Below are 56,481 nucleotides of genomic sequence, written 5' to 3'. Positions count from 1 at the left end.
CGGGGGTGAACTTCATGGTGTCATTTCCTTTCCGGGCGCGCGCTCAACGCGTCGCCAGTCCTTCGTATTCAGCGATCTGGGCAAGGGTTAGGGTGGTCGCATCCTGCCCTTGGTGTTGCCGGATGTACCAATCGGCAGACCATTCGACGGCTTGGCGCCCGGTCAGGCGCGGATGCCAGCCGAGCACGCGGGTTGCCAACGAGGCGTCCAGGGTCAACATCTTCATTTCGGCCGGATTGTCACTTTCGTCCAGGCGCCATGTCTCGTGCATGCCAAGTGCCTTTCCGAGCGTCTCAGTGACCGCCTGAACATTCATGGGCGAATCTGTCGCGGGCGCAAGGTTCAGCGCATTGGGGAGTGCCGCGGCAGAGTCCGATGCCAGTGCCTCGGCATAATCCAGGTAGCCGGACACCGGGTCCAGGACATGCTGCCATGGCCGGGTGCTGCCGGGGTTGCGCAAGGTAACTGGCTGGCCGGCGAGCATGGCCCGCCAAATGTCGGGGATCAGGCGATCCTCTGACCAGTCACCGCCACCTACCACGTTGCCGGCACGCGCAGTGGCCAAACGGATCCCGGCTTCTTCGAAATAGCTCTGCCGATAGCAGGAGACCAGTTCCTCGCACGCCGCCTTGGAGCTGGAGTACGGGTCGTGACCGCCCAGTGGATCGGTTTCAATGAACGGACGGCCCGAGTCGTCGTTCATATAGACCTTGTCCGTGGTGACGACGAGGATCGCGCGCAGATGAGGTGCGCGGCGAAGCGCATTCAGCACGTGCAGCGTACCCATGACATTAACGTCATAAGTTTCTGCTGGCTCCCGATAGGAGCGACGGACCAGGGGCTGAGCCGCCATATGGATCGCCACGGTCGGGTCGCAGGTATCCACCGCTTGCTGGAGTGCGAGAGGGTCGCGGATGTCGCCGATGGTGGAGGTCATGCCCGTGGCGTTGCCGATCAGGTCATGAAGATTAGGGGTGGTTTCGGGCGCCAACGAGTAGCCGTGTACCTGCGCGCCCATGCGGGCCAGCCAGAGCGCAGTCCAACTGCCCTTGAAGCCCGTGTGCCCGGTGAGGAATACGCGTTGCTTGCTCCAAAAATCACGGTTCGGCATATGCTTAGTCCCAGATCTTCCATGGGGCCTTGCCGGCGTCCCAAAGCGCTTCCAGGGACTGCTTGTCCCGGAGCGTGTCCATGGGCTGCCAGAAACCCTTGTGTTCGAAGGCGGCCAGCTGGCTGTCGCGTGCTAACCCTTCCAGCGGCTCGCGTTCCCATATCGTGCTGTCACCCGCGATCCGGTCGATGACGCGGGGGTGCAGTACGAAGAACCCGCCGTTGATCTGCGCACCGTCACCGGCCGGTTTCTCGGTGAACTCTGTGACCTTTCCGTCCCGGATGACAGTGGCACCAAAGCGGCCCGCCGGGCGTACCGACGTCAGCGTGGCGTCCCTGCCGTGGGCGTTGTGGAACTTCAGTAGAGAGGTGATGTCGATGTCGGCAACGCCATCGCCATACGTCATGCAGAACGGCTCATCCTTGTCGAGGTAGTCGCGAACGCGGCGCAGTCGGCCGCCGGTCATCGATTCTGTACCGGTGTCCACGAGGTGAACTTTCCAGGGTGGAAGTTGCGAATCGCCCTTGAATTCCAGTGAGCGGTTGGCAATGTCGACCGTGATCGAGGAGTTGTGGAGGGCATAGTTCGCGAAGAATTCCTTCACGTAGTAGCCCTTGTACCCTAAGCAAACGATGAATTCGTTGATGCCATGTGCCGAGTAGATCTTCATGATGTGCCAGAGGATCGGATGGCCGCCGATCTCGACCATCGGCTTTGGTCGCACGGCCGTCTCTTCGGCCAGACGCGTTCCCAATCCTCCCGCGAGGATGACTGCTTTCATGCTTTCTCCTGGAAAATTCTCGACAAATCGTGTGCAGCTGTGTTGCTTCCGTGCGGCAGCCCGCGTCTACGCAGCTCCCAAGCGTGGAATTCTCGCACCGTCGCCATCTTTCCGTCTGGCACGCGTCCGGCTTTCAACGTGACTTGGCCGGATTCCACACTGCGAACGTCTGACCTCGTACTGCGCGTGCCACCCCCTGCAGCGTGGCCAGCATGGCGAGCACGACCTCCACAAGTGAGGAGAGAGGGCCCCTGGTCGTCTTCGTGCCTGCGATAGCCACGGCGATGAGCGCGAGCACGCTCACCATTCCAAGCACGGGCGAGATCAGGCTGAGGGTAGCCACGCCTGCCGCTGTTCCCGCCAGCAGGAAGGCCCCGCCGAACCAGCGCAGCGTCTTGTGCGAGAAGTAGCGGAATCGGTTGCCGAATTTCAGATTGCGACGCCTTGAGGTCAGCACGGTGTGGGTATGAAACGCGCGCGCGGAAATGCGGACCTTGCGCGCAAACTCGTCGGCGCGCACCGAAACCAGTTGCTCATAGGCAACGACATCGTTGCACTTGATCAACCGCAAGCCCTTGAAGACAACTTCCATTGAGACCGTGAAATCGTCCAGCACGGTATCGGGAAAGCTCGGATACAGTGCTGTGCGGATTGAGAAGATGGAGCCATCTGCGCCCATCACGCTGCCGCTCCGGGACTCAAGGTCCTTGATCTTCTCTTCCAGCCGCCAATAAAGGCCGCCCACGGCCGCAGTTGCCGATCCATCTGCGCCAAGATAATGCAGGGCGCCGCAGATGCCGCCAACCTCCTCGTCGGCATAGCATGCGAAGAGCGCGTGCGGTGCCTGAAGATCCAGTAGCACATTGGCGTCAGTAAAGATGAGGTAGCGGGACGTTGCCCGGCCGGCCATCAGCTTCATCCCGTGCGCCTTCCCGTTCCTGCCGCCGCCGCGCACCAACTTGACGAACGGCGCACCCTGCTCGATCAGGTCGGCGGTTCCATCGGCGGAGCCATCGTCGAAAGCCATGAACTGCATCGCGGGGTACTGCTTGCGCAGTTCCCTTAGATTGGCCAGCTTCTGTGGCATGGCGGATGCTTCGTTGTAGGCGCAGAACAGCAGGGTGAAGTCAGCGCCATCTCCGCAATCCGGTGGTCCCTGGCGAACGGGCCGAACCTTCCAGGCAGCCAGCATGGCGGGGTAGATGAGGTAGGGGTAGATCACTGCCAGAACGCAGGCGGCCGTGAACAGGATTAGCAGGGTAATGAGCATGTCGGGCAATAAAGGGACGTTGGCAGGCAGGCCGGTACATCGAAAGAACTCGCGCTGTAACACGCCGTCATGTGTGCCATCTCAGTCGGTAGATCCGGCGCGACAAGTTTCTCAGTATGCGTTCTTGTGCACGAATCCCTTGAACAGAGTCATGAGAACGATCTTCAGATCAAACGCAAGCGACCAGTTCTCAATGTAGAAAAGGTCACATTCGATGCGCTTGTGAAGATCGGTAGAGCCTCGCCAGCCGTTGACCTGTGCCCAGCCGGTGATGCCCGCCTTCACCATGTGTTTTTTCATGTAGGACGGAATTTCGTGCTTGAACTTGTGCACGAACACCGGCCGCTCCGGCCGCGGTCCAACGATCGACATGTCGCCCAGCAGGACGTTGATGAACTGTGGTAGTTCGTCCAGGCTGGTCTTGCGAAGGAAACTGCCCACACGGGTAGCGCGATTCTCGCCGGCCTTCGCCCACACTGCGCCAGAGGCGCCCTCGGCGTCGACCGGCATCGAGCGGAACTTCAGCATCCAGAACGTCTTGTTGTTCCAGCTCATCCGCTCCTGCCGATAGAAGATCGGGCCTGGGGAGCTCAGCTTCACCGCCACCGCAATCGCGAGCATGATCGGTGAGATCATGAGCAGGATGAGGCCGGCAAGAATACGGTCCTCCAGGGCCTTGATCAGGCGGGCGCCGCCCTGAAGGGGGGTCTGCTGAAGATTGATGACGGGAAGGCCCGCGACCTGCTCGACGGAGTGGTTCAGCAGGTGCAGCCCGAACATGTCAGGCACGAACTTGATATCGGCAGTGGAATGCTGCAACTGATTCAGGGCAGTTGCGATGTTGTCTTCGTCGCGCATCGGAAGGGCAATCCACACCTGATCGATATGATTGGCCTCCACGTACGTGCCGAGCCCATCCAGTTCCCCCAGCTTGCTTGCATGCTGCACGCTGCCGCGGTCAGAGGGGGTTCCGAACCAGCCGCGCACCTCAATTCCTGCCCAGGATGCCGACCTCAGGGAGTTGACGATGTGCTGCGAATCGGTCGTGGCGCCCACGATGACAGCGCTCCGCAAGTCTGCGCCCCGGGCCCGGATCCAGCCGGCGATGCCGCGAACGCCAATGCGGAGTGCAATTACGCCCGCCAGGCTCATGCCAAACCACGAGGCGAGCCATATGCGTGAAAGCTCATCGGTTACCTGGATCGCGGTCGAGTAGGCGAGAAGGCCTCCGAAGATCACGGCGAACTTCATCAGGACCTTGCCGAACTCGGCGAGCAGCCCGCGCCCACGCCAGCTCTCGTACAATGACGAGGATCCAAGGACGAGAAGTGCGAAGAGAACGGTGATGGAGACCAGGCGGGCATAGTTCATCGGCATGTGCAGATCGCCGAACCTCATCGCATAGGCCGCCAGTGCAGCGGCCACCAGGATGAGAGGATCCCCGATTCTCAGCGCCAGGCTGAGCGCAGGAGCAAATCTGTTTCCTGAAGCGTTCCAGAGCCCAGCGTGGTGCCGTGCAGGCATGTAAGACATGTCGATTTCTTCCTTGTAGAGGATCCGTGCATCCAGCAATCGCCTCGCTGCCCGGCGGGCTGGCGGCGCCAATCCGGCCGTCAGTCCAACCCGTTAGCTGTTACAATCGATCACAGGATGATAACAGAACCTTCACCAAGGCGTGACCTGCGTCCGGATTCCCGGGGTTAGGGCCGAGGGCGCCGCCTCATCGGCCTGGTAGGGCTGGGTTCAGTTACACCCTCATGTCAGGTATGCTGCTTGGCTAACTTTCGTATGCGAAGCGTTGGTGGCTGACGTTATGCACCTCACGTCGCCCCGCCAGAGGATTGGCCCATGTTCAACAAGGTGCTGTTGGTCTGCATCGGAAACATCTGTCGAAGCCCGACCGCAGAAGTGCTCATGCGGCACCAACTCAGGGATCGCACAGGGGTAGATGTCTCTTCCGCAGGGCTTCAGGCATTGGTCGGTCGGCCGATAGATGAGACCGCGGGAGATCTGCTTCGGGAGAAGGGGCATGATCCGAGCGCCCATCGAGGGCGTCTGGCGACGCCATCCGTGCTGGCGGCGGCTGACCTGGTGCTGGTGATGGAGCAGTCCCACGTGGCGCGAATCGCCCGCGAGGTTCCTCAGGTAAGCGGCAAGACATTCCTGCTGGGGCATTGGGATGGAAGGGCGGAGATCCCCGACCCCTACCGCCAGCAGAGGATCGCGTTCGAACACGTTTACGGTTTGATCGAGCAGGGCGTTGCCCGCTGGGCCAGCCACATCAAGTAATTGCCGCACTGGTGCGGTTTTTTCACGAAACGGAAGCTATGACCAAGGAAACCAGTGCGCGGCCCAACCGCGAAGACGACGAGATTGATCTGCGGGATCTGCTGGGCGTTCTGATTGACCGCAAGTGGTGGATCCTGGGAACAACCTTCCTGTTCGCGATGGTTGGCGCCGCCTACGCGATCCTGACGCCGCCGGTGTATCGGGCAGAGGCCACGGTGCAGGTTGAGTCGAAGATGCCGACCATTCCGGGTCTTGCAGACCTGACCTCTCTTGGCGGCGGCGGCAGTACCGCGTCCACCACTGAGGTTGCGCTGCTGACCTCGCGCACGATTGTCGGTACCGCGGTCGACAAGATGCAGCTTGAGACGGTCATCGAGCCCCGGCGTTTCCCATTGGTGGGAGGGCTGATTGCACGTCGTTTCTCGGGTGAGACCGAGGGGGAGGTGGCGGCTCCGGTTCTGGGGCTTTCCAGCTATGGCTGGGGCGGCGATGAGCTGAAGATCCATCGCCTGGATGTTCCGGCACGGCTGCTCGACGAGCCGATGATGCTTGTTGCAGGTGACAAGGCTGGGGAGTACTCGCTGCTTGATGACGAGGGCGAAACCATTCTTGCCGGCAAGGTCGGCATGCCCGCCGAGGCGCGCGGGATCAAGATTGAAGTCGCGAGCCTGAATGCCAATCCGGGCATGCGCTTCACGCTGACCAAGCAGCGTCGCCTCGATGTCATCGCCGGGCTGCAGGAAGACATCCGCGCGTCCGAACAGGGCAAGGACTCGGGCATCCTTCGCGTCAGCTATGAAGACACCGATGCGGATCGTGCGCAGGCGCTGGTGCAGAACATTGCTGAAGCCTACGTCCGGCAGAACGTCGACCGCGGCTCTGCCGAGGCCGCGACGCAGCTTGCCTTCGTGAAGGATCAGCTCCCAACCGTGCGCAAGCAGGTGGAGGACGCGCAGGCGGCAATGGCGGCTTACCAGTCCCGTTCGAATTCCGTCGACATTACGATGCAGACCAAGGGTCTGCTCGAGCAGGAGGTCGCCGTTGAGGCCAGCATCCAGCAGCTGCGCCTGAAGCAGGCGGAGATGGATCGCAGCTTCACGCGCGAGCATCCGGCCTACCGTGCGATGCTGAACCAGATCGGCGAGCTTGAGGCACGCAAGAGTGGCTTCCGTCGTGAAGTGAGCGCGCTGCCTGATACGCAGCAGGAACTGCTGCGACATACCCGTGATCTGCAGGTCAGCAACGAGCTGTACACCGCGCTGTTGAACCAGGCGCAGCAGTTGGATGTTGCGCGGGCCGGTACGGTTGGCAATGTCCGGATCGTTGATGATGCGATCGTTGATATCAGCAAGCCGGTGAAGCCTCGCAAGCCGCTGATTGTTCTTGTGTCGTTCCTGTTGGGCGCATTCCTGTCCACGGCCGCAGTTTTCCTGCTCCGCATGCTCAATCCTGGCGTGGAGGATCCGGCGCAGATCGAGGAACTGGGGTTGCCCGTGTATGCCGCCATTCCGCTCAGCAACTCGCGGAATCTTCTGAAGGTTCAGAAGGGCAAGGGTGGCAAGAAGCGCGTGGTGGCAGATGGCCGGTCCCACCTTCTGGCCGCTGCCGAGCCCGCCGACCTGGCGGTGGAGGCATTGCGCAGCCTCCGCACAAGCCTGCACTTTGCAATGCTTGAGGCCAAGAACAACATTCTGGCCATCTCGGGCCCGCGGCCCGGTGTCGGCAAGACCTTCATTTCGGCGAACCTGGCGGCTGTCGTCGCTCAGGCGGGCCAGAAGGTCCTTGTCGTCGACGTTGATATGCGAAAGGGTACCCTGCACAAGGTGCTGGGCGTGTCGCATTCCGGGGGCTTGTCTGACGTGCTGGCCGGCAAGGTGACGCTGCAGGATGCGATTCATGCCGTCCCGGGCCTGGAGAACATGCATTACATCACCCGCGGTGATATTCCGCCGAACCCGTCCGAGCTGCTGATGCACCCGCGCTTCCTGCAGCTGCTGGAGGGCCTGGCCAAGGAATACGACCTGGTGATCGTCGATACGCCGCCGATTCTTGCGGTCACCGACGCCGCAATTGTGGCCAACCACGCCGGCTCTACCCTGATGGTGACGCGATTCGGCGTGAACCAGCCGAAGGAGATCGAGCTGTCGATGAAGCGCTTCGAGCAGAATGGCGTGAAGGTGAAGGGCGCGATCTTCAATGCGGTGGAGAAGCGTGCCACGGGCTATTACAGCTATGGCTACTACGAGTACGCTTCAAGCGAGAAGTGATTGCTCCAAGGGGTGAGCTGAAGGGCTTTCACCTCCGGGAGAGAGGAAGGGTCGGTTGCATGTGCAACCGGCCCTTTCTTTTGGCTGCAGGACACCAGGTCAGCGCAGGCAAACGAGAAGGGCCGGCTGCGCTGACAGCCGGCCCTTCCTTGGTCTCTGTCGAGTGGGGTGGATGCCCGTCGTCAGTCGTCGATTCTGTCGAGATTGTTGAAGAAGAAGTCCGGATCCCGCTCTGAAGTCAGCTGGTACAGCGCATAGCTTCGGCTCAGGCGCGCGCCACCATCCCGATACAGCGGATTCCAAGCGAACGTTGCACGCGCGCGGGTTGAGCGTGGCAGCAGGAAGTCGAAGGGGATCGAAATGAAGATGCCCTTATCGAAACTGCCTTCGCCAAAGTCCTTGGATGAAACATCGGTCTTGGTGGCGTATGCGCCCATGTTGACGCCATTGTCGAAGGCGCGCGCGACCGAGACCGTGGCGCCCCAGTCCTTTGCCAGGTAGCGACCGGCGCTGATCATGCTGGTGATCTTGTGCTCATCGCCCCACTGATAATAGAAGCTGGCGTGGCCGGTGGTGGTGCTGTAGTCGCGGAAGCTGAAGCGTTGATCGAAATCGCGCTGCTTCACCCAGTTCAGCTCGGCACCCACGGCCCAGCGCTCGTTGAGGGGGCGGTAGAGGATCTCACCACCCACACCGCCGTACATGGCCTCGAACAGCCCGGCGTAGGCCGAGCCATACAGGTCTTTGCCCAGCTGATGATTGCTGGTGAACTGCAGGTTGGTCAGGGTCAGGTCTTCCGTAGTCAAGTACTTACGGATGTTCGTGCGGACCCGGGGCAGGTTGCTTGGGGCGTCGTAGCGGAAGCGGTCGTAGTTGTTGTACGCGTTGTAGCTGAGCGTTCCGCTCAGCCAGGTATTCCGCGTGAAGTGGAAATTGGCCGAGTAGGTGCCTGCGACCTGGAACAGGAAGAAGCCATCGGGACCACCGAGCTGCTGCTGGTATCCAATATTGAACGCGCCGTCGTAGCGTCGAAGTGGCGCCGCATAAAGGCTCTCACGGCGCTGCTGAGCAGGTGCTGCCTGCTCGATGTGGCCGGCCAGTTCGCTCAGCGGGGTACGATTGTCGAGGTAACTGTTGAAGGTGCTGCGCTCGATGCTGCTTTCCACGACGGGTACGCCCAGGCGGGTATTCTCGATCGTGAACCAAGTGGTATCGGATGGCAGTTCGGAATCCAGGATGCGCGCCGCGCGGCCAACTCCCTGCGCCGGGTAGTAGAACCGGCGCTGTTCGCCGCTGACAATGACTTCCGATCCACGTCGGCTGATGCCCGTGACACGAAGGCCGGCGTTCTCTTCCAGGGTCCGGCTCAAGGCGGGCCAGTCGATGTCATCCATTGATTGCGCAGAGGGTGCCGCGGATGCTCGCGCAACTGGGGGTGGATCCAGCAGCTTGGGCGTGGATTTCGCTCGTGCCACATTGCCGCGCAGGGTAATGCCGAACATGGCTGTGTCGCCGCGCTCCCAGCCAAGATGCAGTTGCACGTTGGGATTCACGGCATAGCTTGCGCCCAGGTTGATCGGGCTCTTCTGCGTTTGATTGTTGTTCTGTGGTTCGCGCTTGTAGTCGTTGCCGTCGTACTCAAGCTTCAGCTGCAGGGGCTCCCAGGGGGTCTGGTACGCGATGCCGCCGAAGATGCCGACGGGACCGCGGAACATACCCTTGCTGTTGAAGTTGCCAGTGCCCTGCGCGCGCGGGCGCTCTTCAAAGCGATCGCTGATCACCCGAAGTGGGTTCGAGAAATCGCCTCGATTGCCGATGTAGCCGGTGGCGAGGCCGAGGCTTGCATCGATGGGCCCGAATCGCTTGCTTGCAACCAGATACTCACTGGAGAACAGGCCAGTACCGCCGATATCGCGGAAGCCTGCGGACAGCTCAGGCGCCCATCGGCTTTCCTGCCACAGCCGGACCTTCAGGTCGATCGACTTGTCCTTGTAGTTCTGCTTGCCGCTCAGCCATTCCGGGCCATAGCGTCGGTTCGCTACCGATACATAGCGGAACGCGCCTTCGACCCAGGGCAGGGGCTGCATCACCACGTTGTAGCGACTGTAGGGCGAGGTATGGCTTGCGGTGAAGCTCACCTCGCCGTCGTCGGCCATGCGTGCGGTGGGGGTCTGCAGAAGGCCAACGCCGCCCCAGTCGCTCGCGGTGGGAGCAGGCGCTGTTTGTGCGTGCAATACAGCACTGACGCTCAGGCTGAGAAGGGCAGCACTGGTGCGTGCCAGTGGGATGGAACGATGGCGCATCAGTATGAAACTCCGGGTGCATCCAGCACCTGGGTGGCAAGGAAGCGCACGGCATCCTCGTTGACATCGGGGGCAATCGTGCGGATCTTCGCGGCGTCCAGCGGCACATAGATCACCGCTCCAGGAGCAAGGTGCACGGGTGTGCTGCGGTTCCACAGGGCCACGCCGAGTTGCTGCACTTTGCCGTCGGGCTGGATGACGTAGAGATCATCCCGGCTCGCCGCTGGCAGGATGGGGCAGGCGCTGCGATAGTGTCGTGCGTCAAGCGAGAACTGATGTTCGAGCTTGCACGGTTGTGCTACGGCACCAGTCACCTGCACGGTATCGGGTCGGCCGGGATAGACAACGCGGTCGCCCTCAAGTGCGGGCCGATTTTCCGTGGCGCTTGCTTCAAGGCGGCGCGGATCAAGCAGCTGTGGCTCACGCCCCGTTACGGGTAGATCCCCGAGTTCGCGCGCCAGTAGAGCGGCTGCCTCGGCAAGCTCCGGGGCGTCCTGCTGAGAAGCGAGCGTTTCAAGGTCGAAGAGCAGGCCTGCCTTGAGGCGGGTCTGAGGCAGCAGTGAGCGTTGTCGCAGAAGCGCCGCTCCCGGCATGTAGGCTTCTGTATCCGGTGCTGCTGCGAGTGCTGCCGCGCTGAGGCGGGCCCGGGCAGGCAGGGTGTGTGCGCCAGGGTTACGGACATGGCCGACCGCTTCGACGCCAATCGGCGATGAGGCGTGCGCATGGGTGGCCAGCGCCAGTGCCAGCCCAAGGATGATCGGTCGCAGTGTCATCGGTTCTGCAGGTCCTGCGAGTAGGGCTTGAGCTGGACAACTTCAAGGCTGGTGTCGGGTGCGATGGCTTGGATGCTCTTCCAGATGAACCCGTTGGCAGGATCGACCCAGTAGTGGTTGTCGCGCTTCCAGCCTTCGCCCTGAAGCCGCTCCCGCACGTGCAGCAGCTCGCGTTCGCTCTCCAGGATATGGACCTTCTCTTTGCCCAGGGTGGTCAGGGTGCCGATGACCTTCATTCCATAACGATAATCAGGCATCACGTCGTATCGGCGTTGCACGGTCGTGCCGTCTGCTATCCGGTGCAGCGCGTGGAAGGGGGAGTCCCCTTCGAGCGTCATGTCCTGAAGCTCCGGGCTGCTGCCGTGGGTTCCGACGACGACACCATCACGGAGGAAGACGATGCTTCGCTCGGAGCTGTACCAGGCCTGGCGCCCGGAGTCGATGTTGCCAAGCACCAGGACGGCGCCGCCTGCCGGACCGGTGACCTTGATCTGCGGGAATCGATTGGCGGCTACCTCGGCGGCCGTGGGGTCCACGTCGGGCTTGCCCTGCAGCGCCATCTGGACCGACTTGACGCTGGTCTTGCCCACCACGCCGCAACTGGTTGCGGTGATGAGTACAAGCAAGGCCAGCGCCACGGGGCGCTGGCGGTTTGCGTGTCGGGTGGCGGCCTGAGCGATCCTGCTCATGGTGCGGGCCACCTTACTTGTCCAGGTCGCTGCGCGCGCTGGCGGCGTTGCTGATGATGGAGGTGAACGGCAGCAGCTGGTTCACGAACCGGCTCCAGCGGGTCACGCCAGCGGCGCCGACGAACACGACATCGCCGGGCTGCAGGTCGAACTGGCTGGCCACGGCAAATGCGGTCGGTGACTTGGCTTCCAGATGGAACACCTGCGACGGAGTGCTCTGCAGGTCGTTCGAGCCGCGGATCACGTAGACAGCGTTGCCATTCGACGTGGTCTGCAGCAGGCCGCGCGCACGTCCAAGGGCCTGGCTCAGGGAGATTTCGCCGGTCTTGAAGTTCATTGCACCCGGCTGATTGACCTCGCCAACCACGAATACTTCCTTGTGGTCGAGATAGGGCACGTAGATGTGATCGCCGGACTTGAGGAACACATTGGTGTCACCGCCGCCGCTGCGACCCAGCCGATCGAGATCGATGGTGTAGGTGGTGCCATCACGTGTCAGGCGAATGCCGGAGAGGTCGGCCTGTGCCGGGTCAAGGCCTGCCTGGCTGATGGCATCGCCCATCGTCAGCGGCGTTACCGTCAGCGGAACGGTGGCGGCCTGGCGCGAGGCGCCGGTGACCCAGACGCGCTGGCTGGCATAGGTCAACATGGAGACGTCCACCTGCGGCGCTTCGATGTAGCGTGCCAGCTTGGTGGAGATCTCTTCGCGCAGTTCGCCGGGCGTCTTGCCCGTTGCGGTGATCTTGCCGATGTAGGGATAGAACAGCGTTCCGTCGGACTGCACGAGGCGGCCTGCGGCGTTCAGCTGCTGCTGCGGGCCCGCTGGCACGGTCAGTTCGGGGTGATCCCAGACGGTGATGTAGAGAATGTCGCCAGCACCGATGCGGTAGGGGCCTGGCTGATACTGGGTCAGGGCAGCGGGCAGCGCCGCGACGTCGCGGGTGGCGCGCTCCATGGCGATCAACTTGGGCGTGATCGGAATCAGTTCGATCTGGTCGTTGCCAATGGGCTGATCATCGCGAGCGAAGGTGCTCGAGCGAAGATGCTGGCCTGGCGCCCACATGCAGCCGGTCAGGGTGAGTGCCACCGTCATTGTGGCTACGAAACGCTTGCAGTCCATCGAAATCTGTTCCTGGCCCGATCGGGCATGAAAAAGCCCTCGCCGAACGTCGCCCGGCGAGGGCGGGGTTACTGCTTCGGCGGACCGATCAGTTGGTGCCGGTGGTGCCGGTGGTGCCGGTCGTACCGGTGGTGCCGGTCGGCGGGTTGGTGGTGCCGGTACCGCCGTTGTTGCCCGCGTCGTCCTTGCTGCTGTCCGCAGCAACGCTGTACAGCACGCCAGCAGCGGCAATGCCCAGGCCCACGGTAGCGACGGTGGTCAGGGTGCCGGTGGCGGCAGCGCCAGCAGCTTCAGCACCAGCAACTTCGGCGCTGGTTTCGGCGGCGACAGGAGCTTCCTGGGCGAACACCGGCGAGGACAGGCCCAGCAGGGCCAGGGCGGCAATCATCTTCTTCATCTACGGGGTCTCCTACTCCGTGAGGGAAATTTTTCCACCGCTATGTTGGCTGCTATTCATTTGCTCTGTCAAGGAACGTGAAGAAATTGTGCAGTAGCGTTGGCGGTTCTCAAAAATGCTGGAAGATCTCGGCCCTGCCAGAGATGAGCTTTGCCAGCGCGATGACGAGTTGGTGCGTGTGGACATCGGGCAAGGCGAGGGGCAGGACCATTCCCGCGAGTACGGCAGCAGCGGCTGCCACTGCGTTAGGACGAGACGAGGGGCCCGCGGTGTGCATTGCCCACGTGCTGCAGCCCAGTCCAAGCATCAGCCCGGCAATGACCTCCGAAAGGCTATGCGCATGCAACGGGATTCGTGACCAGGCAATGGCGGTGGCCAGCAGCACGCCGATGACCAGGCCGATTCTCCGGGGGAGCTTGCTGGTCCCCGCCAGCAGCGCGCCAACGACCGGATAGATGACGCTGGACATCGCGGCGTGCCCGGAGAAGCCGGTGAAGTGCACGCTCTTGATGCCAATCCCCCAGCCCATGAAGGCCAGCTTCGAAGCAAGCGTGACGCCGGCGGTGACGGCGATGGCCAGCAGCCATCGCCATTTCAGGCGTGCGTCTGCGCGGGGCAGGGTGATCAGCAGCACCAGGGCCATCGGCAGCAGCCACCGGCTGTCGCCAAGGGCGGAGAGGGTTCGCCAGACGTCGGACATCCAGTTCACAACGGGTCGCGGCGGGCCAGCATATCCACTTCGTGGGCTGCGCAGAACGACGCCCGCTTGGTCCATTCAGCCAGACGCGGTATCCTTTCCCGCTGCCAATGGCCCCGTAGCTCAGCTGGATAGAGCGTCCCCCTCCTAAGGGGAAGGTCGCCCGTTCGAATCGGGCCGGGGTCACCACCCGCCACACCGCACGGCAACCGCTCGCCGGGCTTCTACAGCAACCCCAGCCCACCCAGCACCGCCGCTACTTCCTCCCGCTCGCCATCCCGCAGCCCCTGCAGAGGCAGTGGCAGGCAGTCTTCGCCGCACAGCCCCAGCAGGGCCGCTGCGCAGGCCATGACGCGAATCCCGCCAAACCGGTCATACAGCGACCACAGCGGCGCCAGTCGTGTGGACAGAGCAAGGGCGCCCTCCGCATCGCCATTGCCCACGGCCCGCACGATCTGCAGCGCAACCTCAGGGAACAACCCTGCTGTCACCGAATACCAGCCATCGCACCCCGCCAGCAGTCCACGCACCGCCGAGGCGTCACCACTGACGCCCAGCGTCACATGCGCAGGAACGCACGCACGGAGTGCCGCAACGCGCGCGGCCGCCTCGGCCGGATCGTCAGCAAGGCGCGGAATCTTGATCGAGGCGATGTTGGGCAGCGTGGCGATCCGGCCATGCAACGCATCGGAGAAGCGGAAGTGCGTGGTGCCCGGATTGTCGTAAACGCAGATGGGCGTGCGCACCGCTGCGCATACGGTTTCGAACAGCGCTTGCACCTCATGATCCTTCAGGGGCTGGTAGGACACGGGGGCCAGCAGCAGGCCAGCAGCACCCGCATCCTCCGCATCCAGCGCCAGTGCCAGCACATCGCGGGTACGCAGTGCACCGATGCCGGCGATCACCGGTACGCCCCCGGCATGCGCGAGTGCTTCGCGCAGTACCCGCTTGCGCTCGGGCTTCTCCAAGTAGGCGTAGCTGCCGGTGGAGCCCAGGACACCCATCGATTCAATACCGGAATCGGCCAGGCGCTCGACCAGTCCGCCGAATGCACGCAGATCGATCCGATGCTCGGTGAGGGGTGTGAGCGGAAACGCGCTGAGGCCTTTGAACATGGAATGTACCGATTGGGTCAACAGAAAGGGCGGCCGGGCTGGGCGAGCATGGCTGGACGCGTGGAATTGTTTATTGTCCTATGACAAAACTCAAGTGCGGCCATGCAGCGTGTCTATCCGGGGCAAATGGCGCACCATGAATGCCATGGAACCGAACCTTCGCCCCGTCCAGCCTTCGAACTACGCCATCGTCGCCAGCTGGCCCGAATCCGCCGGGGCCACCCAGCGCTGGGCAGGCCCGGGTGTGCCGTTTCCACTACCGCCGGAGCGGTTCGCGCAGGTGCTTGAGCTCGAGGTGCGCCCGGGCTGGGCGCTGCTGGACGAGCAGGGTGTTTGTGTAGGCTTCGGCCAGTACTGGATGACCGGCGCCGGCACCGCGCACCTGGGCCGCATCATTGTTTCCCCACTGGCACGCGGGCGCGGCCTTGGCCGGCTGCTCGTTCAGTCCTTGAGTGCACAGGCGCTGCGCGAAAGCGGTATCCAACGCCTCACTCTGCGCGTCTATCGTGACAACTCGGCCGCCGTGGCCCTGTACCGCGATCTCGGTTTCCAGCAGGTTGAAGCGTCCTCAACGCCGGAACTTCTGTTCATGCAGCGCACGTCAGGCTGAATCCGGCTCAAGCCAGTGTGGCGGCCTGCAGGGCACACCATTGCTCGCGGGTGATGCGGCTGATGTGCTCGGTACGGTAGTCGCCAAGGAAGCTGTTGAACTTGTTCACTTCGGTATGGTGATGCTGGAAACCGCATTTGCGCTGCGCGGTGAGCGATTGCAGGTTGTCAGCGAAGTAACCGCACCACAGCGCTTCCAGCTCCAGCTGCAGGAATGCATGCCGCATCACTTCGCGCACCGCTTCGGGTACCAAGCCGCGGCCCCAGTACGGTACGCCGATCCAGTAGGCGATCTCGCCTTCGCGGTCGCTGATCTCGAAGTTGCTGTCAGCGCCGATCAGGATGCCGACACAGCCGATGGCGCGGCCGTCTTCGCGGTTCTGCAGTGCGTAGACCTCCGGCTGGTTGAAGACGGTGCGGATGATTTCGGTACTTTCCTCGACACTGGTGTGCACCGGCCAACCGGCGATCGGACCCACGCGCGGGTCGCGGGCGTACTCGTACAGATCGGCGGCGTCGGTGTCTCGCCAGGGGCGAAGGATCAAGCGTTCGGTGTGCAGCTGCATGTCGATTCCAAGGAGACAAAGTGAGTGCACAGGCTAGGTCGCCAGGCGCGGCCGGCCCAGAGCGGGACCTTGATGGTTTCGGTACTTTTCACAACTGATGGTCGAGCCCGGGTATGCTGGGGCCCGGAATACCGCCGGATCGGCCCATGGACCGCGTACCCCAGCTTCTGGACCAGGACGAATCCATGCGGCTGGAGGTCAGTACGCTGGCCGAAGGACAGGGCGTCCCATTGTCGTTCGGTCACGCCTATCTGGTGGTACTGGTATGCGTCTCGGGGTGCGCGCACTTTGCACTGAATTTCCGCGAAGTAGCGGTGCAGCGTCATGATGTGCTGGTGCTGGCAGAGGACACACTGGCGCTGCTGCGGCATCGCTCGCGCGGCTTCCTGGCGATGGTCTGCCTGATGCCCAAAGCGCTGGCATCGGAGGTGGCCTATGTGTTGCCCAATGCGCTGTTCCAGTTCCTGCACGAACAGCCGCACTGCCGGCCGTCACCGTTGGATGTGCCGTTGCTGCAGGGATGGTTGCAGCTAATGATGGACGCGCAGCACAACGGTGGACGGCATCGCCACGTGATGCTGCGCAATCTGCTGCAGAGTTTCTTCCTGAAGATGGCCACGTTGCTGCCGAAGCAGAAGCGGGCGCCCGCGCAGGTCAGCCGGCGCGAGCGCTTGGCCTGGAGCTTCTGGGAGCTGGTCGGGCAGCGCAGCACGCGCCAGCGTGACGTGCAGTCCTACGCCGAGGCGCTGTGCATCACCCCGTTCTATCTTTCGCAGCTGACCCGCGAGTGCTTCGACGAGACGCCGAAGGCATTGATCGACCGTCAGGTGGTGCTGGAGATCAAGGCACTGCTCACCTACAGCGAATTGCCGATCGGTCGCATCGCCGAGCGCCTGTGTTTCGAGGATGCGTCCTACCTGTGTCGCTACTTCCGGCGGCATACCGGTCAATCGCTGACCGGCTACCGCCGGTCGGGGCAGGGCGGCACTAATGTGATACGAACAGCGGCGCCGGTACTTCGGCGAGCAGATCCTCGGTGACTCCGCCGAGCACGCGCTCGACCACCCGGCTGCGGCTGTAAGGGCCCAGCACCAGCAGGTCGGCGTCGGCATCGAGTACGTGCTGGCGGATGGTTGCGGCAACGCCGCCCTGGCTCGAACTGATCGCCTGGATCTCCACTTCAACGCCATGCCGCGATAGATGCTGGGCCATCTCTGCGCCGGGTGTGGCCTCGGCCTTGGGCGTGTCGACCATCAGCAGGTGCACCGCGTGTGCACGTGCGAGCAGGGGCAGCGCATCGGCCACCGCGCGACGTGCCTGCTTGCTGGCATTCCAGGCCACCACAATGCGATGGCCGACCTGATCGCCTTTCCAGTGCGGCGGCACCAGCAGCATCGGCACGCCGGTCTGGCGCAGGGTGCCCAGCGGGTGCCAGCCAGAAGGGGCGCCGGGAGTACGCGGATAGCCGGCGATGATCAGGTCGCAGTACAGCGACTGCAGGGCCAGGTCGGCGCCGCCCAGATAGTCCGAGACGATGCGCAGTTCGGTGCTGATCTGCAGCGGCTCGGACACGGCTCGCAGGTTCTGCATCAGCTGTGCGGTGCAGGCGGCATCCGCGCGCGCCTCATGGTCGAGCGCGGCGGCGATGCCGGCGCCGCGCGCGAAGCCGTTGGCGATGTCGGTGGGATGCTGGGCGGTGGAGACTGCGACCAGATGCGCCTGCTGCGCCTGCGCCAGATCGGCGGCGATGTTGAGAACGCGGTTCCCGGTGTCGCTGGCGTCGAACAGCACAGCGATATCGCGTAGTGGATGCAGCATGGCGTTGTCTCCTTCGATGCCTGTGACGCGTTCCCTGTCGCGCACCGACCCGGGTGCACCGGACGCATACCCGTTTTAGCGCAATGGTGATTCGGATGAATCACCCATGATTCAGTTTATTAATTGATGATTCATGCTAGCGTGAGGGCGAACCCATACCTCAGCGTTTTCATGCGACCTGCCGCAGCACGCACCCGCCGCGACCTGCACCACGCCCTGGCAGCCACCCTGGTCAGCCATCCCCGCTGCACGCTCAGCGAACTGGCGCAGGGGGCAGGCATCAGCCGGGCCACGCTGTATCGATTTGCACCGACACGTGAAGCGATACACGAAGCACTGTTCGCCGCAGGCTTCGAGCGTCTGGAAGCGGCGGCGGTCTGGTTCGACAAGGGCGGTGATGCACGCCACGTGCTGGAGCAGGTCACCGCCACGCTGCTGGCGGACTGGGAACTGGTGACGCTGCTGTTCGCGCGGATGATGGAAGAGCAGCAGCGCCAGGGCGACCTGCATCTGCTGCCGGAGCGCTGGGCGCCGATCGGCGAGCGCTTCGAGGCGTTTTTCCTGCGTGGTCAGGCGGCCGGAGAGTTCAACGTCGGTTTCACCGCAGTGTGGCTCGCGGACTTCTACTGGACCTGTTTCTACGGCATCACCTGGTCACTCGCACGTGGCCGGCTGGCGCCGGCCACGGCGGCCTCCACGCTGCTCGCGTCGTTCCAGCACGGCGCGATGAAATCCTGATCGCGACGCCTGCGGAGTAATTCGTGCCGATCTGGGCCTGCACTGCATCCTGCGCCGAATTCGCGTGACGCCTTGCCGGAAAGGGCGTTCGCACTGCCGGAATCGTGCACGGTGTCCCACTTCTCTGTTGCTACAACTGTCGCCGTGGAACAGCGCCGGATTGCGCGGAACTAAATGAGACGTTCATCACACTTTTGCTGCGGTGCGGTATCGTAGTCGCTTAACTTCTACCTGACCAACAGGGTCCAGGGACGGTTGTAGCGGCCATGGAGCCGGCAGAACGTGCGTTCGCGCGTGTCGCCAGGCTGATGTGCTCGTCCCAGGCGACCTACTGACATCGGCTCCACGCGGGCCGACCGGGGAAATCACCATGTGGCAGTCGACGACGTCGCGCATTCGCGCGGGCGATGGATCCGTTCATCCCGAGAAAAACATCCTGTGCCTGCGGCCAGGCCGCTGGATCGCGCTGGTCCTGATCCTGCTGTTGTCGATGCTGACGCCATCGCTGGCTTGGGCCGCAGCGTACGCCACTGGCGGCAGCAGCCCGTATCGCAACACGGTGTTGTGGTTGACCTGGGGCGGCGGTGCCAACGGCGTGAACAACGTCGTACTCAACGATGGCGCGACGTCATCGATCGACCTGCCCATCGCATCGGGCATCAACCTGCGCGTCGACTGCCGGTTGAACACGGCCGAGACCAACGTGCTGCGCAGCTATCGTCCCGGCAACTTTGGCGGCGACAGCCTCGACGATCTGTACAACATCGGCGGTACCGGCACCAGCAACCAGCTGATTGCCGGTATCGCGCGTGCCGGTGGTACATCCAGCTTCAGCATCACCTGCACCTCGACCGTGGGGGGGGCGCCTTATCGCCTGCGCGGCGTGGTAATGGCCGACGCCGAATCGATCAACAACAGCGGCGAATTCGTCGAAGCCAGTGCGCAGGGCACCTGGAACGTGGTCGAGGTCCGCAAGAACCTGGCCAATGCCACGCCCTATCTGGTGAACAAGTCGACCAGCGGTGCCAACCAGGTGATCCGCTTTGGTCCCGGCAATGATGACAACACGGCGGCGGTCACCTTCCTCAGCTTCGACAACGCTGCGCACGCGCCAGGCAACCTGGCGGTGAACATGGGCTTCTCGATGCGCGGCAGCGGGACCACCGCCATCGCCATCGGCCTGCTGGTGCCCTACGCGGACTTCGGTGATGCGCCGCAGAGCTACGGCGATGCGATGCACGTGGTGGATGACCTGCAGTTCCGATCGGACGGCATCCCGGCTGGCGCCAGCAACTTCAACATCAACACCGCCGGCTACACGCCCGGTGGCCTGGCGCCGCCGCTGACCGACTTCCTCGGCAGCGTGGGCCCGGACACCGAACAGCGCAGCAGCTACAGCGCCGATGCACTGGGCGACGACAACTCGCCGGTGGCGGGCAGCCGCGAGGAAGACGGGTGGCCCAGCAACTACCGGTTGACCGTGATGCAGGCCGGTACCCTGATCAACCAGCCAGTGGCCTGCGTCGGCAATGGCAGCGTGGCCGGCTGGATCGACTTCAACCGCAACGGCCAGTTCGATGCCAACGAGCGCAGCAACACCGCGCTGTGCAGTGGCGGCCAGGCCAACCTGAGCTGGACCGTGCCGGTCGCAGTCAGCGCCGGCACCAGTTACGTGCGACTGCGTTACGCCACCAACGCCACGCAGATCCAGAACCCCACCGGTGTGGCCGATGACGGTGAAGTGGAAGACCACCGGGTCATCATCACCGCGCCGTCGCTGAAGGTGGTGAAGGGCAACAATGCCACCGGCGGCGTGTGGAACTACGGCCAGGCAGGCACGACGTACACCCTGACCGTGAGCAACACCACCGACGTGCCGACCGGCAATCCGCCGAATGTGCCGGCGGGAGTGATCACGGTTCGTGACCAGTTGCCGGCCGGGATCGTGCCGAACTGGACGGGTGTCCATGTGAGCGGCAGCTGGAGCTGTACGGCCAGTGGCCAGGACGTCACCTGCACCAGCAGCCAGGTGCTGGCCGCGGCCGGCAGCCCCGGCTCCAGCTCGGCATTCACGCTGCCGGTGACGGTCACCGCGGCTGCGATCGGGGTGTTGACCAACCATGCCAGCGTGGGCGGCGGCTACGATCCCTTCAACAATGGCAATCCGCCGGCACCGGGCAGCAGCTGCACCGACGCCGACCACTGCACGCGCAGCGACGTGACCGTGCCGGTGACGCGGGTGGGCTACGCCAAGCGTTCGAACACCGCCGGCCCGGTCGCGGTAGGTGCGACCGTCAGCTACGCGGTGGATGTCACCGTGGCCGACGGCAACACCCGCGACGTGCTGACCTTCACCGACACCCTGGGCACCGGCCTGGATTTCGCCAGCGTCAACAGCCCGGGTGCTTTCACCTGCAATGCGGCCAACCCGCTGGTGTGCACGCTGCCGGCAGGCACTGTGCCCGGCACCTACAGCCTGAGCTACACGGTCACGGTGAATGCCCAGGCCAGTGGCCAGGTGGTCAACACCGTGGTCGGCACGGGTACTGACACGCCGACCTGCAGCAGCAACTGCACCACCACCACGCCGGTGGCGGCGCCGCGCATCTCGGTGTCGAAGGCCAGCGGTACCGCCGGCCCGGTTGCCATCGGTGACAGTGTTGCCTACACCGTGACGGTGCTGGTGGCCGACGCGCGCACCACGGCGGTGACCACGCTGACCGACACGCTGGGCATCGGCCTGGACTTTGGCAGCATTACCAGCGCGGGTAGCTTCAGTTGCACGCCAGGCAATCCACTGGTCTGCACGCTGCCGGCCGGCACCGTTCCGGGCAGCTATGCATTCTCCTACACCGGCGTGGTCAACGCGCAGGCCAGCGGCCAGGTGCGCAATGCGGTGGTGCCCAGCGGCACCGACAACCCCTCCTGCGTGGGCAGCTGCGATACCACCACGCCGATGGCCGCCGCGCAGGTGGTCTATGCCAAGCAGGCCTCGACCGGCGGCCCGGTGCGGGTGGGTGACCGCATCGACTACACCCTGACTGCAACCGTGACGCGCGCGCGGACCAGCGCCGTCGTCACCCTGACCGATACGCTGGGCAGCGGTCTCGACTTCGCTGGCGTCAGCAGTGCAGGCGTTTTCACCTGCAACGCCGCCAGTCCTTTGGTCTGCACACTGCCGGCCGGCACCGTGCCGGGTACCTACAGCCTCACCTATGGCGCCACCGTCAATGCGCAGGCGAGCGGCAGCGTGCGCAATGCCGTGCTTGGTAGCGGCACCGACAACCCGTCGTGCAGCGTGAACTGCGATACCACCACCCCGGTGGCGACACCGGGCGTGAGCTATGCCAAGTCGGTGAACAGCACCGGTCCGGTTGCGGTGGGTGATCGCCTGACCTACACCCTGACCACGGTGGTGACCAACTCGCGCACTACCGATGTGGTGACCCTGACCGATACGCTGGGCACCGGACTCGACTTCGGCGCGGTGACCAGTGCGGGTGCCTACACCTGCAATGCTGCCAATCCGCTGGTGTGCAACCTGCCGGCGGGAACTGTGCCGGGCAGCTACAGCCTGACCTACACCGCCGTGGTGAACGCACAGGCCACCGGCCAGGTCACCAACGCCGTGCTCGGCAGCGGTGGTGACAACCCGTCGTGTACCGCCAACTGTGGTACCAGCACGCCGGTGACCGGCAGCGCGATCGACTACCGCAAGACCTCGGCCGCAGCCGGTTCGGTGAAGGTGGGGGACAGCATCGCTTACACACTGACTGCAGTGGTCAGCAACTCGCGCACCACGGCGGTGTTCACCCTGACCGACACGATGGGCCCCGGCCTGGACTTCGGTGCGGTGACCGCCAGCCAGGGCTTCAGCTGCAATGCCGCCAATCCGTTGGTGTGCACGCTGCCGGCCGGTACGGTGCCGGGCACCTACACGGTGGACTACACCGCACGTGTGAACGCGCAGGCCAAAGGCAGCGTCAGCAACGCGGTGCTCGGCAGTGGCACCGGCATCAACACGTGCACCAGCAACTGTGGCACCACCACGCCGGTGCTGTCGGCGGTGGTGACCTACCGCAAGCAGTCGCCCACCGTCGCTCCGGTGGGCGTGGGCGATGCAGTGGACTACAGCGTGGAAGTGACGGTCGCCAACTCGCAGACCCTCGATACGCTGACCCTGACCGATACCCTGGGCACGGGCCTGGACCTGCAGTCGGTCACCCAGCCGGGACCGTTCACCTGCAATGCCAGCAACCCGCTGGTCTGCACGTTGCCGGCCGGCACGGCGCCGGGCACCTATACGCTGGGCTACCGCGCGCTGGTCAATGCCCAGGCCAGCGGCAGCGTGCGCAATGCCGTACTCGGCACCGGCGGTGACACGCCCACCTGCAGTGGTGGCTGCAGCACCGAGCACGCGCTGGCCGAACCGCGCGTGGTGCTGGAGAAGCAGTCCGGACCTGCCAGCGGCACCGAAGTGCGACCGGGTGACCGCCTGCGTTATACGCTGGTGGCCACGGTTGAGCGGGCGGCGCTGCGCCAGCCGCTGCAGCTGGTCGATACGCCGGACGCCGGCTTGAGGATCGAAAGCCTGCCGGCCGGATGCGTCCAGCAGGGGCCCGACATCGTCTGCACGGTGCCGACGGGTACCTCGATCGGTCGCCACGAGTTCGTCTACCAGGCCGTGGTCAACCAGGAGGCCCGCACCGAGGTACTGAACCGCTTGCGCGGGCAGTATCCGGATGGCTCGCCGCCGCCGGACTGCACGATCTGCGAGACGCGCCACAAGGTGGTGTCCGATTTCGCCCTGCGCATCACCAAGACCGCCAGTCCGCGCCGGGTGAAGGTGGGCGACCTGGTGCGCTACCAGCTGGTGGTCGAGAACGTGGGCGGCAGCCATTGGCGTGATGGCGTGGTGGTCGACACCCCGCCGCCGGGCTTCAGCCATGTCGATGGCTCGATGCGCGTGGCCGACGATGACGGTGCGTTCTCGCTGGCCAGCAGCCAGGTACCGTTGCGCATCGGTGCGGTGGACATTGCCGTGGGTCGCAGCGCGACCATCACCTACCTGTTGCGGGTGGGCGCCGGCGTGCGCGCGGGCAACCATGTGAACCAGGCCGTTGCCACCGCCGACGATGGCACGCCGCTGTCGAACATCGCCACCGCCGAGGTGGCGATGGATGCCGATCCGCTGCTGGTAGACAGCCTGGTGTTCGGCACCGTGTTCGACGATCGCGACGGTGACGGTTGGCAGGACAGTGCCGAGCTGAGCGGCGTGCGCGTGCAGGGCGGATTCGCTGCTGCGGCCTACGTGCCGGGCTCGACCACGCTGGACCGTGGCGACGGCCCGCAGCCGCTGGCCGATGCAAGCGCGCCGCTGCTGCACGGGGTGCAGATCGGCGTGGTGCATGGTCGCGCGTCGACGTCCGACATGGCCGAGGCCCACCGGGTGGTGCTGCGCCAGCGCCTGCGCGAACTCTCCTTCAGCGATGACTTCGTGCTGGAAAGCGCGCAGGGCCATCGCCTGCGGATGGACGCACAGGGCGCCACGCGCGTGGAACGCAGCGGTGACGCCGGCAAGGGCCTGACCGCGGCCAAGCCGACCGTGCGCCGCGAGATCGCCCGCGTCGCCGAGGGTTACGAAGTGGCTTACGTGATCGGCAACGAAGGTATCCAGGAGCAGGGCATCCCCGGTGTGCGTCTGGCCACGGTGGAAGGCCTGCTGGTCGAGACCGATCCGTTCGGGCGCTACCACCTGGCTGACGTGCACGGAGGTGACGCGCGCCTGGGCCGCAACTTCATCATCAAGCTGGACCCGGCGACGGTGCCGGCCGGTGCTGAACTGACCACCGAGAATCCGCTGCTGCGGCGGGTGACGCAGGGCGTGCCGACCCGCTTCAGCTTCGGTGTGCGCCTGCCGCCGTCGCCGCAGGCCGCCGCCGAGCGCATGGAGATCGCGCTGGGCGAGGTGCTGTTCGCACCGGGCAGCAGCGAGCTGCAGGCCAACTATCGCCCGGTGCTGAAGAAGATGGCCGAGGTGGTGGACCGCTACCAGGGCGGCGAGGTGGTGATCGCCGCCAACGGCGAAAGCCAAACGCTGGCCTTCGCCCGCGCTGCGGTGGTGCGCGATGCGCTGCAGGCCGAGGTCGCGGAAAGTGCGCGTGCGGGCCTGACCGTGCAGCTGCGCACCGATGTGCGTGATCCGCACTCGCTGCTGGCCGGAGTGGATGCCGGTGGTGCGCTGCTGGGCAACGTGCTGTTCGACACCGACAAGGCCACCGTGCGCGACGAGTTCAAGCCGTTGCTGGCCGCCATCGCCGCGCGCCTTGAGGCTCTGGGCGGCGGCCAGGTCAGCCTGATCGGCCACACCGATGTGCGCGGCAGCCATGCCTACAACCAGGCGCTGGGCCTGCGTCGTGCCAACGCCGTGTTCGAGGCGCTGCGCAGTCAGCTCAGCCCCGCCGTGCAGCAGCGCCTGCGCGTCCGCAACGAGGAAAGCGCCGCCACCCGTGCGGCCGCCCGCCAACAGGAGGCACGCCGATGAGCGCGCATCACTCTGCCGCCCGCCGCGCGGCCCGCCTGCCGCGCGCTGCGCTGTATCAGGCCCTCCTGCTCGGCCTGGCCGGTGTCGCCCAGGCCGCGCCGCCGCCCACCGAGCCGGCGCCGATCCGTTGTGACGGCAACCAGTGCAACGCCGAGGGCGAACTGTTGTTCAGCCTGCGCTCGCGCAGCTACGACGAACCGGTGACCGAGGGAACGTCCACGCGTTCCAGCTCGCAGGCCCTGCAACCGGACCGCCGGGTCAGCCTGGCGATCGATGAGCCGGGTAAAGCGACGGTCCGGGGCGAGTTCATGATCCGCCTGCCGGAAGGCGGCGCGATCTGGGCCACCGAAGACCCGGCGATGGGCCAACCGGAACTGTCGGTCTCCGCACCGGGCATGGTTGCCTTCGACGAAGGCCGCATCGTGCGGCCGGTCGAGTTCTACGTGCGCGGCAACTACACCACCTTCATCCAGCGGCTGGAGGTCAGCGTCTACCGCGGCAGCGACACGGACCGTGTGGCAGCCCTGGCGACGTTCGAACTGCCGGTGGCCGCCGTTGCCCAGGGCGTGTGGGATGGCACGTTGCCGGCCTCGACGCCGCTGCGTCGCGGCGACCGGCTGGTCTACGTGCTGCGCGCCTTCGATGCCGAGGGCAACGTGGATGAAACCACCGCGCAGTCGATGCAGCTGGTGACGCCAGCGGAATTCGAGCGCGGCAACCAGCAGTTGCGTGACGCGCTGGAAGACCGCCGCGGTACCTCGATGGACGCCAACCAGGCCGCGTCGTTGTCACTGTTGCAGCAGGTGTTCGATGGCAATGGCCTGCGCCAGCAGAACATCCCGGTGTACGGCTCGCGGGTGCGCCTGCGCGGCCGCGACCTGCCGCTGGGGGCGTCGCTGAAGATCAATGGCGACAGCTATCCGCTGGATCAGGATCGCAAGTTCGCCGCCGAGTACCTGATGCCGATCGGCCATCATGCGTTCAACGTGCGCGTGGAGCGACCAGATGCGCCGGCGATCGCGCGCACGCTGGAGGTCGATGTCAGCGGCCAGTACCTGTTCGGTGTCGGCCTGGCCGACATCACCGTGTACCAGAACAAGGCCAGTGGGGCAGGGCAGGACCTGGCGCGGGGCGAGCGCAATGATGACGTGCTCAGCGATGGCCGCCTTGCCTTCTACCTGAAGGCAAAGACCCGTGGCCGCTACCTGCTGACGGCACAGGCCGATACCCAGAACCGTCCGCTGGACCAGCTGTTCACGGGGTTCACCAACGCCGATCCGCGTGACCTGTTCCGCAGCCTGGACCCGGACCTGTACTACCCGACCTACGGTGATGATTCGCTGACCCAGCGCGATGTCGACAGCATGGGCCGCTTCTACCTGCGCATGGACTGGGACAAGAACCAAGCGCTGTGGGGCAACTACAACACCGGCCTGACCGGCACGGAATACGCGCAGTACGTGCGCTCGCTATACGGCGCGGCGCTGTCGTGGCGCTCGCGCGATGCCAATGCCTGGGGCGATGCGCGCAGCGAGCTGCGCCTGTTCGGATCACAGGCCGAAACGGCGCCGGGCCACAGCGAGTTCATCGGCACCGGCGGCAGCCTGTACTACCTGCGGCATGCCAGCATCCTCAGTGGCTCGGACCAGGTAGTGCTGGAAATCCGTGACCGCACCACCGGCCGCGTGGAGCAGCGGGTGCCGATGGTGCGTGGCGCCGATTACGAGATCGACGCCCTGCAGGGCCGCATCCTGCTGACCCGGCCGCTGGCCCAGGTCAGCCGCGAGAACCTGCGCCGGATCAGTCGCGACGTGCCGCTGGACGGCTATGAGCAGCGCCTGATCGTCGACTACGAATGGGTACCGACCGGATTCGACAGCGACGACATCACCGCGGGCGTGCGTGGCAAGCACTGGTTCGGCGATCACGTTGCCGTGGGCGCCACCTACGTGGACGAGCAGCGCTCCGGCCAGGACTATTCGTTGAAGGGCGCGGACCTGACCCTGCAGGCCGGCCGTGGCACCTATCTGAAGGTGGAGCACAGCCGCAGCGAGGCGACCAGTGCGCCGGTGTTCTTCTCCGACAACGGCGGCCTCAGCTTCAGCCGCCTCAACCCGGAGGGGCCGCGCGAAGGCGAGGCGACCGCCGTGGAGGCGCGCATCAACCTGCGTGAGCTGGGCTGGACGCAGCGCGACTGGAGCGCCGGTGCCTGGTGGCGCCAGGTGGACGGCGGTTACTCGGTGGGCCGCTTCGACACCGGCCAGCGCGTGCGCGAGCAGGGCGCCGAGCTGCTGGGCTACGTGACTGACGACTTCAGCCTGTATGCGCGCTACAGCGAGGCGCGGCGCGGCAACGAATCGTTGATCCAGGCCCAGGCGACGGCCGAATGGCGGATCGGCGAGAACGACCGCCTGTCGGCCGAGCTGCGCCGTGTGCAGGAAGACCGTGGCCTTGGCGGCAACGTGGCCGGCGTGCTGGCTGCGGCGCGCTACACGCACCGCATCGGCACGTCGCTGGATGTGTACGGTGGTGGCCAGCTGACCGTCGACGACGACCATGGCCGCTACGCCGACAACGATGCGGTGGTGGCCGGTGGTACCTGGACCTTCGCCAACCTCTCCACGCTCGGTGCGGAAGTCTCCGACGGCGACCGTGGCACTGCCGCGCAGGTCAACGCCGAATACCGGCTGACCCCGCAGCACAGCTTCTATGGTGCGTTCACCCAGTCCACCGACCGCAGCGAGTACGACCCGCTGTTCAGCCCGAACGCGCAGGATGGCTGGACCCTGGGGCAGCGCTGGCGCCTGTCTGATCAGGTCAACGTGTTCAATGAAAGCCAGTTCCTCAAGTCCGGGCAGGAGTCCGGCCTGGCGCACACCTTCGGCATGGACTTCTATCCGGCGGTGGGCTGGAACGCGGGCTTCACCCTGAGCAGCGGCAAGCTGGACGCCAGCAGTGGCCAGGTCGATCGCAAGGCGGTCAGCCTGTCCGGTGGTCGCACCGCGCCGGGCACCGAGTGGCAGAGCAAGCTGGAATGGCGTCGCGATACGGGCGCCGAGCGGCGCACGCAGTGGGTCAGCACCAACCGCCTGAGCCATCGCCTCAACGACAGCTGGCGGATCGCCGCGCGCTTCAACTATGCCGATACCGACGATGCGATCAACCCGGTGGCGGGCGCGCGCTTCATCGAGGGCAACCTGGGCTTCGCCTACCGGCCGTGGGACAACGATCGCTGGGCGCTGTTCGGTCGTTACAGCTACCTGTACGACCTGTCGACGATGGGCCAGGTGAACGGCGTGGACTACGACCAGCGCACCCAGGTGCTGTCGCTGGAAGGTGTCTACCGCATCGACCAGCGTTGGGAAGTGGCAGCCAAGGCGGCGCGCCGCGAAGGCGAAGTGCGCTACGGGCGTGGCACGGGTCCGTGGTTCGATTCGGCCACCAACTTTGCTTCGGGCCAGCTGCGCTATGACCTGTACTACCAGTGGCACGGTCTGCTGGAGTATCGCCTGCTGGACGTGCGTGACGGCGGTCGCAGGCAGGGTTGGCTGGCCGGTGTCGATCGCGATATCGGGCGCAACTTCCGTGTGGGCGTCGGCTACAACTTCACCGACTTCAGCGATGACCTGACGAAGTTCGACTACACCCACCGCGGCTGGTACCTGAACCTGGTGGGGCGTTACTGAGGCGCGCAGCCGAGCGAGCATGTGCTCGGCGCTACAGGAGCGGAATGCCGGGCCAGGCCCGGCGACAGGTCAATCCTGCTTCAACAACTGCACCAGCTGGCGCAGCCGATACGGCTTGGGCAGGAACTCCACCTGTTCCGGCAGCGGCGGCAGCTGCGAACGGGCATAGCCGGACGACAGGATCATCCGCGCCTGCGGTTGTTCGCGCGCCACATGCTCGCTCAGCTCGATGCCGGACATGCCGTTGGGCATGCTGACGTCGCTGAACACTACGTCGAAACGTGCTTCGCCCTTCAGCAGGGCGGCGGCCTCATGCGCGTCAGCGGTCGTGGCCACATCGATGCCAAGGTCGCGCAGGGCCAGGCCGATCATTTCACGCAGATCGGTCTGGTCTTCCACCATCAATACGCGGATCGGGTCATCGGTCATCGGCAGGGTCCTCCATTGCGGGGAGCAGCAGGCTGACCGTGGTGCCGACACCGGGCGTGGTGGACACGTCGACGAAGCCGCCGCTCTGGGTAGTGAATCCGAACACCTGGCTCAGGCCCAGGCCGCTGCCCTTGCCGATGTCCTTGGTGGTGAAGAAGGGCTCGGTGGCCCGTTCGGCGATGTCGGCCGCCATTCCGTGGCCATCATCGCAGACGCTGAGCGTGACATAGCCCCGTTGCAGCGTGGAGTCCGCATCCGGGTCGAGCCGATGCTCCAATGCGGTGCCGATCAGGATGCGGCCGCCTTCGAGGGTGGCATCGGCGGCATTGGCCACCAGGTTGGCCAGCGCAGCCTGCAACTGCATCGCATCGGTGTTCACCAGGGGCAGGCCGGGTGTGAGCCGTAACTCCAGCGGCACCGCAGGCGGACAGGCGCGCTGCAGGTCCGGCAGCCATTGCAGTACCAGGGCATTGATGTCCAGTGGCTCGCGGATCAGGGTCTGGCCGGTGCTGAACGCCAGCAACTGACGGGTCAACAGCGCGCCGCGGTCGGTGGCTGCCTGTGCAGCATCCAGCAGCTCGGCGGCACGCGCATCGTCACCGCTTACACGCAGTGAGAGCAGGTCCAGCGCGTTGCCGATGGTGGTCAGCAGGTTGTTGAATTCGTGCGAAAGGCCGCGGCTGAGGCGGCCGACGGTTTCGAACTGCTGGGTGTTGCGCAGCGCACGCTGGGCGTCGCGCAGCAGTCGTTGTGCCTGCCACTGCTCGGTGATGTCGCGGGTGATCTTGACGAAGCCGAGCAGCTCGCCTGCCTCGACGACCGGCTCGATGACCACGCTGGCACGGAACGAGGAGCCATCGCGACGTACCCGCCACCCTTCACTGGCAACGTGGCCATGTTGAGCTGCATGGCGGAGCAGGCGCTGCGGTTCCCCCGCCTCGCGATCGGCAGCCAGATAGAAACGGCCAAAGTGCGTGCCTACCACTTCATCGGCTGAATAGCCCTTGATGCGCTCCGCGCCCGGGTTCCAGCTGCAGACCATGCCATCAGGATCAAGCAGGTACAGCGCATGGTCGCGCACGCTGTCGATCAGCAGTCGCAGTTGGCGTGAAGGGTCCGTCAGCACGGACGTCGTAGAGGCGGCAGCGTCCACGTGGAAATGAGCATTACCCCTGGGAGGGACGTGAAGCTAGGCAGTGCAGTGTGAAGAGTGTGTGGAGGCATGGCACGTGCCATTCGTACTGTGCGGCTGAATACGACACGGGGTACCATCTCCCACCTTTATTTCCTGGAACCGACCTGCATGCGTCCTGGTGCGACCACGCGTGACCGCTGGATCTGGATGACCTCCGCCGTCCTGCTGGGGGCGACCATCGCCCTGGAACTGGTGGTTCCACTGGGCTATGCCGTCTGGCTGGCGTACTTCCTCGCTGTTGGCGTCACGCTGTTCCAGCGCAGTGCGCGCGCGCCGTTCATCGTGGCCGTCGTCGCCTGCGTCCTGTTGATCATTGGCTACAACGTCGCTCCGGCCAGCTCCAACTCGGCGTTCTCGCTGGTCAACCGAAGCATCGGCGGCTGTGCGTTCCTGATGATCGCGTTGATCGTCTCCCGCGCCATCCAGGCGCGGCGCGAAGCGATGCGGGCGCTGTGGCTGCAGGAAGCCGAGAACGCGGTGGCGATGAGCCTGCGCGGTGACCTGGGTCCGGAGCAGATCGCCGAGGCCGCGGCAACCAGCCTGGGGGCCCAACTGCAGGCGGATGTCGCCGCCGTCTACCGCCTGGAAGGGGGGCGACTGCAGCTGACCGGTGGCCTGGCATTGCCGTCCGGCATGCCGGCGTCGCTGGCATTGCAGGAGGGCGTGGCCGGGCAGGTGGCGCGGGACGAACGCATCCGCCACCTGCACGGGGGTGACGATTCGGTGCTTGAGCTGCAGACCAGCCTGGGGCGCTTGCCGGTGCGCGAGCGCATCCTGGCGCCGATCAGCAGCGATGGTGCGGTCGTGGGCATCGTTGAACTGGGACGCACCCGCGCCGGCGAACAGGATCAACTCGATGTCGAGCTGCTGGAGCGCTGTGCAGAGACCATCGGCATGGCGCTGCGCGCATCACTGCTGCGTGCACAGTTGGTGATGCTGCTGGAGGAATCCCAGCGCCAGGGCGAGGAGCTGCAGGCCCAGCAGGAAGAGCTGCGCGTGGCCAATGAGGAACTGGAAGAGCAGAGCCGCAGCCTGCTGCAGTCGCAGAGCCATCTGGAAGAACAGCAGGCCGAGCTGGAACAGAGCAACGTCCAGCTGGAAGAGCGCACCCACGAGCTGGAGGCGCAGAAGCAGGCGCTGCTGGTCGCGCAGAGCCAGCTGGTGCGCAACAGCAACGAACTGGCCGCCACCTCGCGCTACAAGTCCGAGTTCCTGGCCAACATGTCGCATGAACTGCGTACGCCGCTGAACAGCTCGCTGATCCTGGCCAAGCTGCTGGCCGACAACAAGGACGGCACGCTCACCGAAGAACAGGTGAAGTATGCGCGCGCGATCCTGTCGTCCAACAACGACCTGCTGTCGCTGATCAATGACATCCTGGACCTGTCGCGCATCGAGGCCGGCCACGTCGAGCTGGCCGATGAAGTGGTGGTGACGGACAGCGTGCTGCAGCGCCTGCGCGAGACCTTCGAGCCGATGGCGCGGCAGAAGGGCCTGGCCCTGCAGATCGAGGCCGATGCGCTGGCGCCGAGCCAGCTGGTGGTCGACAGCCAGCGCCTGCAGCAGATCCTGAAGAACCTGCTGGCCAATGCGGTGAAGTTCACCGAGCATGGAAAGGTCAGCCTGCACGTGCGTGCGGGCGGCCAGGGCCGCATCCGGTTCGAGGTCTGCGACAGCGGTATCGGCATTGCCCGCGAGCAGCTGCAGGTCATCTTCGAGGCGTTCCGCCAGGCCGATGGCAGCACCCGCCGCCGCTACGGTGGCACCGGCCTGGGGCTGTCGATCTCGCGCGATCTGGCCGAGCGCATGGGCGGCAGCATCCAGGTCGACAGTGAACCGGGCCGCGGCAGCTGCTTCATCCTGGAACTGCCGTTGCAGGGTGCGCCCGCATCGAACGCCACTGACATCTCTGCGGCGCCCGTGGCGGCGCCCGCCACGGCCGCTGTGCCGGCGATGCCGGTACCTGCAGCGGCCGCGGTGGCGCCGACCACGACGGTGCCCAGCGTGGCCGATGACCGCGGTCGTCGCCAACGCGCTGGCCGCTTGATCCTGGCCGTTGAGGACGACGCCACGTTCGCCGAAGCACTGGTGGCCCTGGCCCATGAACTGGACTTTGACTGCGTGGTGGCCGGGACCGCCGAAGAGGCGCTGACCCTGGCCAGCGAACTGCGCCCGAACGGCATCCTGCTCGATATCGGCCTGCCGGACGTGTCCGGCCTGAGCGTACTGGAGCGCCTGAAGCGCAACCCCGATACCCGGCATATCCCGGTGCACGTGGTCTCGGCGATGGACCGCAGCCAGGTGGCGCGCGAGCTGGGCGCGATTGGTTTCGCGATCAAGCCGACCACGCGCGAGCGTCTGGTGTCGGCCATCGAGCAGCTGGAGCAGACCAGCCAGCGCGACGTGCGGCGTCTGCTGATCGTCGAGGACGACAGTGAGCTGCGCCACAACCTGGAACTGCTGCTGGGCCGTGATCAGCTGCAGATTGTCGCGGTGGGCACTCTGGCCGGTGCGCTGGAGCAGCTGAGCACGGTCACGTTCGACTGCATGGTGATGGACCTGTCGCTGCCCGACGGCAGTGGTTACGACCTGCTCGAGCACATGGCCGGCAACGATGATGTCGGCTTCCCGCCGGTGATCGTCTACACCGGCCGTGCGCTCAACCGCGAGGAAGAGCAGCGCCTGCGCCGCTACTCCAAGAGCATCATCATCAAGGGCGCGCGCTCGCCCGAGCGCCTGCTGGATGAAGTGACCCTGTTCCTGCACAGCGTGGAGGCCAGCCTGCCGACCGACCAGCAGCGCCTGCTGCGCGAGGCACGCCGCCGTGACACCGTGCTCGATGGACGCACCGTGCTGCTGGCCGAGGATGACGTGCGCAACATCTTCGCGCTGTCCAGCGTGCTCGAGCCGCTGGGCGTGACGCTGGAGATCGCGCGCAACGGCCAGGAAGCGGTGGATCGCCTGGCCGAGCGCGACGTCGACCTGGTGCTGATGGACATCATGATGCCGGAGAAGGATGGCCTGGCCGCGATGCGCGAGATCCGCGCGCAGCGTCACCTGCAGGACCTGCCGATCATCGCGCTGACCGCCAAGGCGATGCCCGATGACCGTGAGCGCTGCCTGCAGGCCGGTGCCAACGACTATATCGCCAAGCCCATCGACGTCGACAAGCTGGTCTCGCTGTGCCGGGTCTGGTGCTCGCGGCAATGAACGAACAGGCCCTGTTCGACCTGGAACTGAAGGTCCTGCTGGAGGCGCTGTACCAGCGTTACCACTACGATTTCCGCAGCTATGCGGTGTCATCGCTGCGCCGGCGCATGCGCCAGGCGATGCAGCGCTACGAGTGCGAACGGCTGGTCGACCTGCAGTACCGGCTGCTGCACGAGCCGGAACTGTTCGCCCAGGCCATGCAGTTCTTCACCGTGCAGGTCTCGGAAATGTTCCGTGACCCTGCGTACTTCCGTGAGCTGCGCGAGCAGGTGGTGCCGGTACTGCGCACCTATCCCTCGGTGAAGCTGTGGGTGGCCGGTTGCAGCACCGGCGAGGAAGTGTGGTCGCTGGCGATCCTGCTGCACGAAGAGGGCCTGCTTGATCGCAGCATCGTCTATGCCACCGACATCAATCCGGCCGCGCTGGCCACCGCCGAGGCGGGTGCCTATGGCATCGACCGGATGGCCCAGTTCAGCCGCAACTACCTGGCCGCCGGCGGCACGGCGTCGCTGTCCGACTACTACGCCACCGCCTACGATGGTGCGGTGTTCGACCGCCAGCTGCGTCGCAACGTGGTGTTCGCCGACCACAGCCTGGCTACCGATACCGTGTTCTCCGAAGTGCACCTGGTGTCGTGCCGCAACGTGCTGATCTATTTCAACCGCGATCTGCAGGACCGCGCCGTCGGCCTGTTCCGCGAAGCGCTGGTGCACCGTGGCTTCCTTGGCCTGGGCAGCAAGGAGTCGCTGCAGTTCGGGTGCCACCATGACGCCTTCGATGTCTGTTCGCGCGAGCATCGCCTGTACCGGAAGGTGGTCTGATGGCGTTGCCGGCGCGTCCAGCCGTGCTGGTGATCGGCGCGTCCGCCGGTGGCGTGGCCGCCCTGCAGGCGGTACTTGGTGCACTGCCGGGTACGCTGCCGGTACCGGTACTGGCCGTGCTGCACCTGCCGCGTGACCGTACCAGCCGCATCGCCGAGGTGCTGGCGCCGTACTGCGCGTTGCCGGTGCGCGAAGCCGAAGACAAGCAGCCGTTGCAGCCGGGAACGGTGACGTTCGCGCCGCCGGATTACCACCTGCTGGTGGAGGACGAGGGGGCGGTGGCGTTGTCGGTGGATGCGCCGGTGCTGTTTTCCCGTCCGGCCATCGATCCGCTGTTCGACTCCGCTGCTGCAGTGTTCGGCAGGCAGGTATTGGCCCTGCTGCTGACCGGTGCCAGCAGCGATGGTAGTGAAGGCGTGGCTGCGGTGCGCGCCGCCGGTGGCCGTGCCTGGCTGCAATGTCCCGAGGAGGCCGAGGCGTCGATGATGCCGGCTTCCGCCCTGCAGCATGCCGGCGCCGATGCCGTGCTGCCCCTTGAACTGATGTGTCGCCGCCTGAAGGAGTTGTTTGCATGAACCTGTTGCCACCGGACCCTGCGCAGCCGCAGACCCCGGTCAACCTGCTGATCGTCGATGACGTGCCGCAGAACCTGGTAGCCATGCAGGCCCTGCTGCAGCGAGAAGGGGTCAACCTGCTGCTGGCCGGCTCGGGTGCGCAGGCGCTGGAGTTGCTGCTCGAGCACGAGGTGGCATTGGCCCTGCTTGACGTGCACATGCCGGAGATCGATGGCTTCACCCTGGCCGAACTGATGCGCGGTTCGCATCGCAGCCGCGACGTGCCGATCATCTTCCTGACCGCCTCCCCGGATGATCCCCTGCGCGTGTTCAAGGGCTACGAGAGCGGCGCGGTCGATTTCCTGCACAAGCCGGTGGCGCCGCAGGTGATCCTGAGCAAGGTCAATGTCTTCATCGAGCTGTACCAGCAGCGGCAGCTGCTGAAGGCGCGCAACGAGGCGCTGGAACGCGCGCTCAAGCTCAACGAAACGATGGCTGCGGTACTGACCCACGACCTGCGCACGCCGCTGTCGGCCATTCTGCTGTGTGCCGACAAGCTGGCGCTGGATCTTCCCGAAGACAACACTGGCGCGCAGCAGACGCTGCAGTACCTGGAGGCCAGCACCCTGCGCATGGCGCGCATGGTCGAGCAGTTGCTGGACTTCTCGCGGATCCGCAGCGGCGGCCTGCGCCTGCAGGCCAGTGCCTGCGACCTGGCCGACGTGACCCGCGCAGTGGTGGCTGAGGCGGGCAGTGCGCATGGGGCAGGCCGGATCCATCTGGACATGCACGGTGATACGCGGCTGCAGGGCGATCTGGACCGTCTCGGCCAGGTTGCCGCCAACCTGGTCGGTAATGCGCTGACCCACGGCAGCGAGGCGAGGGTGGAGGTGGACGGGCGCGACCCCCGCAGCGTGCTGTTGCGTGTGAGCAACGCCGGCCAGATCGACGACGCGCTGCTGCCGCGATTGTTCGAGCCGTTCAAGGCCAGCTTCCACCAGAGCAAGGGCCTGGGGCTGGGTCTGTACATCGTCGATCAGTTCGTGCGCGCGCATGGGGGGCGTATCGCCGCGCGCAACGAGGCCGGGCAGGTGGTCTTCGAAGCCCTGCTGCCGAGGCGCGTCGAGGGGCTGCCTGCAGCAGCAACCTGAATTCTTCAGGAAACGCCCGCGGGCGTTGAGACGGACTCGTCCGCAACTGCTACCGTGGGTGTACATCTTGTCAAGGAAGCACCATGCCACTGCGTGCCATCGCCTATGTCAGCCAGGCGCTGCCGGATCTTTCCGCTGAACGGTTGCGGGCGCTGGTCGACGATGCAGCCCGCTTCAACAAGATGGCGGGCGTGACCGGTGTGCTGCTGCATGACGGCGGGCGATTCCTGCAGTACATCGAGGGGCCGCCGGACGGTATCGATTCGGTCTATGAGCGCATCCTGCAGGCCGGCAGCCATGTCGACATCATCGAGCTGGCGCGCGGCCGCCTCGGCCAGCGCCAGTTTCCGTACTGGTCGATGCGCGCGTTGCCGGTGGAAGAGGCGCTGCTGCGCCAGCTGTCATCCAGCGACTGGTCGGGTTTTACCCGTGCCCTCCAGGGCGATCGTTCCGCGCCGACGCCGGTGGATCTGCTCGACAACGTCGTGCAGCCAGTCCTGCACGCCGGCTGAGCGTCAACGCGAGGTGCCGCCGCAGTAGGCGGCATGCAGCGCCTGCAGCACGCCCAGTGCGGGCCCTTCAATCACGCGGTAGTGGATCGCCTGCGCTTCGCGCCGGGTCGCGACGATGTCCAGTTCGCGCAGCACCGCCAGATGTTGTGACAGCGCTGATGCGCTGAGTCCGGTCAGTGCCTGCAGTTCCGGCACCGGCGCCTCACCTTCGACCAAGCGGCATAACACACGCAGCCGCGCAGGATGGGCCAGGCTCTTGAGCAGGGCTGCAGCCTGCGAGGCGTGCTCGGCCATGGCGGCGCTGTCGAGCGGGGGGCGGGCCATGGTTGACCTGTGGATTTAGAAAAAGCTAATTTAGAAAAAGCTAAATCAAAAGGCAAGCGAATGTACGGAATGGGCGGAGGCAGGTCATGACCCTGCCGTGGGCCGCGGTGGCGGGGGGCGCGGTGATCGGTGCGGCGGCGGTGGTGCTGCTGGCAACCACGGGCCGGGTGGCCGGCATCAGTGGCATCGCTGCTGGCAGTGTGCGTGCCGCGCCAGGTGAGCGAGGTTGGCGCTGGGCGTTCCTGCTCGGCCTGCTGGCTGCTGCAGGGTTGGTGATGTGGTGGCAGGCCGCGCCAGGGCAAGCGCCCCGCGCCCTGCTGCGTGATGCCTTGCCGGCGTGGCAGCTGGTCGGTGCCGGCCTGCTGGTCGGCTTCGGTACGCAGTTGGGCAATGGCTGCACCAGTGGTCACGGGGTCTGCGGCCTGGCCCGCGGCTCAAAACGGTCGCTGCTGGCGGTGCTGGTGTTCATGGCCTGCGCGATGCTGACCACGTTCCTGATCCGTCACGGCGGAGGCTTGGCATGAGCCGCGCGATGGTGGCCGCCGGTGCGGCAGGCGCGCTTTTCGGCGCAGGCCTGGCGTTGGCCGGCATGACCGATCCGCGCCGCATCCTCGGTTTCCTCGACATCGCCGGCGATTTCGATCCTACCTTGGCCTGGGTGCTGGCCTCTGCACTGCTGGTCAGCGCGGTTGGCCAGCGCTGGGTGCTGCGGCGCGCGCGTCCGTCCTGCGCAACGCGCTTCCAATTGCCCGCTGCGCGCGGTGTCGATCTGCGCCTGGTGCTGGGCGCGGCGTTGTTCGGCATCGGCTGGGGCTGGGCAGGCTATTGCCCGGGCCCTGCCATCGCCGGGCTGGCGGTGGGATCGCGCGAGGCGCTGTGGTTCGTGCCGGCGATGCTTGCGGGTTTCTGGCTGCACGATCGCGTGCTTCGCTGAGGCTTCACCGCTGTGTCACCTTGCATGGAGTCATATCCAAGGACCACGGGGAAAGGAGCGTAATGACATGGCACGGATGAAGTGGAAGGAAATGGCACTGCTTGCGGCTGCATTGGTCGCAGCAGCACCAGCGCTGGCCTGCACGCGTGCGGTGTACCTGGGCGACAACGGCGATGTGATCACCGCGCGCTCGATGGACTGGAAGGTCGATGTGGCGACCAACCTCTACATACTGCCGCGCGGCATTGCCCGCATCGGTCAGGCCGGCCCGAAGTCGTTGGCCTGGACCGCGCGCTACGGTTCGGTGGTGGCCACCGGCTACGACGTGTCGACCACCGATGGCATGAACGAAAAGGGCCTGGTGGCCAACCTGCTGTGGCTGGTCGAGTCGGAGTATCCACAGCAGCGTGGCAACAAACCGGGCCTGGCGATTTCGTTGTGGGCACAGTACGTGCTGGACAACTTCGCTACGGTGGAGGAGGCAGTGGCAGCGCTGAAGCGTGAGCCGTACTCCATCGTCACCGACAAGGTGCCCGGCGAAGATCGACAGGCGACGCTGCACCTGTCGCTGTCCGATGCCAGCGGCGACAGCGCCATCGTCGAGTACATCGGCGGTCGCCAGGTGATCCACCATGACCGGCGCTATCAGGTGATGACCAACTCGCCGATCTTCGAGCAGCAGCTGGCGCTCAACACCTACTGGCAGCAGATCGGCGGCACGGTGATGCTGCCGGGTACCAACCGCTCCGCGGACCGTTTCGCGCGCGCCTCGTTCTACATCAACGCCATTCCCAAGGCCGAGGATCCGGTGGTGGCGCTGGCCAGTGTGTTCAGCGTGATCCGCAACACCTCGGTGCCGTACGGCATCACCACGCCGGGCGAGCCGAACATCTCATCCACACGCTGGCGCACCGTGGCTGACCACAAGCGGCGGCTGTACTTCTTCGAATCGGCGCTGACCCCGAACACCTTCTGGGTCGATCTGAACAAGGTCGATTTCGGCGGCAAGGTGCTCAAGCTCGATCTCGGCCCGGACCAGCGCAATACCTTCGCTGGCGATGCACTGGGTCACTTCGTGCCCAGCGCACCGTTCACCTTCCTCGGCGTCGACGGTTAGTTCGACGCCTGGCTGGAGGCCGGGTAGACCGCCTGGATCGCGCAGCTGCCGCGGGTGTACTGCGGCAGCGGGGCGATGCTCTCACTGCGCAGATCGTCTGTCTCGAACTCGGCAGCCATGATCCGGTCGCCAGGATTGCCGCAGATCAAGCCATTCTGCAGGCCCGAGTGGAAGCTCAGCTGCGGCGCGCGGTCGAGCTGGCGGCAGTGGCTGCCGAGTTCGACCCGGTAGTAGCGATGGCCACCATTGCGGCGCGGATTGGTCTCCACCAGCATGCCCTGCGGGTCGGAGGACCAGGCGCGCACGTTGCGCGTGGCAAAGCAGTAGGACGGTGAGCCGCCGAAGCTGCGGCGTACCTCCTTGCGTTCGCGGATGGTCACGGCGGGCAGGGTGGCCGTGCGCAGGCGGTCGCTGTCGCGGGCGACACTGGCGTAGTCACGATCCTGCAGCGGGGTGACCGCGCTGATGGCGCATCGGCGGCCGTCGACCACGACGCGTTCGCTGGGGCGGCCGCAGGCCCAGCCGGCGGGGGCTTCCAGTTTCAACGAGGTGGCACCGCGGACGCCGGGGCAATCTTCGTTGAAGTCGATCCGATAGGCCTGGCCGGAGGCGGCGCGCAGTGCGATCGAGCGCGGTGAAGCCTGCTCCACTTCCTGTACGCCGACAGCGTCCATGCAGTGCGGAGCCGGTGGCGTACGCTCCTGTGCGGAGGCCGAAGCTGCGAGCATCAGGCCGAGGCTGGTGGCGAGCACCGGGGACACCTGCTGATGGGTCATGTCCTGCACTCCCTGCGTTGGATGACGGATCGACTATAGCAGCGGTTTGCACGGCCGTTGTTACACGCGCACACTGCGCGGATGGGCGCGATCTTCCATCTGCGGCACTACGGGCAGGCCACTGGCCTGGATCGGCATGACTACGCGCAGTGGGTGCTCCCGCTGCAGGGTGAGCTGCAGTTCGAGATGGAAGGGCGCGGTGGTCGGCTGGACCTGCTGCAGGGGGCTTTTGTTGCCGCCGGCGAAGCGCATGACCAGATGGCTGACGGTCCCAATGGGTTCGTGATCGTTGACTGTCCTCCGGGCGTGCTCGATGACGGCACGCAGGAGCATCTGTGCCGGCAGCGCTGGCTGCATCTGCCGCTGGCATTGCGTCGGCGCCTGGCCGAGGTGCAGGCAGGGCAGCCGCTGCCGGCGCTGCTGCCGCAGTTGCTGCAGGTATTTGCACCTGCTGGCAGTGGCGCGCGCATGCAGGGCCTGTGTGCGGCGGTGCAGGCCGACCCCGGGCGTGCGTGGCCGGTGGCGCGCATGGCTGCGTTCGTCGGGGTCAGCGAGAGCCGGTTGCACGCGCTGTTCCAGCAGGAGTTCGGGCTCAGCCCGCAAGCCTGGCTCAGTGCGTGCCGGTTGCGCTGGGCCAAGCATCGGTTGCGCACCAGCACGGCGCCGATCAGCGATATCGCGCTGGCCGCAGGCTATTCCGAGCAGAGCGCACTGACCCGTGCGCTGCGCCGCGAGTGTGGCCAGACCCCGGCCGCGTGGCGCAGGAGCGCCGGCTGATCTGTAGAGCCGAGCCCACGCTCGGCTGCCCTTATCTGCACAAGGGCGAATCGCAGCCGAGCATGGGCTCGGCCCTACAGAGGTGACAAGGCAGTAGCCTGGGTCAAGAGCGCCCAGCGGCCAGCGCTTACACTGCGCGGCCCGTTCTCTCCCCCCGAAGAACCCGAATGCGCAACAACCCGATGGCCCTGGGCATCGCCAATGGCGTTGCCGCCGGCGCACTGTGGGGCGTGGTTTTCCTCGCGCCCGCCGTGCTGCAGTCGTTCAACGCCCTGCAACTGTCGGCCGGTCGCTATCTGGTCTACGGCCTGATCGCCGTAGCCCTGCTGCTGCCGCGATGGAAGCGGCTGGCGCCGCGGCTGGGCCGCGCCGAATGGATCGGCCTGCTGTGGCTGAGCCTGGCCGGGAACCTCGTGTATTTCCTGCTGCTGGCCACGGCGGTGCAGTGGGCCGGTGGCGCGGCGGCGTCCTTGATTGTCGGCCTGATTCCGGTGGTGGTCACCCTGGTTGGCGTGCGCGAGCAGGGGGCGGTACCGCTGAGGCAGCTGCTGCCGGCGCTGGGCCTGTGCGTGCTCGGGGTGGGACTGGTTGGCTGGGAAGCGCTGATGTCCGAGCACCTGGCAACCCCGTGGCGGCAGCGCCTGATCGGCCTGCTGTGCGCGGTCGGCGCGCTGTTCTCGTGGGCGTTGTACTCGATCGGCAACAGCCGCTGGCTGGCGCGCCGACCGGACCTGTCCAGCCATGACTGGTCGCTGCTGACCGGCGTGACGACTGGCGGCCTGGCCCTGCTGCTGGTGCCGATGGCCTTCATCGGTCACACCGACGGGCACACAGCGGCACAGTGGAGTGGTTTCTGGGCGATCAGCGCCGGTGTGGCAGTGGTGGCCTCGATCCTCGGCAACGCATTCTGGAACCGCGCCAGCCGCCTGCTGCCACTGACCCTGACCGGCCAGATGATCGTGTTCGAGACTTTGTTCGCGCTGCTGTATGCCTTCGCCTGGCAGCAGCGCTGGCCGACGCTGCTGGAAGCGCTGGCCATCGTGTTGCTGCTGTCCGGCGTGATGCGGTGCGCGCATGCCCACCGCACGCCGCGGGCGATCGCCGAACATGCCGGCTGAATGCGCTCGTCAAGCGTGCTGATGCCCGCTTGGTCTCAGATGCAACCAAATGCCCGCACGTTGGCCGATGATCGCCGCAATGGTTTTTTGCATCGCAGCACTTGACAGCCGCCCGGCGCGCAGTGTTTTCTGTACGCCATGGTTCTTGATGCCGCCCACGCCAGCCTGATCGCCCCCGCCGCCGCGGGCCGTTCGACTGCGCCGGTCGCCACCACCACCATTACCACCACCACCGTCACCACTGCCCTGGTGCGGCCCGTCGTCTTCGTGTAACTCCCGAAAACCACGGCCCCGCACCATACAGGTGGCGGGGAAACTCGACACCTGCATGCGACGGGGCCTCCTGCCGAGGTCTGCATGTCTTCCCACGCCCCCGCTCATCCCGTTGCCCCGGCCGAACTGGCTGCACCGTCCACTGTCGTGCACAAGTTCGGCGGCACCTCGGTGGCCGATGCCGAACGCTATCGCCATGTTGCCGGCCTGCTGCTGGCCCGCCCCGAATCGCTGCAGGTCACTGTCGTCTCGGCGATGAAGGGCGTCACCGACGCGCTGATCGAACTGGCCCAGCTCGCGGCCAAGGGTGATGAAAGCTGGCGTGAAGCGTGGCATGCGCTGCGCGCGCGCCATCGCGGCGCCGCCGTGGCGCTGTTGGGCGAGCAGGTGGGCGAGACGGTCGAATGGATCGACGCCCGCTTTGATCAGCTGGCCGAAGTGCTGGCCGCGCTGGCGGTGATCGGTGAACTGCCGCGCGAGGTCCTGGACCGCGTGCAGGGCCTGGGCGAAGTGTTCTCCGCGCAGCTGCTTGGCACCCACCTGCGGGCGTTGGGCGAAGAGTGTGCGGTGCTCGATGCGCGTGATGTGCTGGTGGTTGGGCACGGTGAACTGGGCGTGGATGTCGACTGGGAAGCCAGTGCCGACCGCCTGGCCAAGTGGCGTCTGCAGCACCCGCAATCGCGCCTGGTTGCCACCGGATTCGTCGCGCGTGATCGCGATGACCGTATCACCACCCTCGGCCGCAACGGCAGCGATTACTCCGGCGCGATCTTCGCCGCGCTGTTCAACGCCGATGAACTGCACATCTGGACCGATGTTGACGGCGTGCTGTCGGCCGACCCGCGGCTGGTGCCTGAAGCCGTGCAGCTGGAATCGCTGAGCTACGACGAAGCCTGCGAACTGGCCTACTTCGGTGCCAAGGTGGTGCATCCGCAGACGATGTCGCCGGCGATCCGCCTGGGCCTGCCGATCTTCATCCGCAACACGTTCCAGCCGGCGCATCCGGGTACGCGCATCAGTGCCGAGCGCTCGCCACGCGGGCCAGTGAAGGGCCTGACCCTGAGCCCCGGGCTGGCCCTGCTGAACCTGGAAGGCACCGGCCTGATCGGTGTACCCGGTACGGCCGAGCGCGTGTTCGCGGCCCTGCGCCAGGCACAGGTGTCGGTGGTGATGATCTCGCAGGGTTCGTCGGAGCATTCGATCTGCTGCGTGGTGCGTGCTGCTGAAGCAGCGCGTGGCCGCGAGGCGCTGCTGCACGCGTTCGCGCACGAATTGTCGGTCGGTCAGGTGCAGCGCGTGCAGGTCAGTGAGGGCGTCAGCGTCCTGGCGGCGGTCGGTGACGGCATGGCCGGCCAGCCCGGTGTGGCCGCACGCCTGTTCGAGGCATTGGGGCGTGCGCAGGTGAACATTCTTGCGATCGCACAGGGCTCGTCCGAACGCAACATCTCGGTCGCGGTGGACAGCGCCGATGCCACCCGCGCGCTGCGCGCGGCGCATGCCGGTTTCTGGCTGTCGCCGCAGACCTTCGCGGTCGGTGTGATCGGGCCGGGCAATGTCGGTGCCGCACTGCTGGACCAGCTGCTGGCGGCCCGCCCGCAGCTGCTGGCCAAGGCCAATGTCGACCTGCGCCTGCGTGCACTGGCCTCACGCTCGCGCATGCGGTTGGAAGTGGACGGCCTGCACGCCGACTGGCGGGAGGCTCTGCAGGGCGCCGGCGAGTGCAGCGATCTGGATCGCTTCACCGAACACCTGCTGGCCGCGCACCTGCCGCATGCGGTGGTGATCGACTGCAGCGGCAGCGCCGAGGTGGCCGAGCGCTACGAGGGCTGGCTGGCGGCCGGCATCCATGTGGTCACCCCGAACAAGCAGGCCGGGGCCGGGCCGCTGCCGCGCTACCAGCGCATCCGCGCCGCGGCGGCGGCAAGTGGCGCACGCTTCCGCTACGAGGCTACGGTGGGTGCAGGCCTGCCGGTGATCACCACGCTGCGTGACCTGGTTGATACCGGTGATGAAGTGCTGGCGATCGAGGGCATCTTCTCCGGCACGCTGGCCTGGCTGTTCAACCGCTTCGATGGCAGCCAGCCGTTCTCGCAGCTGGTCGCGCAGGCGCGGTCGATGGGCTACACCGAGCCGGACCCGCGCGATGACCTGTCCGGCGTGGACGTGGCGCGCAAGCTGGTGATCCTGGCGCGCGAGGCCGGCCACGCACTCAGCCTGGAACAGGTACAGGTGGAAAGCCTGGTGCCGGCGCTGCTGCGCGAGGGTAGCGTGGATGACTTCATGGCGCGGCTGGGCGAGTCCGATGCCAGCCTGCTTCAGCGCCTGCAGGACGCGCGGGCGCGTGGCGCGGTGCTGCGCTACGTGGCGCAGCTGGGTGCCGGCGGCGCCTCGGTGGGCCTGCAGGAACTGCCCGCCGATCACGCCTTCGCCAACCTGCGGCTGACCGACAACGTGGTGCAGTTCCGTACCCGCCGTTACTGCGACAATCCGTTGGTGGTGCAGGGGCCGGGCGCTGGCCCGGAAGTCACAGCGGCCGGTGTGTTCGCCGACCTGCTGCGGGTGGCCGCCGGCGAAGGAGCGCGGCTGTGATCGCACGTGCGTTCGCGCCTGCGTCGGTGGCCAACGTGGCGGTGGGCTTCGACATTCTTGGTCATGCCATTGCCGGTGTTGGCGATACCGTGAGCGTGCGCCGCATCGATGAACCGGTGGTGCGCATCGATGCGATACGTGGCAGTGCGGTTGAGCTGCCACTGGATGCGGCTGGAAACACCGCAGGTGCTGCGCTGATGTCGCTGCGCGCAGGGCTGGCCCTGGACTTCGGATTCGCGGTGGAGATCGACAAGGACATTCCGTTCGGCTCCGGCATGGGCGGTTCGGCAGCGTCGTGCGTCGCTGCGCTGGTCGCCGCCAATGCACTGCTGGATGCGCCGCTGACGCGCGAGGCGCTGTATCCATTTGCGCTGGATGGCGAGGCGGTGGCCAGTGGTGGCCGTCACGGTGACAACGTGGGGCCATTGCTGCTGGGCGGGCTTGCACTGTGCACGGCCGACCGCCTGCTGCCGATTCCGGTACCGGCTACCTGGCACAGCCTGCTGGTGCATCCGCACGCGGTACTGGAAACACGCCGCGCACGCCAGGCGCTGCAGAGCAGCTATGCGCTGGGCGAATTCGTGGCACAGAGTGCGAACCTTGCGCTGGTACTCAGTGGCTGCCATCGCAGCGACGCCGCGCTGGTCCGCGCAGGCCTGCGTGATGTGCTGGTGGAGCCTCGCCGCGCCGGCCTGATTGCGGGCTTCGAGGCCGCACGCGATGCGGCGCTGTCTGCGCATGCGATGGGCGCGGGCATTTCGGGCGCTGGCCCCAGCGTGTTCGCCTGGTTCGAGGACGCCGACCAAGCCCGCGCCGCTGCCGCACCGGTGCAGGCGGCATTCGCCGCCGCCGGTTTCGACAGCGATGCCTGGGTGTCGCCGCTGGATGCACCGGGAGCCCGCTTGTGCTGAATCCTTCCCCTTTACTGGATACCCAACCCATGCAATTTGTTTCGACCCGCGGCCAGTCCCCGGCCGTCGGCCTCAGTGCGGCGATCGCTGCAGGATTGGCGCCCGATGGTGGGCTGTATGTTCCGCAGGTGCTGCCGGCGCCACGTGAGCTGCAGGCCGGCGCAACGCTGGCCGATACCGCCGCCGATCTGCTGGCACCGTTCTTCGCAGGTGATGCTCTGGAGGCAGCGCTGCCTTCGATCTGCCGCGAGGCGTTCGACTTCCCGGTGCCACTGCGTGCACTCGGCGACGGCGACCATGTGCTGGAGCTGTTCCATGGGCCGACGGCGGCGTTCAAGGATATCGGTGCGCGCTTCCTGGCCGGAACGCTGTCGCGGCTGCAGGCCGGCAAGGACCGCGACCTGACCATTGTTGTCGCCACGTCCGGCGATACCGGTGCTGCAGTGGCGGCGGCGTTCCATCGCCAGCCGGGCGTGCGCGTGGTGGTGCTGTATCCGGATGGCCGCGTGTCACCGCGGCAGGCGCATCAGCTTGGTTGCTTCGGCGACAACATCCAGGCGCTGCGCGTGGCCGGTGCCTTCGACGACTGCCAGGCCATGGTCAAGCAGGCGCTGGCTGACCGCGAACTACAGGCACAGGTGCCGCTGAGCTCGGCCAACAGCATCAGCCTGGGCCGCCTGCTGCCGCAAATGAGCTACTACGCGCATGCGGCACTGACCCATCATGCTGAAACCCGTCGCCGGCTCAACCTGGTGGTGCCGACCGGCAACCTTGGCAACGCAATGGCTGCGGTGCTGGCGCGTGCGCTGGGTGTGCCGATCGGACAGATCGTGCTGGCCACCAATGCCAATGCGGTACTGCCAGCGTACTTCAGCGGCGGCGACTACCAGCCGCAGGCCAGTGTGGCCACCGTGGCCAATGCAATGGACGTAGGGGCGCCAAGCAACTTCGAACGCCTGCGCTGGCTTTACCACGGAGATGATGCCGAGCTGCGCGCTGCGTTCCGTGCGTTCGCGGTGGACGACGTGACCATCCGCGCCACGATTGCCGCAGCGTATGCGAGCCGCGGCGAACTGTTCTGCCCGCACACGGCGACGGCGGTGAAGGTGCTGCAGGATCTGCGCGCGCGTGGTTCCAAGGGTGACTGGGCGGTGGTGGCTACCGCCCATCCGGCCAAGTTCGAGGCTGTGGTCGAACCGTTGATCGGCGAACCCGTGGCCGTGCCGCCTGCATTGGATGCGTTGTTGCAGCGGCCGGCGCACGCCGAACCGTTGGCCGCCGATTACGCGGCGTTGCGTGAGGTGTTGGCTCCCATGTAGAGCCGAGCCATGCTCGGCTGCTGTTCGCGCACGGCGCGATGAGTCGAGCATGGCTCGACTCTACAATGCGCTTCGCGCAACACGGGTAGTGCCGGCCGCTGGCCGGCAACCCCATGAACTGCGAAACCCTCAGATCAACCCTTCACCCGCCAGCGTGCGTAGCCCGTCCTCGTCGAGGATCTCCACCACGTTCAGGTGGGGCAGGGCAATCAGCCCCTGCTGGCGCAGCTTGGTGAAGGTGCGGCTGACCGTTTCCATGGTCAGGCCCAGATGGTCGGCGATATCGCCGCGGCCCATTGGCAGCGACACGCGCAGGCCGTCGCCCCCCAGCTTGGCCTCGCGTGCAGCCAGGCGCAGCAGGAAATCGGCCAGTTTTTCGGCAGGCTGCAGGCGTGCGAGTGCCAGCGCAGCATCCTGTGCGGCATCCAGTTCCTGGCAGGCGCGCTGCAGCAGCTTGCGCTCCAGGTGCGGGAAGCGGCTGCGCAACGCCTTCATCTGTGGCAGCGCAACGCGGCATACCCGGCTGTCGGCGATTGCCTCGATGTCGTAGCGGTGGTGGTCGCTGCCGCTCAGGCCCAGGTAGTCGCCGGGCAGCACGAAGCCGTTGATCTGGCGGCGGCCGTCGGCCAGGGTGCGCACCAGGCGCAGTGCGCCGCCGGTCAATGTATAGACATGGTCGCGCTCTTCACCGGTGCGGGCCAGCGTGCTGCCCATGCTGACCTGCTGCGATACGGTGACCTGTTCCAGCGCCTGCACTTCATCGGGCGACAGCGCCGAGCACACCGCAAGGTGGCGAACCGAGCAGTGCAGGCAGTCCAGCGTGGCGCAGGACGGCGAGGCGGGATCGTTGGTGGCGGGCGGAGCGCCGGAAGGCCGGGACATGTTGCGGGGGCGTATCGCGGGCGAGGGAGGGCCTTATGATACTTCAAGCGGCCGTTCGACCCTGCCCGAGGCGGGGGCGCTAGAATGTCGCCCCCTCCCACGTCCCGTTCCAGCAGGAGTTCCGCCCGTGATCAAGCCCCGTACCCCGCCCGGCACCCTTGAGCTGCTGCCGCGCGAGCAGATTGCGTTCCAGCGCATGCTGGACGTCATCCGCCGCAACTACGAGCGCTTCGGGTTCCTGCCGGTGGAGACGCCGGTGTTCGAGCTGTCCGATGTGCTGCTGACCAAATCCGGCGGCGAGACCGAGCGCCAGGTGTACTTCGTGCAGTCCACCGGTGCGCTGGCCAATGCGGCCGAATCGGGCGACCGTTCGCTGCCGGAGATGGCGCTGCGCTTCGACCTGACCGTGCCGCTGGCGCGCTACGTGGCCGAGCACGAACACGAACTGACCTTCCCGTTCCGCCGTTACCAGATGCAGCGCGTGTACCGTGGCGAGCGTGCCCAGCGCGGCCGTTTCCGCGAGTTCTACCAGTGCGACATCGACGTGATCGGCAAGGACAGCCTGAGCGTGCGGTACGACGCCGAAGTGCTGGCGGTCATCCACGCGGCGTTCTCGGAACTGCGCATCGGTGACTTCAGCATCCAGTTGAACAACCGCAAGCTGATGCGCGGCTTCTTCGAGAGCCTGGGCGTGGCCGAAGGCGAGCGCCAGCTGGCGGTTCTGCGCGAAGTGGACAAGCTGGACAAGCGCGGCGCCGATTACGTGCGCGAGACGCTGGTGGGCGAGGGCTTCAACATCCCGGCCGAACAGGTCGAGAAGATCCTGGCATTCGTGGCCGTGCGTTCGCAGGGCCATGCCGATGCGCTGGCGCAGCTGGCAACGCTTGAAGCCGACGCCGGTTCTTCGGAGATCCTGCGTACCGGCGTGGCCGAACTGCGCGAAGTGCTGCAGCTGGTGCAGGCGCTGGGCGTGCCGGAAACCGCGTACTGCCTGAACTTCTCCATTGCGCGCGGCCTGGACTACTACACCGGCACCGTCTACGAGACCACGCTGACCGACCACCCGCAGATCGGCTCGATCTGCTCGGGCGGCCGCTACGAAGACCTGGCCAGCCACTACAGCAAGTCCAAGTTGCCGGGCGTGGGCATCTCCATCGGCCTGTCGCGCCTGTTCTGGCAGCTGCGCGAGGCCGGCCTCATTGACGGGATCGAAGCCAGCAGCGTGCAGGCGCTGGTGGCGCTGATGGACGAGCAGGGCATGCCGCAGTCGTTGGACATCGCGCGTCGCCTGCGTGCCGGTGGCATCAACACCGAAGTGCAGATGGAGCCGAAGAAGATCGGCAAGCAGTTCCAGTACGCCGCCAAGGCCGGTATCCGCTTCGTGGTGCTGGCCGGTGAGGATGAACTGGCGCGTGGCGTGGTGGCGGTGAAGGACCTGCTGCGTGAGCAGCAGTTCGAAGTCTCCCGCGACGAGCTGGCCAGCACCCTGCAGGTGGAGCTGGAGCAGTCCAAGGCGATGGCGTGATGCGGGCCGCCGCAGGGGCGCTGAGCGTGCTCCTGCTGGCGGGCTGCCAGAGCGACCCGGTGCTGCACAGTGCACGGATGGGGTCGGCACAGTACCGGCTGCAGGTCGATCGCTGCCACGTGATCGACCGCGCGCAGCTGGAGGATGACCTGCGAGCCCTGGCCGCTCGAACGTGCGCGGCCGGCGCGGGCGTGTTGGAGAACATCCAGCCACTGCCGAGCCGGCAGGGCAGCCTGTTTGGCGAATGCCTGCGGCGGGGGGCGCTGCAGGCCGAGGTGCGCTGCCTGCCTTGAGTCGGTCCAGGTTGTTGATTTGAAAGCAGAACGCCCGCCCTTTGGTGGGCGTTCTGCGTTTCCGGCATCCGCTCAAGGAGGCAAATCCGTTTTCCTATGAGAAACGTCTCTGACTCCTTGAGCCACCGGATTGACGCACTGCGCAAGAATGCGCTAATGTACTAACGCGCTATTACATTGATGCATGGAAACGACCCCGTGAAAGCCCGCCCCGAGATTGCCGCCAAAGACCCGAAGGCCGACCTGGAAGCCTTGGCCCGGGCCTTTGCCGCCTTGCGCGAGCCGGAGCAGGTGGAGGCCTTCCTGCGCGACCTGTGCACCCCGGCCGAGCTGGAGGCCATGGCCGACCGCTGGAAAGTGGTGCCGCTGCTGCAGCAGGGCGTGCCTTACCGCGAGATCCACGAGCGCACCGGCGTCAGCGTGACCACCACCGGACGGGTGGCGCGAACGCTTGAGCATGGCCATCGAGGCTATGCCGCCGCCATCGACCGCCTTGCTTCGCGCTGATCCGCGCCCCGTTCCGAACTTCGAGACCTCCCCCATGAGTGCAACCCAGGCAGCGCCGGCACGAGACCGGTTGCGTATCGCCATCCAGAAGAGTGGCCGGCTGGCCGAACCCGCCCGCAACCTGCTCAGTGCCTGCGGCCTGAGCTGGCGCGAGAGCCGCGACAAGCTGTTCTGCTACGGCGAATCGCTGCCGGTGGACCTGCTGCTGGTGCGCGACGACGACATCCCCGGCCTGATCGCCGACGGCGTCTGCGACCTCGGCATCGTCGGCCGCAATGAGCTGGACGAACAGGCCGCGGCCCGCCGTCAGATCGGCCTGCCTGATGCCTACCAGGCGCTGCGCGGGCTGGGCTTCGGCCAGTGCCGGCTGATGCTGGCGGTGCCCGAGGAATGGCAGTGGCAGGGTCCGGCGCAGCTGGCCGGCACCCGCATCGCCACCAGCTACCCGGCCATCCTCAAGCAGTGGTTGGCCGAGCAGAGCGTGGACGCACAGGTGGTCGAGCTGTCCGGTTCGGTGGAAATCGCCCCGCGCCTGGGCACCGCCGACCTGATCTGCGATCTGGTGTCCAGCGGCGCCACCCTGCGTGCCAACCAGTTGACCCCGGTGCACAACCTGCTCGACAGCGAGGCGGTGCTGGCGGGCGCGGTGCGGGTGCCGGATGACGCACGTGCATCGCTGCGCGCGATGCTGTTGCGCCGCCTCGACGGCGTGGTGCAGCGCCAGGACCGCAAGCTGCTGATGTTCCGTGCCAGCGAAGATCGCGTCGACGCGCTGGCGCAGCTGCTGGCCGATGCCGAGCCGCTGGTGCGGCTGCCGGCCGATGGCGGCGCGCTGCGCCTGCAGACCATGTGCCCCGGCCCGTTGAGCTGGCAGCGCATGGAAGAACTGGAGCGCGCTGGCGCGCAGGGCCTGATGGTGTTGAGCGTGGAGCGATCGCTGGCATGAACCGTCTGATCTGGTCCCGACTTGATGAGGCCGCGCGTAGCGCGGCATTGACCCGCCCGGTGCAGACCGTGGCGCAGCAGACCCGCGACGCGGTGGCCACGCTGATTGCAGAAGTGCGCGAACAGGGTGACGACGCGCTGCGTGCGATCACCGCACGTTTCGACGGTGTCGAGCTGGTCTCCTTTGAAGTATCCGAAAACGATTTCGCGGCCGCCGAAGCGGCGGTGCCGGCCGAACTGCGCCAGGCGATGGTCGAAGCTGCCGAGCGCATCACGCGCTTCCATGAGGCTGGCATGGGCAAGGGCTATGCCGTGGAGACCGCACCGGGCGTGGTCTGCGAACGCATGCTGCGGCCGATCGGCCGGGTCGGCCTGTACGTACCGGCAGGCAGTGCGCCGTTGCCGTCCACCGCGTTGATGCTGGGCGTGCCGGCGCAACTAGCTGGTTGCCCGCAGGTGGTGCTGTGCACGCCGCCGCGCGCCGACGGGACTGCCGATCCGGCGGTGCTGGTGGCCGCGCGCCTGACCGGCGTGCAGCGCGTGTTCAAGCTGGGCGGCGCGCAGGCGATTGCCGCGATGGCCTATGGCACCGCCACCATCCCGGCCTGCGACAAGCTGTTCGGGCCCGGCAACAGCTTCGTCACCGAAGCCAAGCAGCAGGTCGCACAGGACGGCGCCGCCGCCATCGACATGCCGGCCGGCCCGTCGGAAGTGCTGGTGATCGCCGATGCGGGTGCCAATCCGGCGTTCGTGGCTGCCGATCTGCTGTCGCAGGCCGAGCATGGCCCGGATTCGCAGGTCCTTCTGCTGACCGACGATGCCGCGATGCTGGCGGCGGTCGAGGCCGAAGTGGAGCGCCAGGTGGCCCTGCTGCCGCGCCAGCAGATCGCGCGCCAGGCATTGTCGGCTTCGCGGTTGATCCAGGTCGATTCGCTGGATGAAGCCTTTGCGATCAGTAACCGCTATGCGCCCGAGCACCTGATCCTGGCGCTGCGCCAGCCGCGCGACTGGCTGGACCAGGTGCAGGCGGCCGGCTCGGTGTTCCTGGGGGACTTCACCCCCGAAGCACTGGGCGACTACTGCAGCGGCACCAACCACGTGCTGCCCACCGCGGGTGCCGCACGTGCCTACAGCGGCGTGAGCGTGGCCAGCTTCCAGAACCTGATCAGCGTGCAGAGCGCCAGCGCCGCCGGCCTGGCCGCAATCGGCGGCTGCGCACGCATCATCGCCAGCGCTGAAGGCCTGGACGCGCACGAACGTGCGGTTGCCCTGCGCATGGAGGCCGCCGCATGAGCGCCGCCATTGATGACGTGCTGGCACTGGTGCGCCCGGATCTGCAGGCGTTCGCTGGCTACAGCTCGGCGCGCAGCGCGGCGGTGCAGGGCGAGGTCTGGTTGAACGCCAATGAGTCGGCCTGGGCCAATCCGGCCGATGCTGATGGCAGCAGCCGGCGCTATCCCGAACCGCAACCGCTGGCGCTGCGTGAAGGCCTGGCCGCACTGTATGGCGTGCAGCCGCAGCAGCTGCTGGTCGGGCGGGGCAGTGACGAGGCGATCGATCTGCTGGTGCGCGCGCTGTGCGTGCCCGGTCGTGATGGCGTGCTGGTCACGCCGCCGGTGTTCGGCATGTACGCCGTGTGTGCGCGGTTGCAGGGCGCCCCGCTGATCGAAGTGCCGCTGGTGGACGGCGAGGATGGACTGCGCACCGATCTGGATGCGGTGATCGACGCGGCCAAGGCGCAGGGTGCCAAGCTGGTGTTCCTGTGTGCGCCGTCGAACCCGGCCGGCAGTGACATCGCCCTGGATGAGGTCGAGCGCGTGGCGGTTGCGCTGCGCGGGCAGGCGCTGGTCGTGGTGGACGAGGCCTATGTCGAGTATGCACAACGGCCGTCGGCGACCACGTTGCTGGTCGCGCACGCCAATCTGGCGGTGCTGCGCACGCTGTCGAAGGCGCACGCGCTCGCGGCCGCCCGCATTGGCACGCTGATCGCTGCCCCGGAGCTGATTGCCCTGCTGCGTCGCTGCCAGGCGCCGTACCCGGTGCCGACGCCGTGCGCGGAACTGGCCGTGCAGGCACTGCAGCCGGCCGCGCTGGCACGCACCGCCGAGCGCGTGACCACGGTGATCGCCGAGCGCGAGCGCCTGCGTGCAGCCCTGGCCGGCCTGCCCGGCGTGTGCCGGGTGTATGCCTCGGCCGGCAACTACCTGCTGGTCCGCTTCTCCGATGCCCAGGCCGCGTTCGATACGCTGCTGGCTGCGGGCGTGGTGGTGCGCGACCAGCGCGCCGCGCCGCAGTTGGGTGATGCGCTGCGCATCAGCATCGGCAGCCCAGAAGAGAATGACCGCGTGCTTGCGGCCCTGTCGGCGCGGAGGGCCGCAGCATGACCCCGATCCTGTTCATCGACCGCGACGGCACCCTCATCGAGGAGCCGTCCGATTTCCAGATCGACGCCTACGAGAAACTGCGCTTCGTGCCGCAGGTGATCCCGGCGCTGCTGAAGCTGCGGGATGCCGGTTACCAGTTCGTGATCGTCACCAACCAGGATGGCCTGGGCAGCGACAGCTACCCACGTGCCAGCTTCGACGGTCCCAACGAGCTGATGCTGCAGATTTTCGAGAGCCAGGGCATTACCTTCCGTGACGTGCTGATCGATTGCAGCTGGCCGCAGGACAATGCGCCGACCCGCAAGCCGGGCATCGGTCTGATGACCGCCTACCTGCAGGACCGCAGCATCGACTGGGCGCGTTCGGGCATGGTGGGTGACCGCATCACCGACCTGCAGTTCGCCGACAACCTCAATATCCGTGGTTTCCAGCTGCGCACCGAACAGTTTGGTGGCGAGTGGGACTGGGCGGGCATTGCCCACGCGCTGGCCGACGCGCCGCGTACCGCCGTGGTCCAGCGCAATACGAAAGAAACGAAGATCCGCGTAGAACTCGATCTGGATCGTGCGGGCGATGCGCGCATCTCCACCGGACTGCCTTTCTTCGACCACATGCTGGAGCAGATCGGCAAGCATGGTGGCTTCGCGCTGGACATCCAGGCCGAGGGTGACCTGCACATCGACGAGCACCACACCATCGAGGACACCGGGCTCGCATTGGGCCAGGCGCTGCGCGAGGCGCTGGGCGACAAGCGCGGCATTGGCCGCTACGGCTTCACCCTGCCGATGGACGAGACGCTGGCCAGCGCCGCACTGGATTTCAGCGGCCGGCCGTACTTCGTGTTCGAAGGTGAGTTCAAGCGTGAGCGCGTGGGCGATATGCCAACCGAGCTGGTGCCGCACTTCTTCCGCTCGCTGTGCGACGCCAGTGGCCTGAACCTCAACCTGCAGGTGCGCGGCGACAACGATCACCACAAGGTCGAGGCCTGCTTCAAGGCGCTGGCGCGTGCGCTGCGTCCGGCGTTGGCCCGGCAGGGCACCGCGCTGCCTTCCACCAAGGGGGCGTTGTGAGCGACGTCGCGCTGATCGATGCCGGCGGTGCCAACCTGGGCTCGGTGCGCTATGCATTGGAGCGTCTGGGTGCGACGGTGCGGCTGGTGCGCGATGCGGACGGCCTGATCGGCGCGCAGCGGGTGATCCTGCCCGGTGTCGGCGCCGCCGGTCCCGGCATGCAGCGCCTGCACGCGCAGGGCCTGGTGGAATCGCTGCAGCGACTGGAGGTGCCGCTGATGGGTATCTGCCTCGGCATGCAGCTGCTGTTCGAACGCTCCGAGGAAGCGGGTGTGGAGACACTGGGGCTGATTCCCGGCGTGGTGCGCAAGCTGGTGCCGGCCTGCGGCATCCGCGTGCCGCACATGGGCTGGAACCGGCTGCTGCCGCTGCGCGAATCGCTGCTGCTGCGCGGTGTGCCGGAGCGCGCCAGCGCCTACTTCGTGCACAGCTATGCGGCACCACTCAATACCCACACTGTCGCTGCCTGCGACCACGGTGGCCTGTTCACTGCCGTGGTGGAGCAGGGGCGTTACTACGGTGCACAGTTCCATCCCGAGCGCTCCGGCGAGACCGGCTCGCTGATGCTGCGCAACTTCCTTGAGGGCACTGCTGCATGAGTTTCATCGTCTACCCCGCGCTGGATATCCGCGACGGCCGCGTGGTGCGGCTGCGCCAGGGTGACTACGCGCAGGAAACCTCGTATGGCGACGATCCGCTGCCGCGTGCACAGGCCTTCGCTGCGCAGGGCGCGGAGTGGATGCATCTGGTCGACCTGGACGCTGCGCGTGCCGGTGGCTACACCCTTGCGCCGCTGCTGGCGTCGATCCGTGCGCAGACGCCGCTGCAGGTGCAGACCGGCGGTGGCGTGCGCGGCCGCGACGACGTGGCGCGCATCCTCGATGCCGGCGCCGGTCGCGTAGTGGTCGGCTCGCTGGCGGTGCGTCGCCCCGATGAAGTGGTCGGCTGGCTGGAGGAATTTGGCGCCGAGCGCATCACCATCGCGCTGGATGCGCGCCAGGATGCCCAAGGCCAATGGCAGCTGCCGGTGCACGGCTGGACCGAGAACGCCGGGGTGACCCTGGATGACCTGGCCCAGCGCTATGCGCGTGCCGGTATGCGCCACCTGCTGTGCACCGACATTGCCCGCGACGGCATGCTGGCTGGGCCCAACATCAGCCTCTACCAGCACCTGTCGACGTTGCTGCCGGGCGTGGCCGTGCAGGCTTCCGGTGGCATCCGTGACGTGGCCGATGTAGCCGAGGCGCGTGCTGCCGGCTGCGGCGGTGCCATCCTCGGCAAGGCCCTGCTGGAGCAGCGCATGGACCTGAGCGAGGCGCTGGCATGTTGAGCCGCCGCATCATTCCGTGCCTGGACGTGCGCGATGGCCGCGTGGTGAAGGGCGTGCGTTTCCGCGATCACGTCGACATGGGCGACATCGCCGAGCTGGCGCAGCGCTACCGCGACCAGGGTGCCGACGAGCTGGTGTTCTATGACATCGGCGCCAGCCCCGAGGCGCGTTCGGTGGATGTGGCGTGGATCGAGCGCATCGCGCGCCTGATCGATATCCCGTTCTGCGTGGCCGGCGGCATCGACAGCGTGGAAGCCGCGCGTCGGGTGCTGTTCGCCGGTGCCGACAAGGTGTCGATCAACTCGCCTGCGCTGGGCCGCCCGGAGCTGATCACCGAGCTGGCAGATGAGTTCGGCGTGCAGTGCGTGGTGGTGGGTGTTGACTCGGTACGTGAAGCGGACGGCCAGTGGCGGGTGCGCCGTTTCAGTGGCGACCCGGACAAGACCCAGGCGGTACCGCTGCGTACCCTGGACTGGATCGTCGAGGCGCAACGGCGTGGCGCTGGCGAGATCGTGCTGAACTGCATGGACAGCGACGGCGTGCGCCGTGGCTACGATGTCGTGCAGCTGCAGCAGGCGCGGGCCCTGTGCCAGGTGCCGCTGATCGCCTCGGGCGGTGCCGGTGCAATGGAACACTTCGCCGAGGCCTTCGACCAGGCCGACGTTGACGGCGCGTTGGCAGCCAGCGTGTTCCACAGCGGTGCCATCGCCATTCCGGAATTGAAGCGCTACCTGCGCGCACAGCAGATCGAGGTGCGGGATG

At 66.2% G+C, this 56,481-nt stretch carries 51 protein-coding genes and 1 tRNA gene (3 of these 52 only partly in view); 32 read left to right on the top strand and 20 right to left on the bottom strand.

Annotated features, from left to right (window positions below):
* The 5 genes from rfbC to RI032_RS20535 form a co-directional block, all read right to left on the bottom strand.
* Nucleotides 1-16: the beginning of a dTDP-4-dehydrorhamnose 3,5-epimerase gene (gene rfbC, locus RI032_RS20555; protein WP_010484725.1), read on the bottom strand. Its footprint begins 563 nt before the window's first position; only the first 16 of its 579 coding nucleotides appear in the window; its start codon is at nt 14-16; the stop codon falls past the left edge of the window.
* 27 nt (nt 17-43) lie between these two features.
* Complete coding sequence (gene rfbG / locus RI032_RS20550) at nt 44-1,111, bottom strand: CDP-glucose 4,6-dehydratase (protein ID WP_010484727.1); 1,068 nt, start codon at nt 1,109-1,111, stop codon at nt 44-46.
* A gap of 4 nt (nt 1,112-1,115) precedes the next feature.
* Entirely contained in the window at nt 1,116-1,892 is a 777-nt protein-coding gene (rfbF, locus tag RI032_RS20545; RefSeq protein WP_322547644.1) for a glucose-1-phosphate cytidylyltransferase, read from the bottom strand.
* 133 nt (nt 1,893-2,025) lie between these two features.
* Complete coding sequence (locus tag RI032_RS20540; RefSeq protein WP_010484731.1) at nt 2,026-3,162, bottom strand: glycosyltransferase; 1,137 nt, start codon at nt 3,160-3,162, stop codon at nt 2,026-2,028.
* Nucleotides 3,163-3,273: 111 nt separating this feature from the next.
* Nucleotides 3,274-4,695, bottom strand: a complete 1,422-nt coding sequence (locus tag RI032_RS20535) for an undecaprenyl-phosphate glucose phosphotransferase (RefSeq protein ID WP_010484734.1) — start codon at nt 4,693-4,695, stop codon at nt 3,274-3,276.
* A 315-nt stretch (nt 4,696-5,010) separates the two neighbouring features.
* Between RI032_RS20535 and RI032_RS20530 the strand changes: the two genes are divergently transcribed.
* Complete coding sequence (locus tag RI032_RS20530; protein ID WP_134958769.1) at nt 5,011-5,451, top strand: low molecular weight protein-tyrosine-phosphatase; 441 nt, start codon at nt 5,011-5,013, stop codon at nt 5,449-5,451.
* Nucleotides 5,452-5,489: 38 nt separating this feature from the next.
* Nucleotides 5,490-7,718, top strand: coding sequence for a polysaccharide biosynthesis tyrosine autokinase (locus RI032_RS20525; RefSeq protein WP_099559444.1), 2,229 nt, complete (start codon nt 5,490-5,492; stop codon nt 7,716-7,718).
* Between the two features lie 182 nt (nt 7,719-7,900).
* Here the strand turns inward: RI032_RS20525 and RI032_RS20520 are convergent, their stop codons facing one another.
* The 6 genes from RI032_RS20520 to RI032_RS20495 all read right to left on the bottom strand — a co-directional run bounded on the left by RI032_RS20520 (nt 7,901) and on the right by RI032_RS20495 (nt 13,700).
* On the bottom strand, nt 7,901-10,021 hold the full coding sequence (locus tag RI032_RS20520) for a YjbH domain-containing protein (protein ID WP_134958768.1): 2,121 nt from the start codon (nt 10,019-10,021) through the stop codon (nt 7,901-7,903).
* On the bottom strand, nt 10,021-10,794 hold the full coding sequence (locus RI032_RS20515) for a capsule biosynthesis GfcC family protein (protein WP_100053203.1): 774 nt from the start codon (nt 10,792-10,794) through the stop codon (nt 10,021-10,023). The genes RI032_RS20520 and RI032_RS20515 overlap by 1 nt, the downstream gene beginning before the upstream one ends.
* Nucleotides 10,791-11,483: a YjbF family lipoprotein gene (locus RI032_RS20510; RefSeq protein ID WP_322547643.1), complete on the bottom strand. Its 693-nt coding sequence runs from the start codon at nt 11,481-11,483 to the stop codon at nt 10,791-10,793. The genes RI032_RS20515 and RI032_RS20510 overlap by 4 nt, the downstream gene beginning before the upstream one ends.
* A gap of 13 nt (nt 11,484-11,496) precedes the next feature.
* On the bottom strand, nt 11,497-12,603 hold the full coding sequence (locus RI032_RS20505; protein ID WP_010484747.1) for a polysaccharide biosynthesis/export family protein: 1,107 nt from the start codon (nt 12,601-12,603) through the stop codon (nt 11,497-11,499).
* Between the two features lie 88 nt (nt 12,604-12,691).
* Nucleotides 12,692-13,000: a hypothetical protein gene (locus RI032_RS20500; RefSeq protein WP_010484749.1), complete on the bottom strand. Its 309-nt coding sequence runs from the start codon at nt 12,998-13,000 to the stop codon at nt 12,692-12,694.
* Nucleotides 13,001-13,109: 109 nt separating this feature from the next.
* Nucleotides 13,110-13,700: a phosphatase PAP2 family protein gene (locus RI032_RS20495; RefSeq protein ID WP_010484750.1), complete on the bottom strand. Its 591-nt coding sequence runs from the start codon at nt 13,698-13,700 to the stop codon at nt 13,110-13,112.
* 109 nt (nt 13,701-13,809) lie between these two features.
* Here RI032_RS20495 and RI032_RS20490 point away from each other — a divergent pair.
* Nucleotides 13,810-13,886, top strand: a tRNA-Arg gene (locus RI032_RS20490).
* 35 nt (nt 13,887-13,921) lie between these two features.
* On the opposite strand, the gene RI032_RS20485 is transcribed toward RI032_RS20490, so the two are convergent.
* Nucleotides 13,922-14,812, bottom strand: a complete 891-nt coding sequence (locus RI032_RS20485; protein WP_322547642.1) for a dihydrodipicolinate synthase family protein — start codon at nt 14,810-14,812, stop codon at nt 13,922-13,924.
* 145 nt (nt 14,813-14,957) lie between these two features.
* Here RI032_RS20485 and RI032_RS20480 point away from each other — a divergent pair, with 145 nt between their 5' ends.
* Complete coding sequence (locus RI032_RS20480; RefSeq protein ID WP_322548285.1) at nt 14,958-15,422, top strand: GNAT family N-acetyltransferase; 465 nt, start codon at nt 14,958-14,960, stop codon at nt 15,420-15,422.
* 7 nt (nt 15,423-15,429) lie between these two features.
* On the opposite strand, the gene RI032_RS20475 is transcribed toward RI032_RS20480, so the two are convergent.
* Entirely contained in the window at nt 15,430-15,987 is a 558-nt protein-coding gene (locus RI032_RS20475; protein ID WP_322547641.1) for a GNAT family N-acetyltransferase, read from the bottom strand.
* 146 nt (nt 15,988-16,133) lie between these two features.
* Between RI032_RS20475 and RI032_RS20470 the strand changes: the two genes are divergently transcribed.
* Nucleotides 16,134-17,027, top strand: coding sequence for a helix-turn-helix domain-containing protein (locus tag RI032_RS20470; protein ID WP_322547640.1), 894 nt, complete (start codon nt 16,134-16,136; stop codon nt 17,025-17,027).
* Here RI032_RS20470 and RI032_RS20465 read toward each other — a convergent pair.
* Complete coding sequence (locus RI032_RS20465; RefSeq protein WP_322547639.1) at nt 16,975-17,805, bottom strand: universal stress protein; 831 nt, start codon at nt 17,803-17,805, stop codon at nt 16,975-16,977. The genes RI032_RS20470 and RI032_RS20465 overlap by 53 nt on opposite strands.
* 171 nt (nt 17,806-17,976) lie before the next feature.
* Between RI032_RS20465 and RI032_RS20460 the strand changes: the two genes are divergently transcribed.
* From RI032_RS20460 to RI032_RS20450, 3 genes are all read left to right on the top strand, one after another.
* Complete coding sequence (locus RI032_RS20460) at nt 17,977-18,543, top strand: TetR/AcrR family transcriptional regulator (protein WP_322547638.1); 567 nt, start codon at nt 17,977-17,979, stop codon at nt 18,541-18,543.
* Nucleotides 18,544-18,913: 370 nt separating this feature from the next.
* A complete protein-coding gene (locus tag RI032_RS20455) occupies nt 18,914-25,087 on the top strand; it encodes a CshA/CshB family fibrillar adhesin-related protein (protein WP_322547637.1) in 6,174 nt (2,057 codons plus the stop codon).
* Nucleotides 25,084-28,773, top strand: coding sequence for a TonB-dependent receptor (locus tag RI032_RS20450; RefSeq protein ID WP_322547636.1), 3,690 nt, complete (start codon nt 25,084-25,086; stop codon nt 28,771-28,773). The genes RI032_RS20455 and RI032_RS20450 overlap by 4 nt, the downstream gene beginning before the upstream one ends.
* Before the next feature lie 69 nt (nt 28,774-28,842).
* Here the strand turns inward: RI032_RS20450 and RI032_RS20445 are convergent, their stop codons facing one another.
* Entirely contained in the window at nt 28,843-29,202 is a 360-nt protein-coding gene (locus RI032_RS20445; protein ID WP_071305731.1) for a response regulator, read from the bottom strand.
* Nucleotides 29,192-30,355: a two-component system sensor histidine kinase NtrB gene (locus tag RI032_RS20440; RefSeq protein WP_425603813.1), complete on the bottom strand. Its 1,164-nt coding sequence runs from the start codon at nt 30,353-30,355 to the stop codon at nt 29,192-29,194. Before RI032_RS20440 ends, RI032_RS20445 begins: the two co-directional genes overlap by 11 nt.
* A 150-nt stretch (nt 30,356-30,505) precedes the next feature.
* Between RI032_RS20440 and RI032_RS20435 the strand changes: the two genes are divergently transcribed.
* The 5 genes from RI032_RS20435 (at nt 30,506) to RI032_RS20415 (ending at nt 36,645) form a co-directional block, all read left to right on the top strand.
* The gene (locus tag RI032_RS20435) at nt 30,506-33,607 is read left to right on the top strand and encodes a response regulator (RefSeq protein ID WP_322547634.1); all 3,102 of its coding nucleotides are present in this window, start codon (nt 30,506-30,508) and stop codon (nt 33,605-33,607) included.
* Nucleotides 33,604-34,428, top strand: coding sequence for a CheR family methyltransferase (locus RI032_RS20430; RefSeq protein WP_322547633.1), 825 nt, complete (start codon nt 33,604-33,606; stop codon nt 34,426-34,428). The genes RI032_RS20435 and RI032_RS20430 overlap by 4 nt, the downstream gene beginning before the upstream one ends.
* Nucleotides 34,428-35,003, top strand: a complete 576-nt coding sequence (locus tag RI032_RS20425; protein ID WP_322547632.1) for a chemotaxis protein CheB — start codon at nt 34,428-34,430, stop codon at nt 35,001-35,003. The genes RI032_RS20430 and RI032_RS20425 overlap by 1 nt, the downstream gene beginning before the upstream one ends.
* Nucleotides 35,000-36,133 carry a hybrid sensor histidine kinase/response regulator gene (locus RI032_RS20420; protein ID WP_164193083.1) on the top strand — a complete coding sequence of 378 codons (1,134 nt, stop codon included), beginning with the start codon at nt 35,000-35,002 and terminating at the stop codon, nt 36,131-36,133. Before RI032_RS20425 ends, RI032_RS20420 begins: the two co-directional genes overlap by 4 nt.
* An 83-nt stretch (nt 36,134-36,216) precedes the next feature.
* Nucleotides 36,217-36,645, top strand: coding sequence for a BLUF domain-containing protein (locus RI032_RS20415; protein ID WP_010482608.1), 429 nt, complete (start codon nt 36,217-36,219; stop codon nt 36,643-36,645).
* 3 nt (nt 36,646-36,648) lie between these two features.
* On the opposite strand, the gene RI032_RS20410 is transcribed toward RI032_RS20415, so the two are convergent.
* The gene (locus RI032_RS20410; protein WP_019338489.1) at nt 36,649-36,969 is read right to left on the bottom strand and encodes an ArsR/SmtB family transcription factor; all 321 of its coding nucleotides are present in this window, start codon (nt 36,967-36,969) and stop codon (nt 36,649-36,651) included.
* A gap of 86 nt (nt 36,970-37,055) precedes the next feature.
* On the opposite strand from RI032_RS20410, the gene RI032_RS20405 reads away from it, so the two are divergent.
* The 3 genes from RI032_RS20405 to RI032_RS20395 all read left to right on the top strand — a co-directional run bounded on the left by RI032_RS20405 (nt 37,056) and on the right by RI032_RS20395 (nt 39,020).
* On the top strand, nt 37,056-37,493 hold the full coding sequence (locus tag RI032_RS20405) for a YeeE/YedE family protein (RefSeq protein ID WP_322547631.1): 438 nt from the start codon (nt 37,056-37,058) through the stop codon (nt 37,491-37,493).
* Nucleotides 37,490-37,903, top strand: coding sequence for a DUF6691 family protein (locus RI032_RS20400; protein WP_322547630.1), 414 nt, complete (start codon nt 37,490-37,492; stop codon nt 37,901-37,903). Before RI032_RS20405 ends, RI032_RS20400 begins: the two co-directional genes overlap by 4 nt.
* 67 nt (nt 37,904-37,970) lie before the next feature.
* Nucleotides 37,971-39,020, top strand: coding sequence for a linear amide C-N hydrolase (locus RI032_RS20395; RefSeq protein WP_322547629.1), 1,050 nt, complete (start codon nt 37,971-37,973; stop codon nt 39,018-39,020).
* On the opposite strand, the gene RI032_RS20390 is transcribed toward RI032_RS20395, so the two are convergent.
* Nucleotides 39,017-39,796, bottom strand: coding sequence for a DUF6491 family protein (locus RI032_RS20390; RefSeq protein ID WP_197597767.1), 780 nt, complete (start codon nt 39,794-39,796; stop codon nt 39,017-39,019). The two genes, RI032_RS20395 and RI032_RS20390, sit on opposite strands and share 4 nt — an antisense overlap.
* A gap of 81 nt (nt 39,797-39,877) precedes the next feature.
* Here RI032_RS20390 and RI032_RS20385 point away from each other — a divergent pair, with 81 nt between their 5' ends.
* Nucleotides 39,878-40,573: a helix-turn-helix transcriptional regulator gene (locus RI032_RS20385; protein WP_322547628.1), complete on the top strand. Its 696-nt coding sequence runs from the start codon at nt 39,878-39,880 to the stop codon at nt 40,571-40,573.
* 167 nt (nt 40,574-40,740) lie between these two features.
* Nucleotides 40,741-41,691: a DMT family transporter gene (locus RI032_RS20380; protein ID WP_322547627.1), complete on the top strand. Its 951-nt coding sequence runs from the start codon at nt 40,741-40,743 to the stop codon at nt 41,689-41,691.
* 9 nt (nt 41,692-41,700) lie between these two features.
* Here the strand turns inward: RI032_RS20380 and RI032_RS20375 are convergent, their stop codons facing one another.
* The gene (locus RI032_RS20375) at nt 41,701-42,021 is read right to left on the bottom strand and encodes a hypothetical protein (RefSeq protein ID WP_279938900.1); all 321 of its coding nucleotides are present in this window, start codon (nt 42,019-42,021) and stop codon (nt 41,701-41,703) included.
* A 27-nt stretch (nt 42,022-42,048) separates the two neighbouring features.
* Here RI032_RS20375 and thrA point away from each other — a divergent pair, with 27 nt between their 5' ends.
* Genes thrA through thrC form a run of 3 tightly spaced genes read left to right on the top strand, consistent with a single transcriptional unit; the run spans nt 42,049 to nt 46,783 of the window.
* Complete coding sequence (gene thrA / locus RI032_RS20370) at nt 42,049-44,553, top strand: bifunctional aspartate kinase/homoserine dehydrogenase I (protein ID WP_279938901.1); 2,505 nt, start codon at nt 42,049-42,051, stop codon at nt 44,551-44,553.
* Entirely contained in the window at nt 44,550-45,464 is a 915-nt protein-coding gene (locus tag RI032_RS20365; RefSeq protein WP_322547626.1) for a homoserine kinase, read from the top strand. Before thrA ends, RI032_RS20365 begins: the two co-directional genes overlap by 4 nt.
* A gap of 29 nt (nt 45,465-45,493) precedes the next feature.
* Entirely contained in the window at nt 45,494-46,783 is a 1,290-nt protein-coding gene (gene thrC / locus RI032_RS20360) for a threonine synthase (protein ID WP_322547625.1), read from the top strand.
* Between the two features lie 129 nt (nt 46,784-46,912).
* Here thrC and RI032_RS20355 read toward each other — a convergent pair whose 3' ends face one another.
* Nucleotides 46,913-47,665: a Crp/Fnr family transcriptional regulator gene (locus RI032_RS20355; protein WP_043397202.1), complete on the bottom strand. Its 753-nt coding sequence runs from the start codon at nt 47,663-47,665 to the stop codon at nt 46,913-46,915.
* A gap of 127 nt (nt 47,666-47,792) precedes the next feature.
* On the opposite strand from RI032_RS20355, the gene hisS reads away from it, so the two are divergent.
* Complete coding sequence (gene hisS, locus RI032_RS20350) at nt 47,793-49,190, top strand: histidine--tRNA ligase (RefSeq protein WP_322547624.1); 1,398 nt, start codon at nt 47,793-47,795, stop codon at nt 49,188-49,190.
* Nucleotides 49,190-49,483, top strand: coding sequence for a hypothetical protein (locus tag RI032_RS20345; protein WP_312250528.1), 294 nt, complete (start codon nt 49,190-49,192; stop codon nt 49,481-49,483). Before hisS ends, RI032_RS20345 begins: the two co-directional genes overlap by 1 nt.
* 198 nt (nt 49,484-49,681) lie before the next feature.
* A complete protein-coding gene (locus RI032_RS20340; protein WP_005416326.1) occupies nt 49,682-49,990 on the top strand; it encodes a YerC/YecD family TrpR-related protein in 309 nt (102 codons plus the stop codon).
* A gap of 34 nt (nt 49,991-50,024) precedes the next feature.
* Nucleotides 50,025-50,936, top strand: a complete 912-nt coding sequence (gene hisG, locus RI032_RS20335; protein ID WP_107232405.1) for an ATP phosphoribosyltransferase — start codon at nt 50,025-50,027, stop codon at nt 50,934-50,936.
* On the top strand, nt 50,933-52,228 hold the full coding sequence (hisD, locus tag RI032_RS20330; protein ID WP_159360071.1) for a histidinol dehydrogenase: 1,296 nt from the start codon (nt 50,933-50,935) through the stop codon (nt 52,226-52,228). The genes hisG and hisD overlap by 4 nt, the downstream gene beginning before the upstream one ends.
* Nucleotides 52,225-53,319 carry a histidinol-phosphate transaminase gene (gene hisC, locus RI032_RS20325; protein WP_057504276.1) on the top strand — a complete coding sequence of 365 codons (1,095 nt, stop codon included), beginning with the start codon at nt 52,225-52,227 and terminating at the stop codon, nt 53,317-53,319. Before hisD ends, hisC begins: the two co-directional genes overlap by 4 nt.
* Nucleotides 53,316-54,389 carry a bifunctional histidinol-phosphatase/imidazoleglycerol-phosphate dehydratase HisB gene (gene hisB, locus RI032_RS20320; protein ID WP_010482587.1) on the top strand — a complete coding sequence of 358 codons (1,074 nt, stop codon included), beginning with the start codon at nt 53,316-53,318 and terminating at the stop codon, nt 54,387-54,389. Before hisC ends, hisB begins: the two co-directional genes overlap by 4 nt.
* The gene (gene hisH / locus RI032_RS20315; protein ID WP_012480034.1) at nt 54,386-54,988 is read left to right on the top strand and encodes an imidazole glycerol phosphate synthase subunit HisH; all 603 of its coding nucleotides are present in this window, start codon (nt 54,386-54,388) and stop codon (nt 54,986-54,988) included. Before hisB ends, hisH begins: the two co-directional genes overlap by 4 nt.
* Nucleotides 54,985-55,719, top strand: coding sequence for a 1-(5-phosphoribosyl)-5-[(5-phosphoribosylamino)methylideneamino]imidazole-4-carboxamide isomerase (hisA, locus tag RI032_RS20310; RefSeq protein ID WP_322547623.1), 735 nt, complete (start codon nt 54,985-54,987; stop codon nt 55,717-55,719). The genes hisH and hisA overlap by 4 nt, the downstream gene beginning before the upstream one ends.
* Nucleotides 55,713-56,481, top strand: the 5' portion of a protein-coding gene (gene hisF / locus RI032_RS20305) for an imidazole glycerol phosphate synthase subunit HisF (RefSeq protein ID WP_053499875.1). Its footprint extends 8 nt past the window's final position; the window shows 769 of its 777 coding nt (coding positions 1-769); it begins with the start codon at nt 55,713-55,715; its stop codon lies off the right edge, out of view. Before hisA ends, hisF begins: the two co-directional genes overlap by 7 nt.
* Nucleotides 56,479-56,481, top strand: partial view of a bifunctional phosphoribosyl-AMP cyclohydrolase/phosphoribosyl-ATP diphosphatase HisIE gene (gene hisIE, locus RI032_RS20300; RefSeq protein ID WP_075674606.1) — the 5' portion only. It continues 618 nt past the right edge of the window; only the first 3 of its 621 coding nucleotides appear in the window; it begins with the start codon at nt 56,479-56,481; its stop codon lies off the right edge, out of view. Before hisF ends, hisIE begins: the two co-directional genes overlap by 11 nt.

The organism is Stenotrophomonas geniculata (genome assembly GCF_034508895.1).
Taxonomy (GTDB): domain Bacteria; phylum Pseudomonadota; class Gammaproteobacteria; order Xanthomonadales; family Xanthomonadaceae; genus Stenotrophomonas; species Stenotrophomonas geniculata.
Note: the sequence above shows the minus strand (reverse complement) of the source record. Positions and strands in the feature narration are given on the sequence as shown.

Excerpts from the sequence above, each read along its gene's own strand:
- RI032_RS20495 (WP_010484750.1), bottom strand. The coding sequence starts at position 13,700 with ATGTCCGACGTCTGGCGAACCCTCTCCGCCCTTGGCGACAGCCGGTGG.
- RI032_RS20525 (WP_099559444.1), top strand. The coding sequence starts at position 5,490 with ATGACCAAGGAAACCAGTGCGCGGCCCAACCGCGAAGACGACGAGATT.
- RI032_RS20465 (WP_322547639.1), bottom strand. The coding sequence starts at position 17,805 with ATGCTGCATCCACTACGCGATATCGCTGTGCTGTTCGACGCCAGCGAC.
- RI032_RS20515 (WP_100053203.1), bottom strand. The coding sequence starts at position 10,794 with ATGACACTGCGACCGATCATCCTTGGGCTGGCACTGGCGCTGGCCACC.
- rfbF (WP_322547644.1), bottom strand. The coding sequence starts at position 1,892 with ATGAAAGCAGTCATCCTCGCGGGAGGATTGGGAACGCGTCTGGCCGAA.
- RI032_RS20420 (WP_164193083.1), top strand. The coding sequence starts at position 35,000 with ATGAACCTGTTGCCACCGGACCCTGCGCAGCCGCAGACCCCGGTCAAC.
- hisB (WP_010482587.1), top strand. The coding sequence starts at position 53,316 with ATGACCCCGATCCTGTTCATCGACCGCGACGGCACCCTCATCGAGGAG.
- RI032_RS20380 (WP_322547627.1), top strand. The coding sequence starts at position 40,741 with ATGCGCAACAACCCGATGGCCCTGGGCATCGCCAATGGCGTTGCCGCC.
- RI032_RS20520 (WP_134958768.1), bottom strand. The coding sequence starts at position 10,021 with ATGCGCCATCGTTCCATCCCACTGGCACGCACCAGTGCTGCCCTTCTC.
- RI032_RS20435 (WP_322547634.1), top strand. The coding sequence starts at position 30,506 with ATGCGTCCTGGTGCGACCACGCGTGACCGCTGGATCTGGATGACCTCC.
- thrA (WP_279938901.1), top strand. The coding sequence starts at position 42,049 with ATGTCTTCCCACGCCCCCGCTCATCCCGTTGCCCCGGCCGAACTGGCT.
- RI032_RS20375 (WP_279938900.1), bottom strand. The coding sequence starts at position 42,021 with ATGCAGGTGTCGAGTTTCCCCGCCACCTGTATGGTGCGGGGCCGTGGT.
- RI032_RS20540 (WP_010484731.1), bottom strand. The coding sequence starts at position 3,162 with ATGCTCATTACCCTGCTAATCCTGTTCACGGCCGCCTGCGTTCTGGCA.
- RI032_RS20415 (WP_010482608.1), top strand. The coding sequence starts at position 36,217 with ATGCCACTGCGTGCCATCGCCTATGTCAGCCAGGCGCTGCCGGATCTT.
- RI032_RS20455 (WP_322547637.1), top strand. The coding sequence starts at position 18,914 with ATGTGGCAGTCGACGACGTCGCGCATTCGCGCGGGCGATGGATCCGTT.
- RI032_RS20450 (WP_322547636.1), top strand. The coding sequence starts at position 25,084 with ATGAGCGCGCATCACTCTGCCGCCCGCCGCGCGGCCCGCCTGCCGCGC.
- RI032_RS20405 (WP_322547631.1), top strand. The coding sequence starts at position 37,056 with ATGACCCTGCCGTGGGCCGCGGTGGCGGGGGGCGCGGTGATCGGTGCG.
- RI032_RS20530 (WP_134958769.1), top strand. The coding sequence starts at position 5,011 with ATGTTCAACAAGGTGCTGTTGGTCTGCATCGGAAACATCTGTCGAAGC.
- hisA (WP_322547623.1), top strand. The coding sequence starts at position 54,985 with ATGAGTTTCATCGTCTACCCCGCGCTGGATATCCGCGACGGCCGCGTG.
- RI032_RS20445 (WP_071305731.1), bottom strand. The coding sequence starts at position 29,202 with ATGACCGATGACCCGATCCGCGTATTGATGGTGGAAGACCAGACCGAT.
- RI032_RS20460 (WP_322547638.1), top strand. The coding sequence starts at position 17,977 with ATGCGACCTGCCGCAGCACGCACCCGCCGCGACCTGCACCACGCCCTG.
- RI032_RS20395 (WP_322547629.1), top strand. The coding sequence starts at position 37,971 with ATGGCACGGATGAAGTGGAAGGAAATGGCACTGCTTGCGGCTGCATTG.
- RI032_RS20430 (WP_322547633.1), top strand. The coding sequence starts at position 33,604 with ATGAACGAACAGGCCCTGTTCGACCTGGAACTGAAGGTCCTGCTGGAG.
- RI032_RS20505 (WP_010484747.1), bottom strand. The coding sequence starts at position 12,603 with ATGGACTGCAAGCGTTTCGTAGCCACAATGACGGTGGCACTCACCCTG.
- RI032_RS20500 (WP_010484749.1), bottom strand. The coding sequence starts at position 13,000 with ATGAAGAAGATGATTGCCGCCCTGGCCCTGCTGGGCCTGTCCTCGCCG.
- RI032_RS20390 (WP_197597767.1), bottom strand. The coding sequence starts at position 39,796 with ATGACCCATCAGCAGGTGTCCCCGGTGCTCGCCACCAGCCTCGGCCTG.
- RI032_RS20485 (WP_322547642.1), bottom strand. The coding sequence starts at position 14,812 with ATGTTCAAAGGCCTCAGCGCGTTTCCGCTCACACCCCTCACCGAGCAT.
- RI032_RS20510 (WP_322547643.1), bottom strand. The coding sequence starts at position 11,483 with ATGAGCAGGATCGCTCAGGCCGCCACCCGACACGCAAACCGCCAGCGC.
- RI032_RS20345 (WP_312250528.1), top strand. The coding sequence starts at position 49,190 with ATGCGGGCCGCCGCAGGGGCGCTGAGCGTGCTCCTGCTGGCGGGCTGC.
- RI032_RS20385 (WP_322547628.1), top strand. The coding sequence starts at position 39,878 with ATGGGCGCGATCTTCCATCTGCGGCACTACGGGCAGGCCACTGGCCTG.
- RI032_RS20355 (WP_043397202.1), bottom strand. The coding sequence starts at position 47,665 with ATGTCCCGGCCTTCCGGCGCTCCGCCCGCCACCAACGATCCCGCCTCG.
- RI032_RS20480 (WP_322548285.1), top strand. The coding sequence starts at position 14,958 with ATGGAACCGAACCTTCGCCCCGTCCAGCCTTCGAACTACGCCATCGTC.
- hisC (WP_057504276.1), top strand. The coding sequence starts at position 52,225 with ATGAGCGCCGCCATTGATGACGTGCTGGCACTGGTGCGCCCGGATCTG.
- thrC (WP_322547625.1), top strand. The coding sequence starts at position 45,494 with ATGCAATTTGTTTCGACCCGCGGCCAGTCCCCGGCCGTCGGCCTCAGT.
- RI032_RS20475 (WP_322547641.1), bottom strand. The coding sequence starts at position 15,987 with ATGCAGCTGCACACCGAACGCTTGATCCTTCGCCCCTGGCGAGACACC.
- hisG (WP_107232405.1), top strand. The coding sequence starts at position 50,025 with ATGAGTGCAACCCAGGCAGCGCCGGCACGAGACCGGTTGCGTATCGCC.
- RI032_RS20425 (WP_322547632.1), top strand. The coding sequence starts at position 34,428 with ATGGCGTTGCCGGCGCGTCCAGCCGTGCTGGTGATCGGCGCGTCCGCC.
- rfbG (WP_010484727.1), bottom strand. The coding sequence starts at position 1,111 with ATGCCGAACCGTGATTTTTGGAGCAAGCAACGCGTATTCCTCACCGGG.
- RI032_RS20470 (WP_322547640.1), top strand. The coding sequence starts at position 16,134 with ATGGACCGCGTACCCCAGCTTCTGGACCAGGACGAATCCATGCGGCTG.
- RI032_RS20400 (WP_322547630.1), top strand. The coding sequence starts at position 37,490 with ATGAGCCGCGCGATGGTGGCCGCCGGTGCGGCAGGCGCGCTTTTCGGC.
- hisD (WP_159360071.1), top strand. The coding sequence starts at position 50,933 with ATGAACCGTCTGATCTGGTCCCGACTTGATGAGGCCGCGCGTAGCGCG.
- RI032_RS20535 (WP_010484734.1), bottom strand. The coding sequence starts at position 4,695 with ATGTCTTACATGCCTGCACGGCACCACGCTGGGCTCTGGAACGCTTCA.
- RI032_RS20410 (WP_019338489.1), bottom strand. The coding sequence starts at position 36,969 with ATGGCCCGCCCCCCGCTCGACAGCGCCGCCATGGCCGAGCACGCCTCG.